At 69.1% G+C, this 53,535-nt stretch carries 57 protein-coding genes, 3 tRNA genes and 1 pseudogene (1 of these 61 only partly in view); 42 read left to right on the top strand and 19 right to left on the bottom strand.

The window, feature by feature from the left end; all coding sequences use genetic code 11:
• Positions 1–795: the 5' portion of a tyrosine recombinase gene (locus KF910_RS00305; protein ID WP_292257724.1), read on the bottom strand. The gene continues 102 nt to the left of window position 1, outside the view; 795 of the gene's 897 nt are visible here — the first part of the coding sequence; it begins with the start codon at positions 793–795; its stop codon lies beyond the left edge, outside the window.
• A gap of 92 nt (positions 796–887) precedes the next feature.
• On the opposite strand from KF910_RS00305, the gene KF910_RS00300 reads away from it, so the two are divergent.
• From KF910_RS00300 to KF910_RS00290, 3 genes are read left to right on the top strand one after another with little or no spacing between them, the layout of a single operon-like run.
• A complete protein-coding gene (locus KF910_RS00300; protein WP_292257722.1) occupies positions 888–1,454 on the top strand; it encodes a shikimate kinase in 567 nt (188 codons plus the stop codon).
• Positions 1,451–2,554: a 3-dehydroquinate synthase gene (gene aroB / locus KF910_RS00295; protein WP_292257720.1), complete on the top strand. Its 1,104-nt coding sequence runs from the start codon at positions 1,451–1,453 to the stop codon at positions 2,552–2,554. The genes KF910_RS00300 and aroB overlap by 4 nt, the downstream gene beginning before the upstream one ends.
• Complete coding sequence (locus KF910_RS00290; RefSeq protein WP_292257718.1) at positions 2,551–3,138, top strand: GNAT family N-acetyltransferase; 588 nt, start codon at positions 2,551–2,553, stop codon at positions 3,136–3,138. The genes aroB and KF910_RS00290 overlap by 4 nt, the downstream gene beginning before the upstream one ends.
• Positions 3,139–3,178: 40 nt before the next feature.
• Here KF910_RS00290 and KF910_RS00285 read toward each other — a convergent pair whose 3' ends face one another.
• The 3 genes from KF910_RS00285 to KF910_RS00275 all read right to left on the bottom strand — a co-directional run bounded on the left by KF910_RS00285 (position 3,179) and on the right by KF910_RS00275 (position 5,385).
• Positions 3,179–3,592 carry a hypothetical protein gene (locus KF910_RS00285; protein WP_292257717.1) on the bottom strand — a complete coding sequence of 138 codons (414 nt, stop codon included), beginning with the start codon at positions 3,590–3,592 and terminating at the stop codon, positions 3,179–3,181.
• Between the two features lie 52 nt (positions 3,593–3,644).
• Positions 3,645–4,379 carry an arginyltransferase gene (locus KF910_RS00280; RefSeq protein ID WP_292257715.1) on the bottom strand — a complete coding sequence of 245 codons (735 nt, stop codon included), beginning with the start codon at positions 4,377–4,379 and terminating at the stop codon, positions 3,645–3,647.
• Between the two features lie 103 nt (positions 4,380–4,482).
• The gene (locus KF910_RS00275) at positions 4,483–5,385 is read right to left on the bottom strand and encodes a flagellar motor protein MotB (protein ID WP_292257713.1); all 903 of its coding nucleotides are present in this window, start codon (positions 5,383–5,385) and stop codon (positions 4,483–4,485) included.
• Positions 5,386–5,528: 143 nt separating this feature from the next.
• On the opposite strand from KF910_RS00275, the gene KF910_RS00270 reads away from it, so the two are divergent.
• Positions 5,529–6,035, top strand: a complete 507-nt coding sequence (locus KF910_RS00270) for a flavin reductase family protein (RefSeq protein ID WP_292257711.1) — start codon at positions 5,529–5,531, stop codon at positions 6,033–6,035.
• Positions 6,032–6,931, top strand: coding sequence for an NAD(P)-dependent oxidoreductase (locus KF910_RS00265; RefSeq protein ID WP_292257709.1), 900 nt, complete (start codon positions 6,032–6,034; stop codon positions 6,929–6,931). Before KF910_RS00270 ends, KF910_RS00265 begins: the two co-directional genes overlap by 4 nt.
• Here the strand turns inward: KF910_RS00265 and KF910_RS00260 are convergent.
• Genes KF910_RS00260 through hemB form a run of 3 tightly spaced genes read right to left on the bottom strand, consistent with a single transcriptional unit; the run spans position 6,897 to position 8,549 of the window.
• Complete coding sequence (locus tag KF910_RS00260; RefSeq protein ID WP_292257708.1) at positions 6,897–7,289, bottom strand: PIN domain nuclease; 393 nt, start codon at positions 7,287–7,289, stop codon at positions 6,897–6,899. The two genes, KF910_RS00265 and KF910_RS00260, sit on opposite strands and share 35 nt — an antisense overlap.
• A complete protein-coding gene (locus KF910_RS00255) occupies positions 7,286–7,483 on the bottom strand; it encodes a type II toxin-antitoxin system VapB family antitoxin (RefSeq protein ID WP_292257706.1) in 198 nt (65 codons plus the stop codon). Before KF910_RS00255 ends, KF910_RS00260 begins: the two co-directional genes overlap by 4 nt.
• A 58-nt stretch (positions 7,484–7,541) precedes the next feature.
• Positions 7,542–8,549 carry a porphobilinogen synthase gene (gene hemB / locus KF910_RS00250; protein ID WP_292257704.1) on the bottom strand — a complete coding sequence of 336 codons (1,008 nt, stop codon included), beginning with the start codon at positions 8,547–8,549 and terminating at the stop codon, positions 7,542–7,544.
• A gap of 229 nt (positions 8,550–8,778) precedes the next feature.
• Here hemB and KF910_RS00245 point away from each other — a divergent pair, with 229 nt between their 5' ends.
• The 3 genes from KF910_RS00245 to KF910_RS00235 are packed head-to-tail and all read left to right on the top strand — an operon-like array spanning position 8,779 to position 11,850.
• Positions 8,779–9,918 carry an isobutyryl-CoA dehydrogenase gene (locus KF910_RS00245; protein ID WP_292257703.1) on the top strand — a complete coding sequence of 380 codons (1,140 nt, stop codon included), beginning with the start codon at positions 8,779–8,781 and terminating at the stop codon, positions 9,916–9,918.
• A 38-nt stretch (positions 9,919–9,956) separates the two neighbouring features.
• Positions 9,957–11,006, top strand: a complete 1,050-nt coding sequence (locus tag KF910_RS00240; protein WP_292257701.1) for an enoyl-CoA hydratase/isomerase family protein — start codon at positions 9,957–9,959, stop codon at positions 11,004–11,006.
• A gap of 58 nt (positions 11,007–11,064) precedes the next feature.
• On the top strand, positions 11,065–11,850 hold the full coding sequence (locus tag KF910_RS00235; protein ID WP_292257699.1) for a class I SAM-dependent methyltransferase: 786 nt from the start codon (positions 11,065–11,067) through the stop codon (positions 11,848–11,850).
• Between the two features lie 79 nt (positions 11,851–11,929).
• Here the strand turns inward: KF910_RS00235 and KF910_RS00230 are convergent, their stop codons facing one another.
• Positions 11,930–12,406: a hypothetical protein gene (locus tag KF910_RS00230; protein ID WP_292257697.1), complete on the bottom strand. Its 477-nt coding sequence runs from the start codon at positions 12,404–12,406 to the stop codon at positions 11,930–11,932.
• A 100-nt stretch (positions 12,407–12,506) separates the two neighbouring features.
• On the opposite strand from KF910_RS00230, the gene KF910_RS00225 reads away from it, so the two are divergent.
• The 3 genes from KF910_RS00225 to KF910_RS00215 are packed head-to-tail and all read left to right on the top strand — an operon-like array spanning position 12,507 to position 15,743.
• Positions 12,507–13,379: a 50S ribosomal protein L11 methyltransferase gene (locus KF910_RS00225; RefSeq protein WP_292257694.1), complete on the top strand. Its 873-nt coding sequence runs from the start codon at positions 12,507–12,509 to the stop codon at positions 13,377–13,379.
• A gap of 55 nt (positions 13,380–13,434) precedes the next feature.
• Positions 13,435–13,890: a hypothetical protein gene (locus KF910_RS00220; RefSeq protein WP_292257692.1), complete on the top strand. Its 456-nt coding sequence runs from the start codon at positions 13,435–13,437 to the stop codon at positions 13,888–13,890.
• A gap of 41 nt (positions 13,891–13,931) precedes the next feature.
• The gene (locus KF910_RS00215; RefSeq protein WP_292257691.1) at positions 13,932–15,743 is read left to right on the top strand and encodes an aminopeptidase P family protein; all 1,812 of its coding nucleotides are present in this window, start codon (positions 13,932–13,934) and stop codon (positions 15,741–15,743) included.
• A gap of 26 nt (positions 15,744–15,769) precedes the next feature.
• Here the strand turns inward: KF910_RS00215 and KF910_RS00210 are convergent, their stop codons facing one another.
• Positions 15,770–17,176, bottom strand: a complete 1,407-nt coding sequence (locus KF910_RS00210; RefSeq protein ID WP_292257689.1) for an FAD-binding oxidoreductase — start codon at positions 17,174–17,176, stop codon at positions 15,770–15,772.
• 44 nt (positions 17,177–17,220) lie between these two features.
• Between KF910_RS00210 and KF910_RS00205 the strand changes: the two genes are divergently transcribed.
• The 3 genes from KF910_RS00205 to KF910_RS00195 are packed head-to-tail and all read left to right on the top strand — an operon-like array spanning position 17,221 to position 19,221.
• Entirely contained in the window at positions 17,221–17,694 is a 474-nt protein-coding gene (locus tag KF910_RS00205) for an NUDIX hydrolase (RefSeq protein ID WP_292257687.1), read from the top strand.
• 27 nt (positions 17,695–17,721) lie between these two features.
• Positions 17,722–18,759 (top strand): SPFH domain-containing protein, encoded by a 1,038-nt coding sequence (locus tag KF910_RS00200; protein WP_292257685.1) that lies wholly within the window; start codon positions 17,722–17,724, stop codon positions 18,757–18,759.
• Positions 18,760–18,762: 3 nt separating this feature from the next.
• Positions 18,763–19,221, top strand: a complete 459-nt coding sequence (locus tag KF910_RS00195) for an NfeD family protein (RefSeq protein WP_292257683.1) — start codon at positions 18,763–18,765, stop codon at positions 19,219–19,221.
• On the opposite strand, the gene rnhA is transcribed toward KF910_RS00195, so the two are convergent.
• Positions 19,218–19,661, bottom strand: a complete 444-nt coding sequence (gene rnhA / locus KF910_RS00190; RefSeq protein WP_292257681.1) for a ribonuclease HI — start codon at positions 19,659–19,661, stop codon at positions 19,218–19,220. The two genes, KF910_RS00195 and rnhA, sit on opposite strands and share 4 nt — an antisense overlap.
• 59 nt (positions 19,662–19,720) lie before the next feature.
• Here rnhA and KF910_RS00185 point away from each other — a divergent pair, with 59 nt between their 5' ends.
• The 6 genes from KF910_RS00185 (at position 19,721) to KF910_RS00160 (ending at position 22,496) form a co-directional block, all read left to right on the top strand.
• Entirely contained in the window at positions 19,721–19,948 is a 228-nt protein-coding gene (locus KF910_RS00185) for an AbrB/MazE/SpoVT family DNA-binding domain-containing protein (RefSeq protein WP_292257679.1), read from the top strand.
• Entirely contained in the window at positions 19,945–20,337 is a 393-nt protein-coding gene (locus KF910_RS00180; protein ID WP_292257677.1) for a type II toxin-antitoxin system death-on-curing family toxin, read from the top strand. Before KF910_RS00185 ends, KF910_RS00180 begins: the two co-directional genes overlap by 4 nt.
• Positions 20,338–20,426: 89 nt before the next feature.
• Positions 20,427–20,645 carry a twin-arginine translocase TatA/TatE family subunit gene (locus KF910_RS00175; RefSeq protein WP_292257675.1) on the top strand — a complete coding sequence of 73 codons (219 nt, stop codon included), beginning with the start codon at positions 20,427–20,429 and terminating at the stop codon, positions 20,643–20,645.
• A gap of 28 nt (positions 20,646–20,673) precedes the next feature.
• Entirely contained in the window at positions 20,674–21,228 is a 555-nt protein-coding gene (gene tatB, locus KF910_RS00170) for a Sec-independent protein translocase protein TatB (protein ID WP_292257673.1), read from the top strand.
• Entirely contained in the window at positions 21,225–22,112 is an 888-nt protein-coding gene (tatC, locus tag KF910_RS00165) for a twin-arginine translocase subunit TatC (RefSeq protein ID WP_292257671.1), read from the top strand. The genes tatB and tatC overlap by 4 nt, the downstream gene beginning before the upstream one ends.
• Positions 22,113–22,199: 87 nt before the next feature.
• A complete protein-coding gene (locus KF910_RS00160; protein ID WP_292257669.1) occupies positions 22,200–22,496 on the top strand; it encodes a hypothetical protein in 297 nt (98 codons plus the stop codon).
• Positions 22,497–22,560: 64 nt separating this feature from the next.
• On the opposite strand, the gene glnA is transcribed toward KF910_RS00160, so the two are convergent.
• Positions 22,561–23,967 (bottom strand): type I glutamate--ammonia ligase, encoded by a 1,407-nt coding sequence (gene glnA, locus KF910_RS00155; protein ID WP_292257667.1) that lies wholly within the window; start codon positions 23,965–23,967, stop codon positions 22,561–22,563.
• A gap of 73 nt (positions 23,968–24,040) precedes the next feature.
• Positions 24,041–24,379: a P-II family nitrogen regulator gene (locus KF910_RS00150; protein ID WP_292257665.1), complete on the bottom strand. Its 339-nt coding sequence runs from the start codon at positions 24,377–24,379 to the stop codon at positions 24,041–24,043.
• Positions 24,380–24,497: 118 nt separating this feature from the next.
• Between KF910_RS00150 and KF910_RS00145 the strand changes: the two genes are divergently transcribed.
• Together KF910_RS00145 and KF910_RS00140 are read left to right on the top strand one after the other, a co-directional pair.
• Positions 24,498–25,319, top strand: a complete 822-nt coding sequence (locus tag KF910_RS00145) for an NAD(P)H-hydrate dehydratase (protein WP_292257663.1) — start codon at positions 24,498–24,500, stop codon at positions 25,317–25,319.
• Between the two features lie 50 nt (positions 25,320–25,369).
• A tRNA-Leu gene (locus KF910_RS00140) sits at positions 25,370–25,452 on the top strand.
• Positions 25,453–25,461: 9 nt separating this feature from the next.
• On the opposite strand, the gene KF910_RS00135 is transcribed toward KF910_RS00140, so the two are convergent.
• Entirely contained in the window at positions 25,462–26,160 is a 699-nt protein-coding gene (locus KF910_RS00135; protein WP_292257661.1) for an MBL fold metallo-hydrolase, read from the bottom strand.
• Positions 26,161–26,318: 158 nt separating this feature from the next.
• On the opposite strand from KF910_RS00135, the gene tig reads away from it, so the two are divergent.
• From tig to KF910_RS00110, 5 genes are all read left to right on the top strand, one after another.
• Positions 26,319–27,662, top strand: coding sequence for a trigger factor (tig, locus tag KF910_RS00130; protein WP_292257659.1), 1,344 nt, complete (start codon positions 26,319–26,321; stop codon positions 27,660–27,662).
• A gap of 87 nt (positions 27,663–27,749) precedes the next feature.
• Entirely contained in the window at positions 27,750–30,134 is a 2,385-nt protein-coding gene (locus KF910_RS00125) for a tetratricopeptide repeat protein (protein ID WP_292257657.1), read from the top strand.
• Positions 30,135–30,151: 17 nt separating this feature from the next.
• Positions 30,152–32,491, top strand: coding sequence for a tetratricopeptide repeat protein (locus KF910_RS00120; protein ID WP_292257655.1), 2,340 nt, complete (start codon positions 30,152–30,154; stop codon positions 32,489–32,491).
• An 84-nt stretch (positions 32,492–32,575) separates the two neighbouring features.
• Positions 32,576–33,217 (top strand): ATP-dependent Clp protease proteolytic subunit, encoded by a 642-nt coding sequence (locus tag KF910_RS00115; protein WP_292257653.1) that lies wholly within the window; start codon positions 32,576–32,578, stop codon positions 33,215–33,217.
• 7 nt (positions 33,218–33,224) lie between these two features.
• Positions 33,225–33,545, top strand: a complete 321-nt coding sequence (locus KF910_RS00110) for a hypothetical protein (protein WP_292257651.1) — start codon at positions 33,225–33,227, stop codon at positions 33,543–33,545.
• Between the two features lie 3 nt (positions 33,546–33,548).
• On the opposite strand, the gene KF910_RS00105 is transcribed toward KF910_RS00110, so the two are convergent.
• Entirely contained in the window at positions 33,549–34,196 is a 648-nt protein-coding gene (locus KF910_RS00105; RefSeq protein ID WP_292257649.1) for an HAD-IB family hydrolase, read from the bottom strand.
• 188 nt (positions 34,197–34,384) lie between these two features.
• Between KF910_RS00105 and clpX the strand changes: the two genes are divergently transcribed.
• Positions 34,385–35,659 carry an ATP-dependent Clp protease ATP-binding subunit ClpX gene (gene clpX / locus KF910_RS00100; RefSeq protein WP_292257647.1) on the top strand — a complete coding sequence of 425 codons (1,275 nt, stop codon included), beginning with the start codon at positions 34,385–34,387 and terminating at the stop codon, positions 35,657–35,659.
• A 110-nt stretch (positions 35,660–35,769) separates the two neighbouring features.
• Here the strand turns inward: clpX and KF910_RS00095 are convergent, their stop codons facing one another.
• Positions 35,770–36,093: a hypothetical protein gene (locus tag KF910_RS00095; RefSeq protein WP_292257645.1), complete on the bottom strand. Its 324-nt coding sequence runs from the start codon at positions 36,091–36,093 to the stop codon at positions 35,770–35,772.
• 357 nt (positions 36,094–36,450) lie between these two features.
• Between KF910_RS00095 and lon the strand changes: the two genes are divergently transcribed.
• The 3 genes from lon (at position 36,451) to KF910_RS00080 (ending at position 40,711) form a co-directional block, all read left to right on the top strand.
• A complete protein-coding gene (gene lon, locus KF910_RS00090; protein ID WP_292257643.1) occupies positions 36,451–38,862 on the top strand; it encodes an endopeptidase La in 2,412 nt (803 codons plus the stop codon).
• Positions 38,863–38,973: 111 nt separating this feature from the next.
• Positions 38,974–39,050 (top strand) — tRNA-Val (locus KF910_RS00085).
• Between the two features lie 56 nt (positions 39,051–39,106).
• Positions 39,107–40,711: a tetratricopeptide repeat protein gene (locus KF910_RS00080; protein WP_292257641.1), complete on the top strand. Its 1,605-nt coding sequence runs from the start codon at positions 39,107–39,109 to the stop codon at positions 40,709–40,711.
• A gap of 26 nt (positions 40,712–40,737) precedes the next feature.
• Here KF910_RS00080 and KF910_RS00075 read toward each other — a convergent pair whose 3' ends face one another.
• The gene (locus KF910_RS00075; protein ID WP_292257639.1) at positions 40,738–43,911 is read right to left on the bottom strand and encodes an autotransporter outer membrane beta-barrel domain-containing protein; all 3,174 of its coding nucleotides are present in this window, start codon (positions 43,909–43,911) and stop codon (positions 40,738–40,740) included.
• A gap of 294 nt (positions 43,912–44,205) precedes the next feature.
• Between KF910_RS00075 and KF910_RS00070 the strand changes: the two genes are divergently transcribed.
• Together KF910_RS00070 and KF910_RS00065 are read left to right on the top strand one after the other, a co-directional pair.
• The gene (locus KF910_RS00070; RefSeq protein WP_292257637.1) at positions 44,206–45,459 is read left to right on the top strand and encodes a glycosyltransferase; all 1,254 of its coding nucleotides are present in this window, start codon (positions 44,206–44,208) and stop codon (positions 45,457–45,459) included.
• 66 nt (positions 45,460–45,525) lie between these two features.
• A complete protein-coding gene (locus KF910_RS00065; protein ID WP_292257635.1) occupies positions 45,526–46,047 on the top strand; it encodes a histidine phosphatase family protein in 522 nt (173 codons plus the stop codon).
• A 6-nt stretch (positions 46,048–46,053) separates the two neighbouring features.
• Here the strand turns inward: KF910_RS00065 and KF910_RS00060 are convergent, their stop codons facing one another.
• From KF910_RS00060 to KF910_RS00050, 3 genes are all read right to left on the bottom strand, one after another.
• Positions 46,054–47,805, bottom strand: a complete 1,752-nt coding sequence (locus KF910_RS00060) for a M56 family metallopeptidase (RefSeq protein WP_292257633.1) — start codon at positions 47,803–47,805, stop codon at positions 46,054–46,056.
• On the bottom strand, positions 47,802–48,176 hold the full coding sequence (locus tag KF910_RS00055; RefSeq protein ID WP_292257631.1) for a BlaI/MecI/CopY family transcriptional regulator: 375 nt from the start codon (positions 48,174–48,176) through the stop codon (positions 47,802–47,804). Before KF910_RS00055 ends, KF910_RS00060 begins: the two co-directional genes overlap by 4 nt.
• A 174-nt stretch (positions 48,177–48,350) precedes the next feature.
• Positions 48,351–48,427 (bottom strand) — tRNA-Asp (locus tag KF910_RS00050).
• 272 nt (positions 48,428–48,699) lie between these two features.
• On the opposite strand from KF910_RS00050, the gene KF910_RS00045 reads away from it, so the two are divergent.
• The 9 genes and pseudogenes from KF910_RS00045 to KF910_RS00005 form a co-directional block, all read left to right on the top strand.
• Complete coding sequence (locus tag KF910_RS00045; protein WP_292257629.1) at positions 48,700–49,077, top strand: NADH-quinone oxidoreductase subunit A; 378 nt, start codon at positions 48,700–48,702, stop codon at positions 49,075–49,077.
• Positions 49,047–49,643 carry a NuoB/complex I 20 kDa subunit family protein gene (locus KF910_RS00040; RefSeq protein ID WP_292257627.1) on the top strand — a complete coding sequence of 199 codons (597 nt, stop codon included), beginning with the start codon at positions 49,047–49,049 and terminating at the stop codon, positions 49,641–49,643. The genes KF910_RS00045 and KF910_RS00040 overlap by 31 nt, the downstream gene beginning before the upstream one ends.
• An 11-nt stretch (positions 49,644–49,654) precedes the next feature.
• Positions 49,655–50,263 carry an NADH-quinone oxidoreductase subunit C gene (locus tag KF910_RS00035; protein ID WP_416354669.1) on the top strand — a complete coding sequence of 203 codons (609 nt, stop codon included), beginning with the start codon at positions 49,655–49,657 and terminating at the stop codon, positions 50,261–50,263.
• Between the two features lie 6 nt (positions 50,264–50,269).
• Positions 50,270–50,677, top strand: a complete 408-nt coding sequence (locus KF910_RS00030) for a hypothetical protein (RefSeq protein ID WP_292257625.1) — start codon at positions 50,270–50,272, stop codon at positions 50,675–50,677.
• A 76-nt stretch (positions 50,678–50,753) separates the two neighbouring features.
• Positions 50,754–51,932: an NADH-quinone oxidoreductase subunit D gene (locus KF910_RS00025; protein ID WP_292258508.1), complete on the top strand. Its 1,179-nt coding sequence runs from the start codon at positions 50,754–50,756 to the stop codon at positions 51,930–51,932.
• Positions 51,929–52,330 carry a hypothetical protein gene (locus tag KF910_RS00020; RefSeq protein WP_292257623.1) on the top strand — a complete coding sequence of 134 codons (402 nt, stop codon included), beginning with the start codon at positions 51,929–51,931 and terminating at the stop codon, positions 52,328–52,330. The genes KF910_RS00025 and KF910_RS00020 overlap by 4 nt, the downstream gene beginning before the upstream one ends.
• The gene (gene nuoE, locus KF910_RS00015; RefSeq protein WP_292257621.1) at positions 52,327–52,995 is read left to right on the top strand and encodes an NADH-quinone oxidoreductase subunit NuoE; all 669 of its coding nucleotides are present in this window, start codon (positions 52,327–52,329) and stop codon (positions 52,993–52,995) included. Before KF910_RS00020 ends, nuoE begins: the two co-directional genes overlap by 4 nt.
• Positions 52,992–53,261, top strand: a complete 270-nt coding sequence (locus tag KF910_RS00010) for a hypothetical protein (RefSeq protein WP_292257619.1) — start codon at positions 52,992–52,994, stop codon at positions 53,259–53,261. The genes nuoE and KF910_RS00010 overlap by 4 nt, the downstream gene beginning before the upstream one ends.
• A gap of 2 nt (positions 53,262–53,263) precedes the next feature.
• Positions 53,264–53,535: pseudogene (locus KF910_RS00005) on the top strand (NADH-quinone oxidoreductase subunit F); the annotation flags it as partial.

Below are 53,535 nucleotides of genomic sequence, written 5' to 3'. Positions count from 1 at the left end.
CAGAAGGGTCTGGACCACGCGCAGGTCGGCGCCGCCTTCCAGCAGATGGGTGGCGAAGGCGTGACGCAGGACGTGGGGGCTGACGCGGGAGGGATCGATTCCGGCCTGTATCGCCGCCTGATCCAGCAGCTGGGCGAAGCGGCGCGGCGTCAGATGGCCCGAGGCGCCGCTGGACGGGAACAGCCAGGGACTGTCCGGGGCCTTGGGCTTTCGCGCGACGTCGCGCACGGCCAGCCAGGCCTGGACGGCGGCGCGGGCGGCGGGGGCCAGGGGAGCCAGACGCTCCTTGCCGCCCTTGCCGCGCACGATCAGGAAGGCCGGGTCGCGGCGGACCGCCTCGACCTTCAGGGCCAGAAGCTCCGACACGCGCAGCCCCGAGGCGTAGGACAGTTCGACCAGGGCCAGCAGGCGCGGTCCCGCCGCCCCGTCGCGCGCCGCCGCGGCGGCCAGCAGCCCTTCGATCTCCTCGCGGGTCAGGACCTTGGGCAGGGGGCGGCCCTGTTTCGGCGCCTCCAGCCGGCGCGAGGGATCGTCGGCGCGCCAGCTTTCGGCCAGGGCGAACCGGTAGAATTGACGCACCGCCGAGCGCCGCCGCGCCGCCGTGGCCGCCGAAAGGCCGCGCCGCGACAGGTCCGCGAACCAGGCCTCCAGGCCCTCCGCATCGGCGCTCATCAGCCCGCCGACGGCGCCGTCGGCGTCGGCCAGGTCCCGGCCATAGGCGGCCAGGGTGTGGGGCGAGGCGTCGCGCTCGACCGCCATCATCTCCAGAAAGGCCTCGATCTGGGGCGTGGTCACCGCTGGCCTGCCGCCGGGCTTGGTGTAGAGGTTAGGGCGATCATGTCCGACCTGGCCGTCAATCCTGTCCGTCGAGCCGAGCGAGCGCGCCGATGAGCCGCGCCGGTCCGGACCCTGCGTCGCGCAGGACCATAGCCCTGGTCGGGCTGATGGGGGTGGGAAAATCGACGGTGGGGCGGCGGCTGGCCCAGAGGCTGGGCATGGCCTTCGTCGATGCCGACGCCGAGATCGAGGAGGCGGCGGGCATGACCGTGGCCGACATCTTCTCGGCCCTGGGCGAGGCGGAGTTCCGGGCTGGAGAAGCCCGCGTCATGCGCCGGCTGCTGGAAGGGCCGGCCATCGTCCTGGCCACCGGCGGCGGCGCCATGCTGAACCCCGAGACGCGGGCGGCCCTGAAGGCCCGCGCCGTCACCGTCTGGATGCGGGCCGATCTGGAGGTGGTGGCCGAGCGGGTGCAGAGGCGAGACACCCGGCCCCTGCTGCGTGGCCGCGATCCCCTGGCGACCCTGACGGCCCTGGCCGAGGCGCGCTATCCGATCTACGCCGAGGCCGATCTGGTGGTCGATGTCGGGACCGGCGCCCACGGCCAGGCGGTGGAGGCGATCCTGCGCAGTCTGCGCCGGCATTCGGCGGCCCCCGATTCGCGAGCCGCCTCATGACCCGCATTCCGGTCGGCGGGGCGGGGTTCCGTGCCTATGACGTTTTGGTCGGGCGCGGGCTGCTGGCCCGGGCGGGCGAACTGTGCGCCCCCTTCGCCCGAGGGCGGGTCGTGGTGGTGACGGACGAGACCGTGGCGGCCCTGCATGGTCCGGCCGTTCTGGGATCGCTGGAGGCTGCCGGATTGAAGGCGCGTCTGGTCGCCGTGCCGCCGGGCGAGGGCTCAAAATCCTTCGCCGAGCTGGAGCGGGTGCTGGACCGGATGCTGGCGGCCGGGCTCGACCGTTCGGACCTGGTGGTGGCCCTGGGCGGAGGGGTGGTCGGCGACCTGGCCGGCCTGGCGGCGGCCCTGTTCATGCGCGGGATCGACTTCGTGCAGGTCCCCACGACCCTGCTGGCCCAGGTCGACAGTTCGGTGGGCGGCAAGACGGCCATCGACACGCCGCGCGGCAAGAATCTGGTCGGCGCCTTCCATCAGCCGCGGTTGGTTATCGCCGACATCGACGCCCTGGCCACCCTGCCGCCGCGCCAGCTGCGCTCCGGCTGGGCCGAGGTGCTGAAGCACGGGCTGATCTGCGACGCCGATCTGTTCGACTGGCTGGGCGGCGAAGGCGCGGCGGGGGCGGCGGGCGATGCGGCCGCGCTGGAGCAGGCCGTGACCCGTTCGGTGCAGATCAAGGCCGAGGTAGTGGGCGACGACGAACGCGAATCCGGCCGCCGGGCCCTGCTGAACCTGGGCCACACCTTCGGCCATGCGCTGGAGGCGGAACTGGGCTTCGGCGAGGCCCTGACCCATGGCGAGGCGGTGGCCGTCGGCTGCGCCATGGCCTTCCGCTTCTCGGCGGCCCAGGGCCTGTGCGATCCAGCCGAGGCCGAGCGGGCCGAGCGGGGGATCGCGGCCGCCGGCCTGCCGACACGCCTTGCCCAGGCCGGAACCTTCGCGGCCGACGCCCTGATCCGGCGGATGGCGGGCGACAAGAAGGCCGAGGGCGGGCGTCTGACCCTGATCCTGGCCCACGGGATCGGCCGCGCCTTCGTGGCCAGGGCCGTCGATGCGGCGGCGGTGCGGGCCTTTCTGATCGCTGAAGGAGCGGCGGGATGAGGCTGGACATCCGCCCGCTTGAAAACCGCTGGGTCCGTCTGGAGCCCTTCGACGAGACGATCAGGGCCGAGACCCGCGCCGCCCTGGACTGCGATCCGGACGCCTGGGACATCATGGTCGGCGCCGCCTATGGCCCGCATTTCGATGGCTGGTGGGCGGCGGCCATGGCGGCGATGGCGGCCGGATCGCGCATTCCCTACGCGGTGCGACGGATGACGGACGGGGCCCTGGTCGGGACGAGCAGCCTTTATGAGATCAACCCGCCCTATCGGCGTTGCGAGATCGGCTCGACCTTCTATCGGCCAGAGGCGCGGGGCGGGGTGGTCAATCCGGCCTGCAAGCGCCTGCTGCTGGCCCATGCCTTCGACGCCGGGGCGGTGCGGGTCGAGATCATCACCGACGCCGTCAATCCGCGGAGCCAGGCGGCGATCCTGAAGCTGGGCGCGACGCCTGAAGGCGTGCTGCGCAAGCACAAGATCACCTGGACCGGCCGGGCACGCGACACGGCGATGTTCGCGATCATCGACGATGAATGGCCGCAGGTGCGCCACCGGCTGGACGAGCGATTGAGCCGCTTCGTCTAGGTTCAACCGACATCTGGGTTGGAAGCGGCTGTGCCCGAATCTAGCTGCAGCTGATCCGGATCGGCTGGATGGTGCGGCGATCTTCGGAAGAGGCCCGCTCGGCATTGCCGGCGATCCGGACATCCGGCGTAGGCGGGTAGGCGATCATTCGGCCGTCGTCGAACCACCGGAATTTCAGGGATTTCCCGATCAGATATTTCCAGGGCGCCGTATGCAGATCAGGCAGCGCATATTCGTGCCTGCAGGCCCGTGACGAAACATAGAGGCGGTTCCTGTCCGGCGGCAGATAGACGGCATGGAAGCTCATGCCCGGCGCCACGTCCTGTGCGGCAGCCTCGGATTCTACTCGGATTTCAGTCGAACCCGCATTCATGATGTCCAGGCCGAGTCTCGGCAGGCATCCCGTCAGGGCCGTGAGCAGGAGTGCGGCTATAAGGGCGTTCAGAGTCTTCATTGCGATGGGATCGAGCCCTGAACCTCGTCATTTCAACCGAACGGCCTACCCCCTAATCCATCCGTTCCCAGCCCAGGGGTTTCAGCATCTCCATCGGGCGGAAGCGGGCCTTGTAGTCCATCTTGGGCGAACCCTGGACCCAGTAGCCGAGATAGACATAGGGCAGATTGACCGCCGCCGCCTGGCGCAGGTGGTCCAGGATGGCGAAGGCGCCCAGGCTGCGCCTGTCCTGCGCCGGATCGAAGAAGCTGTAGACCATCGACAGGCCATCGTTCAGCAGGTCGGTCAGGGCGCAGCCCACCAGTTCGCCGGGGCCGCCGTCGTCGGACGGCAGGCGGTATTCGATCAGATGGGTGCGGACGGCCGTGTCCTCGACCATGGCGACATAGTCGAGCCAGCCCATCTCGCTCATCCCGCCGCCGGGATGGCGAGCGGCCAGATAGCGGCGCAAAAGGTCGAACTGCTCAACTGTGGCCTCGGCCTCGACCAGGGCCCGGGACAGGTCGGCGTTGCGGGCCAGGATCTTCCTCTGTCCGCGCGAAAAGGCGAAGTCGGCGACCGGCAGCCGCACCGAGACGCAGGCGTCGCAAGCCTCGCACGCCGGGCGATAGGCAATGTTCTGGCTGCGCCGGAAGCCGGACTGGGTCAGGCGGTCGTTGACGTCGGCCCCGTCGGAGAAGGGCAGGTTGGCGAAGACCTTTCGCTCGGTCTGGCCCGGCAGATAGGGGCAGGGGGCCGTGGCCGTCATGTAGAAGCGCAGCAGGTGCTGGGGGATATGCCGGGTCATGCCCTCATTCCCACCATCGCTGTGAAGCCGTGCGTTTCATGCCCTTGAATGTGGGGATGTTTCGGCCCCGTCCGCAAGGCCCGTCGCCTCGCAGGGGCGCCCGTCACAGGCTGGTGTCCGTCGGCAGGACCGGCGCCTCGCGCAACAGGACGATGGCGATGCGGCGGTTTCCGGCCAGGGCCGGGTCGTCCGGATAGAGGGGATCGGACCCCGCCTTGCCCGAGACCTGATACACCCGGTCCGCATCGACCCCCGCCCCCTGAAGCACCAGACGCGAGGCGTTGGCGCGGGCCGAGGACAGGGCCCAGTCGTTCGCCCCGCTGGCGCGGCCCGAGCCGGGGGCGGCGCTGGTGTGGCCGGTGATGGAGATGCGGTTGGGCAGCTGGTTGATGACGCGCGAGATGGCCCGCAGCAGCAGGGTGGCGCGCGGGTTGGGGCGGCTGGAGTTGGTGTCGAACATCGACCGGCCTTCCTGGTCGACCAGCTGGATGCGCAGGCCCTCGGGCGTCTGGTCGATGATCAGCTGTTTCGACAGCTCGGCCAGTTCCGGCATGGACTGCATCGCCTGACGCAGGGATTCGGCGGCCGAGGCGAATTCGGCGGCCTCGCGCCGGGCGATCTCGGCGCGCAGGGCCTCTTCGGAGGCGGCGGCGAGGTTGGAGCTCTGCCCCGCTTCCTGAGGGGCGTCTGGCGGCGCCTCGGGCGCCAGCTGGTTGATGACGGACATGGAGCCCGAACCCTTGGCCCCGTCGTCGCCCAGGGCGGTGCCGCCCAGAATGCCGCCCGAACCGCTGGTGGTCTGGCTGACGCTGGCGGGGGCGAAATATTCGGCGATGCCGCGCTTCTGTTCCGGGTCGGTGGTGTTGATCAGCCACATCAGCAGGAAGAAGGCCATCATGGCGGTCACGAAGTCCGCATAGGCCACCTTCCAGGCGCCGCCGTGGTGGCCGTGGCCGGCGACCTTCTTGATCTTCTTGATCAGGATCGGGCGATCACTGGAGGACATCAGGGGCACACGGGGCGGATCGAAAACAGGCTTAATGATCGGTCCCGGCCGTTAAGAAGCCGTTTGCGATGATCCTCGAGCGGCGGGGCGAGGCGGGGTGCGGCGCCCTTGCCGCGCGGCGGGGGCTGGCCTAGGTGACCCAGGTGTCCGACGCCCCTGTCCGTTCCGAATCCCGCCGCGCCTATCGCGACGCCCTGGGGGCCTTCTCCACCGGCGTCTGCGTGGTTACGGCCCATACGCCGGACGGAGCCTTCGGCATCACGGTCAACTCCTTCACCTCGGTCTCGTTGGACCCGCCGCTGGTGCTGTGGTGCCTGGACCAGGGGTCCGAGCGGCACGACCTGTTCGCGGCGGCGGACCGTTTCGCCATCCATGTCCTGCCGGTCGAGGATCGGGAGATGTCGGACCGTTTCGCCTGGGGCGTCTGCCGCCTGTCGCCGGACGAGTTCGATACCGAGGATCCCGCCCCGCCGCGCCTGAAGAACGCCCTGGCGCGGCTGGATTGCGCGGCCGAGCAGCGGCTGCCGATGGGGGACCACCTGACCGTCGTGGGCCGGGTGCTGGGTTTCGACAGCCGGGCGGGCGACGCCCTGACCTATTTCCGCGGCCGCTATGGCGTGGCCGCCGATACGCGACAGGAGCCGAAATGAAGATCGCCTTCGCCGGACTGGGCGTCATGGGCGCGCCGATGGCCCGGCATCTGGTCGCCGCAGGCCATCCGGTGGCGGGCTATAACCGCAGCCCGGACAAGGCCCGCACCTGGGCCCAGGCGACCGGCGGCCGTTTCGCCGCCACCGTGGCCGAGGCGGCCGATGGGGCGGAGGTCTTCATCCTGTGCGTCGGCAATGACGACGATGTGCGCCAGGTGGTCGGAGAGGCCCTGGCCCATCTGGCGCCCGGAGCGGTGATCGTTGACCACACCACTACCTCGGCCCGGGTGGCGCGGGAGATGGCCGATCTGGCCGCCGCGGCGGGGGCGGCCTTCATCGACGCCCCGGTGTCCGGCGGGCAGGCGGGGGCCCAGAACGGCCAGCTGTCGGTCATGGCGGGCGGGGACGCCGACGCCCTGGCGCGGGTCCGGCCGGTGCTGGGCGCCTATTCCAAGGCGATCCAGCACATGGGACCGGCCGGGGCGGGCCAGCTGACCAAGATGGTCAACCAGATCTGCATCGCCGGGGTGGTGCAGGGCCTGGCCGAGGCGGTGCATTTCGCGCAGAGCGCGGGGCTGGACGCCGACGCCGTCTATCAGGCCGTGTCCAAGGGGGCGGCGCAAAGCTGGCAGATGGACAACCGCTGGAAGACGATGGCCGAGGGCCGATTCGACTTCGGCTTCGCCGTCGACTGGATGCGCAAGGACCTGGGCCTGGTGCTGGACGAGGCGCGGGCCAACGGCTCGCACCTGGCCCTGACCGCCCTGGTCGATCAATTCTATTCCGAAGTGCAGTCCATGGGGGGATCGCGATGGGACACGTCCAGCCTGGCGGCGCGGCTGCAGGATCGAATGGCGGACCTCAAATCACGCTTCGAAGACCCAGATAGGCGGTGAAAGGCTCGAAATCCCGGTCGCTGTGAAGCAGCGCCATGTCGTCCATCATGCAGCGCGTGGCGATAAGGGTGTCGATGGTCTTTCGGACCGTGACGCCTCGGCGGCGCAACAGGCGAAAGTTGGAGGCGGCGCGGAGCGCCACGTCTTCGCCGCCGATCTGGACCAGGCTGAAGACCGAGAGATGGTTTCGCGCCTCCTCGAACTGACGGTCATCCTCGAACCCCTGCAGCACCTCGGCCAGGATCAGGTCGCCGATGGCCAGAGGCTGGCTGTCGAGAAGACTGTCCAGCTTTTCCGTCTGAGGTGTCGAAGCACCTCGGAAATAATCGATCCAGACGCTGGAATCGACCAGGATCACGGCCGGTCAAGGCGCATGGCGTCGAGATCGCCATGCCAATCGACCCTGCCGCGCAGGGCGCGGATACTCGCCTGCTGACGCAGACGAAGCAGGGTGCGAAGGCCCATTTCAACTACCTCACGCTTGGTCGCCGCGCCCGTCGCCGTCAATGCCTCTTGCATGAGCTGGTCGTCGATCACGATGTTTGTGCGCATAGGTGTGTATCCTTATTAGGCTGGATACACATATATCCGATCCGGCGGTCTGGAAAGGTCAGGCCCCCAGCAGACGCGCCGCCTGGGGCGCGAAATAGGTCAGGACGCCGGCGCAGCCCGCGCGCTTGAAGGCGGTCAGGGTTTCCAGGATGGCGCGGTCCTGGTCCAGCCAGCCGTTGGCGATGGAGGCCTGCATCATCGCGTATTCGCCGGACACCTGATAGGCGAAGGTCGGCACCTTGAAGGTCTCGGACACGCGCCGGACGATGTCGAGATAGGGCAGGCCCGGCTTGACCATCACGGCGTCGGCGCCCTCGGCGATATCCATGGCCACTTCGCGCAGGGCCTCGTCCGAATTGGCGAAATCCATCTGATAGGTCTTCTTGTCGCCGGTCAGCATGGCTGCCGAACCGACCGCATCGCGATAGGGGCCATAGAAGGCCGAGGCGTATTTGGCGGCGTAGGACAGGATCAGGGTGTCCTGAAGCCCATTGGCCTCCAGCGCCTCGCGGATCGCCTGGACGCGGCCGTCCATCATGTCGGACGGGGCCACGACGTCGGCCCCGGCGTGGGCCTGGATGAAGGCCTGTTCGGCCAGCCGCTCCAGCGAGGCGTCATTGGCGATGCGGCCGTTCTCGATGACCCCGTCGTGGCCGTGATCGGTGTAGCAGTCCAGGGCCACGTCGCAGATGACCCCGACCTCGGGCGCCGCGTCCTTGATGGCGCGGATGCAGTCGGGGATCAGGCCGTCCGGGTCGGTCGCGCCCGTGCCTATGGCGTCCTTGGTCGCCGGATCGACATTGGGGAACAGGGCGACGGCCGGAATGCCCAGGTCGCGCGCCTCCTTCGCCGCCTGCGCCGCCGCCCTGGGCGACAGACGGAAGACGCCCGGCATGGAGGCGACCGGCGCGCGGTCCTCGGCGCCGTCATGGACGATCAGCGGCCAGATCAGATCGGCCGGGGTCAGGGTCGTCTCTGCCACCAGCCGACGCACCCACGGACTGGCCCTGAGGCGGCGCGGACGGGCGAACGGAAAGGCTGCGGGGGCGAAGGGCGGCGTGGTCATGGGGGGCGTATAGCCTTCTCCCTCCCTGAAGGGGAGGGTGGTCGGCGCCGCCGACCGGGTGGGGAGGGCCGGGCGACAGAAACACCAACGCTGCTTTCGCCAAAGCGCCCCCACCCGGCGCTTCGCGCCACCCTCCCCGAACGGGGAGGGAGAGTCGGAGCGGCTGGCCCTCCCCTTGAGAGGAAGGAGTCGCTAGAACCCCGCCCAAAGACTCGAAGGAAACGCACCCATGGACTTCGCCCTGACCGACGACCAGCGCGCCATTCAGGACGCCGCCCGCGCCTTTGCGACGGCCGAACTGGCGCCGCATAGCGCCGAGTGGGACGAGACCAAGACCTTCCCGGTCGATGTCATGCGCGCCGCCGCCGAGATGGGCTTCTGCGGCATCTATGCGCAGGAAGAGCACGGCGGCATGGGCCTGGGCCGGGTCGAGGCGGCGGTGATCTTCGAGGAACTGGCGGCCGGTGACGTGTCGACGGCGGCCTTTATCTCGATCCACAACATGGCGACCTGGATGATCGACGGCTTCGGCTCGGACGAGCTGCGGGCGCGCTATGTGCCGTCGCTGGTCACCATGGAGAAGATCGCCAGCTATTGCCTGACCGAGCCCGGGTCGGGCTCCGACGCCGCGGCCATGCGGACGACGGCGGTGAAGGACGGCGACCATTATGTGCTGAACGGGTCCAAGGCCTTTATCTCGGGGGCCGGGACCAGCGACGTCTATGTGGTGATGGCGCGCACGGGCGAGGCGGGGCCCAAGGGGATTTCGGCTTTCGTCGTCGATCTGGGGACGCCCGGCCTGAGCTTCGGCGCGCAGGAGAAGAAGATGGGCTGGAACAGCCAGCCCACGGCCATTGTCAGCTTTGACGACTGCCGCATCCCGGCGGCCAATCTGCTGGGCCGGGAAGGCGACGGCTTCCGCTACGCCATGATGGGCCTGGACGGGGGGCGGCTGAACATCGCCGCCTGTTCCATCGGCGGGGCGCGGCTGGCGCTGGAGACGGCCCAGGCCTATGTCGCCACGCGAAAACAGTTCGGCAAGTCGCTGGATCAGTTCCAGAATACGCAGTTCAAACTGGCCGATATGGCGACCCAACTGGAGGCGGCGCGGCTGATGGTCCTGCGCGGCGCCTGGGCCATCGACACCGGCCATCCGGAAAAGACCAAATGGTGCGCCATGGCCAAGCGCCTGGCCACCGACGCCTGTTTCCAGATCGCCGACGAGGCCCTGCAACTGCACGGCGGCTATGGCTATCTGAAGGACTATCCGCTGGAGCGGATCGTGCGCGACCTGCGGGTGCACCGCATCCTGGAAGGCACCAACGAGATCATGCGTGTGATCACCGCGCGGGAGATGATGCGGCAATAGGCTGGACCCGAACGGCGACGCTTCGTAGACGCAGGCCCATGAGTGAATCGGAAGTCCTGACCCGCATCGACTCCGGCGTGGGGCGCATCACCCTGAACCGGCCCAAGGCGCTGCATGCGCTGAACCGGAGCATGTGCGAGATCATGACCGAGGCGCTGCTGGCGTGGCGGGCGGATCCGGCCGTGACCTCGGTGCTGATCGACCACGCGGGCGAGCGGGGGTTCTGCGCCGGCGGCGACATCCGGATGATCGCCGAGAGCGGGGCGGGCGACGCCTCGGAGGCCAAGCGGTTCTTCGGCGTCGAATATCGGCTGAACCACCTGCTGTTCACCTATCCCAAGCCCGTCACGGCGGTGGTGGACGGCATCGTCATGGGCGGCGGGGTCGGGATCAGCGAGCCGGCCGGCGTCCGCATCGCCACCGAGCGCACCACCTACGCCATGCCCGAGACGGGGATCGGCCTGTTCCCCGATGTGGGCGGGGGCTGGTTCCTGCCGCGACTGCCGGGCGAAGCGGGAACCTGGCTGGCCCTGACCGGGGCGCGGCTGAAGGCGGCTGATACGGTGGCCCTGGGCGTCCATACCCATTTCACACCGGCCGAGCGGATCGAGGACCTGAAGGCGGCCCTGCTGGCCGAACCGGCCGATCCGAAGGCGGTGGCCGACCGGTTCGCCGCCGATCCCGGCCCTGCGCCCAGCGCGGCGCATCGGGAGGCGATCGACCGCCTGTTCGCCCCCGACACGGTCGAGGCGATCTTCGCGACACTGGACGCCGAGGGGTCGGAATGGGCGCTGAAACAGCTGGAGACGCTGAAGACCAAATCGCCCCAGTCGCTGAAGGTCAGCCTGCGCCAGCTGCGGCTTGGGGCGAGGATGGCCAGCTTCGCCGACAATATGGCGATGGAATACGCCCTGGGCGGGCGGATCGTGCGGACCCACGACTTCCAGGAGGGGGTGCGGGCGGTGATCGTCGACAAGGACAACACGCCCCGCTGGTCGCCGGCGACCCTGGAGGGTGTGACGCAGGCGGACCTGGACGCCCTGTTCGCGCCCCTGCCGTCCGATGAGGCGTGGCGTCCGCTGGATTGAGCTTGCATCGCCGGCGGAACGGCGCTCCCTATCCCCGACCTGTTCTGGGAGGACCGTCATGACCAAGACCGCCTGCGCCGCCGCCGTCCTTGTCGCCGCCCTGTCGCTGGGCGGATGCGTGGCCAATGGGCCGGGATCGCACGACGTCATCGTCAACGCCCCCCCGGCCACGGACTTCAGCGCCCTGTACGCCCAGGCCGTGGCCGACGGCCGGCGCCCGGCCGAGGAGACGGCGCGCGACCCGCTGCGCCACCCGGCCCAGATGCTGGCCTTCATGGGGGTGAAGCCGGGCGACGCCATCGCCGACGTGCGGCCGGGCGCGGGCTATTTCACCCGCCTGTTCGCCTCGGTCGCGGGCCCGGCGGGCCGGGTCTACGCCTTCGTGCCCAACCAGACGGCGACACGGGACGAAGGCCCCGCCGACGCCCTGGCGGCCGTCTATCCGAACGTCAGCCGCGTCACAGGATCGCTGGAGGCGATGACGGTCGACCGTCCGCTGGACATCGTCTTCATGGGCCAGGAATACCATGACTTCGTCATCCCCCGGTTCGGGGTCGATGTGGCCAGGATGAACGCGGCGGTCTTCGCCGCCCTGAAGCCCGGCGGCCTGTATGTCATCCTGGATCATCAGGCGGCGGCCGGAGCGGGGACCGATGTCGTCGGAACCCTGCACCGGATCGAGGGCGCGGCCCTGAGGCGTCAGGTCGAGGCGGCGGGCTTCGTCTTCGACGGCGAGAGCGCGGTGGTGCGGAATCCGGAGGATGACCACAGCCTGAACGTCTTCGATCCGGCGATCCGGGGCCGGACCGACCAGTTCGTCTATCGGTTCCGCAAGCCGGGCTGAGGCGCGGTCGGTTCGACGGGCAAGAAAAAGGCGCCGGGCGGTTTCCCGTCCGGCGCCGATCTTTTCGGTCGATATGATCTCAGCGCTTGCCGAAGATGATGTCGCCCAGATTGGCCCAGAAGCCCTTCTTGGCCGCGGGCTTGGGCGCCGCGGCGGCGGGCGCCGGCGAGGCCGCCGGAGCCGGGGCGGGCCGGGGCGCGGCGCGGCGGTTATTGGGAGCCGCAGCCTTGCGCCCGGCTTGCGCGCCGGGGCGGCCTTCCTGCCTGGCGGCGGTCTTCGGAGCGGCGGCGCGGGCGGCGGGCTTGGCCGCAGCCTTGGGGGCGGCCGCCTTGGGCGCGGCCGGCTTGCGAGCCGGAGCGGCCTTCCTGGCGGCGGCCTTCGGAGCGGCGGCGCGGGCGGCGGGTTTGGCCGCAGCCTTGGGCGCGGCGGCCTTGGGCTTGGCCGCGGCCGGCTTGGCGGCGGCGGGTTTCTTTGCGGTCGCCGGCTTGGCGGCGCTCGACTTCGCCGCCGGTTTAGGCTTGGAAGCGGACTTGGACGCGGTTGGTGATTTAGCCATGGACTCCCCGACCCCTCGGTTTGGACAAAGGCGCGCTGGACCGCTTTGGACCGGGTCGCACCAGAGAACTGCGATTCGGCATGATAACGGGCTTTAGCAAATGTCACAGACCGCAGTTCAGATAATCGCACATGGCGCCCGAGAAGCCGCAGAGGCCGCCGCGGCGGCGCTGGACGCGGACCCCCTGCTGGAAGGCGCGACCTATTCCATCCTGGAGGAGGACGAGGACAGGGGCGTCTGGCGCATCGACGCCTTTCCGACCACGGACGAGGAGGCGGACGGGGTCGCCGCGGCCCTGCGCGCCCACGACGGGCTGACGGTGGTGGTCGAGAAGCTGGCCGACGCAGACTGGCTGGCCATGTCGCTGTCGGGCCTGCCGCCGGTCGAGGCGGGGCGGTTCTTCGTCTATGGCGCCCACGACCAGGGCAAGGTCCCGGCCGACCGGGTCAGCATCAAGATCGACGCCGGCGCCGCCTTCGGCACCGGCCACCATGGCACGACGGTGGGTTGCCTGGAGGCGCTGGAGACCGTGCTGACGACCTCAGGCGCGCCGCAGAAGGTGCTGGATGTCGGAACCGGCACCGGGGTCCTGGGCATCGCCGCCAATCTGACGGGCACGCCGGTGGTGGTGGGGACGGACATCGACACCCCTTCGGTCCGCATCGCGGGCGAGAACGCCGAGATCAACGGGGCCCAGGCGGTCTTCGTCGAGGACGGGGACCTGAGCCATCCGGCGGTGACCGGCCCGGCGCCCTATGATCTGGTGTTCGCCAACATCCTGGCGCGGCCTCTGATCGAGCTGGCGCCGGCGATCACGGCGCGGATGACGCCGGACGGGCGGGCCATACTGTCAGGCCTGTTGCGGACCCAGGAGGCCGAGGTTCTGGAAGCCTATCAGGCCCTGGGGTTCGCGGTCGAGCAGACCATTCATCACGACGCCTGGTCGGCCCTGCTGCTGCGCCGGGGCGGATAGGGAACCGGGGGCCAAGCGAGGCCGTTCTGCGGGGCGAACACCAGGAGGTCCGCCCGTGAGCCAGTATGATCCCGACCTGAATCCGCCGACCCCGCCGCCGGCCCAGCCGGTCTATACCGAGACGGTGGTGGTGCGGCCCGAGTCCAACACCGGCTGGTGGATCGCCGGCGGCCTGGCGGCCGCGGTGCTGCTGGTCGTCATCTGGCTGCTGGCGTCGAACAATCGCGCCTCCGACCAGACCGAGGCGGAGACCCGGCTGGCCGAGGCTCAGGCTGCTCAGTTGCAGGCCCAGGCCGACGCCGCCAACGCCTCGGCCCAGGTCCAGGGCCAGATCGCCGGCGCCCAGGCCGGGGTGGCCATCGCCCGCGCCGATGCGGCCCGCGCCCAGGCGGACGCCGCCCGCGCCGCCGCAGAGGCCCGCAACGCCGAGGCGCGCGCCGCCAGCCAGCCCGCGCTGGCGCCGGCCGCCTCCGGGCCGGCCGTCATCACACCGACCACGCCGCAGAACTGACCCCCTCCCCAGGGGCGGGGGGCGGTGCTAGACCCCCCGCCATGCGCCAGACTTTTGACGAAGCCACCGACCCGTCCTTCGGCCGGAAACACCTGCCCCTGCTGCGCGCCCGCATGGCCGAACAGGGGCTGGACGGCTTCCTGATCCCGCATGAGGACGAGCATCAGAACGAATATCTGCCCGAGGCCAACGAGCGGCTGGCCTGGATCAGCGGCTTCACCGGCTCGGCCGGGGCGGGGGCGGTGCTGACCGATCGAGCGGCCGTGTTCGCGGACGGCCGCTATACGGTGCAGGTGCGGGCCCAGGTCGATGCGGACCAGTTCGAGATCCTGGCGCTGGAGGACAACGGCCTGGCGCGCTGGCTGGAAGGCGCGCCCAGGGGGGCGGTGATCGGCTATGACCCGCGTCTGCACAGCCCGGACACCCTGGCGGGGCTGAAGGCGGCGGCGACCAGGGCGGGCGCCGAGCTGAAGCCGGTTCAGATCAATCCGCTGGACCTGGCCTGGGGTGATGATCGCCCGGACCAGCCGATGGCGCCGGTGGTCCCCCATGAGGATCGTTATGCAGGCGAGAGCGCGGCGTCCAAGCGGGCCCGGATCGGCAAGGCCATCGCCGACAAGGGCGCCGATGCGGCCGTCCTGACGGCCCCGTCCTCCATCGCCTGGCTGTTCAATGTGCGCGGCGGCGACGTGATCCGCTCGCCCCTGCCTCTGGCCCAGGCGGTGGTCCAGGCCGATGGTTCGGCCAGCCTGTTCGTCGATCCGAGGAAGGTGACCAATGAGCTGCCCGGCTGGCTGGGCGACGCCGTGTCGGTTCAGGCGCCCGAGGCCCTGGATGGGGCGTTGGAGGGGCTGAAGGGCCGCCGGGTGCTGATTGATCCGTCCCTGTCCTCGGCCTGGTGGTTCGACCGGCTGACGACGGCTGGCGCGACCGTGGTGCGCGGGGCCGATCCCTGCACCCTGCCGCGCGCCGTCAAGAATGCGGTCGAGGTCGAAGGCTCGCGCCAGGCGCATATCCGCGACGGCGCCGCCCTGACCCGCTTCCTGCACTGGGTCGATACGGTGGGGCAGGCGACCCTGCCGGACGAGCGCCAGGTGGCCGAGGCGCTGGAAGGCTTCCGCGAACAGACCGGCGCGCTGAAGGACCTGTCGTTCGACACCATCGCCGGGGCCGGGCCGAACGGCGCCCTGCCGCATTACAAGCCCGTGACCCGCACGATCCGGCGCATGGAGCGCGGCTCTCTGCTGCTGGTGGACGGCGGCGGACAATATCTGGACGGCACCACCGACGTGACCCGGACCATGGCCGTGGGCGACCCCAGCGCCGATCAGCGCCGCATGTTCACCCTGGTGCTGAAGGGCCATGTCGCCATGGCCGTGGTGCGGTTCCCCGTCGGGACCAACGGGGTGCAGCTGGACGCCCTGGCGCGCCTGCCGCTGTGGATGCAGGGGTTCGACTACGACCACGGCACCGGCCATGGCGTCGGCAGCTATCTGGGCGTGCACGAGGGGCCGCAGCGTATCGCCAAATGGGGGACCAGCCAACCCCTGCTGCCCGGCATGATCGTATCGAACGAGCCGGGCTATTACCGCGAAAACCACTGGGGCATTCGCATCGAGACCCTGCAGGTGGTGACGGAGGCGCAGCCCATCGCGGGCGGCGAGCGGCCGATGCTGGGGTTCGAACAACTGACCCTGGCGCCGCTGGACCGCAAGCTGATCGACGTGGACCTGCTGACGCCCGACGAGCGGGCCTATGTCGATGGCTATCACGCCCAGGTTCTGGCCAAGGTTGGGCCGCTGCTGGACGGCGAGGTTCGGGACTGGCTGACGGCCCAGAGCGCGCCGCTGTGAACCGCTAAACAGCGCCGGCGTGTGCCTTAAAACAGGACGCCCGGATTCATGATCCTCTGCGGGTCCAGGGCGGCGCGGACGGCGCGCATCATCTCGATCTCAACGTCCGACTTGTAACGGCGCGCCTCTTCGGTCTTGAGGCGGCCCAGGCCGTGTTCGGCGCTGATGGAGCCTTCGAAACGGGCGACGATGTCGTGGACGATGCGCGACCCCTGTTCCCAGCGGGCGATGAAGGCGGCCGGGTCCTCCCCCTCGGGCCGCAGAACGTCATAGTGCAGGTTGCCGTCCCCGACATGGCCGAAGGCGCTGATCCGCACGCCGAGATGGAACCGCTGCAGGGCCGTGTCGGCCTCATCCAGGAAGTCGGCGATGCGCGAGACAGGGACGGAGACGTCGTGCTTCCACCCGCCGCCTTCGGGCTTCAGGGCGGCCGACTGTTCCTCGCGCAGCCTCCACAGGGCCGCGCGCTGGGCGTCGCTCTGGGCCAGGGCGGCGTCGGTGATCAGGCCGTCGTCGAAGGCTGAGGCCAGAAGGCGCTCCATGGCGGCCCCGGCCCCGCCCGGTTCGGCCGAGGCGATCTCGATCAGCACATACCAGGGCGGGGTGGTGTCCAGGGGCTCGCGCGTGTCGGGAATGTGTTTCAGGGCCAGGGCCAGGCCTAGCCGCTTCATCAGTTCGAAGGCCTCGACGCCCCCGCCGCTGTGGGCCTTGGCGCGGGCCAGAAGTTCGATGGCGTCCCGCGCCGAGGCCAGGCCGACCATGGCCGTGGCGCGGTCGCGCTGGATCGGGAACAGCTTCAGCGTCGCGGCGGTGACGACCCCCAGGGTGCCCTCGGCCCCGATCAACAGTTGTTTGAGGTCATAGCCGGTGTTGTCCTTGCGCAGCCGCTTCAGCCCGTTGAAGACCCGGCCGTCCGCCATGACCGCCTCGATCCCCAGGACCAGGTCGCGCATCATGCCGTAGCGCAGCACGGCCACGCCGCCGGCATTGGTCGAAATGACCCCGCCGATGGTGGCGCTGCCTTCCGCGGCCAGGCTGAGGGGGAAGACTCGGCCCGCCGCCGTCGCCGCCTCTTGCGCTTCCAACAGGGTGACGCCCGCTTCGACCGTCAGGGCGTCGTCCAGGGGGGAGAGGTCGCGCACGGCGCGCATCTTCTTCAGCGACAGCAGGACCTCGCCCTGGGGGATCTGGCCGCCGACCAAGCCGGTGCCGCCGCCCTGGGGCGTGATCGCCACCCCGTGTTCGGCGCAGACCGCGACGGCGCGCGCGACTTCGTCCGTCGAGCGGGGGATCAGCATCAGGGGGGTGTGGCCGGTCCAGCGACCGCGCCATTCGGTCAGGGACGGCGCGATCAGGGCCGGATCGTCGGTCCAGCCGTCGGGGCCGAGCGCGGCCTTCAGCGCGTCCAGGGCGGCGGGAGAGGGCGGGGTCATGCGGTCTTGTCCCAGATGGCGCGGGGGAAGGCTATGCTGTCGCCATGGATTCGTCGCCCCAACCTGCGCCTCACCCCGTTCCCTGTGTCGGCGTGGTCTGCCTGCGCGGCGATCAGGTGCTGCTGATCCGGCGAGGCAAGCCGCCGCGCCAGGGGGAATGGAGCCTGCCGGGCGGGCGGATCGAGCCGGGCGAACGCGCCGTGGACGCGGCCCTGCGCGAGTTGCGCGAAGAGACCGGGGTGCGCGCCGATGTCGTGGGGCTGATCGATGTGATCGACGGCCTGTTTCCCGAACACGGGCGCCATTATGTGCTGATCGACTATGCGGCGCGCTGGATCGACGGCGAACCCGTGGCCGGAGACGACGCGGCCGAGGCCGCCTTCATGCCGGTCGAGACGGCCCTGGCCAAGGTCGACTGGGACGAGACGCGCCGGGTGATCCGGGCGGCTGTGCTTAGGGTTGCGGAAACGACGGCTGCGATGCCGGATTCGGTGGCGTCGGGTCCGGCGGAGCGGTAGGCTTGGCCAGAACCTGAGGAGGACCCCATGGGCATATTCGGCATAGCGATCCTGATCCTGGCGGTCGTGCTGTTGTTCAGCGTGGTCAAGATCGTGCCCCAGGGGCGGGAGTTCACCGTCGAACGGTTCGGCAAATACACCAAGACCCTGACCCCAGGCATCCACATCCTGACGCCCTTCGTCGAGAAAGTCGGCAGGCGAATGAACATGATGGAGCAGGTTCTTGAAGTTCCGACCCAGGATGTCATCACCCGCGACAACGCGGTGGTGAAGGTGGACGGCATCGTCTTCATCCAGGTCATGGACGCCGCGGCGGCCGCCTATCGGGTGGACGACCTGCAATACGCCATCTCCCAGCTGTGCATGACCAATCTGCGCACCGTGGTCGGTTCGATGGAGCTGGACGAGGTGCTGAGCCAGCGTGACGCCATCAACAGCCGCCTGCTTCAGGTCATCGACGCGGCGACCGAGCCGTGGGGGATCAAGGCCAACCGGATCGAGATCAAGGACCTGACCCCGCCGTCCGACATCACCAACGCCATGGCCCGCCAGATGAAGGCCGAACGCGAGCGCCGCGCCGTGGTCACCGAGGCGGACGGCGAAAAGCAGGCCGCCATCGCCCGCGCCGAGGGCGCCAAACAGGCCGCCATCCTGCAGGCCGAGGGCCGCAAGGAGGCCGCCTTCCGCGACGCCGAGGCCCGCGAACGCGAGGCCGAGGCCGAGGCCCGCGCCACCGCCATGGTGTCCGAGGCGATCGCGCGCGGCGACGTCAACGCCATCAACTATTTCGTGGCCCAGAAATACGTCGAGGCCTTCGCCGACCTGGCCAACAGCCCGCAGCAGAAGACGGTCATCGTGCCGGCCGAGATGGGCGCCCTGGTCGGCTCCATCGCCGGGATCGGCGAACTGGTCGGACTGGCCCGAAGCCAGCAGGAGGCGCGCCCGCCGCGTCAGGCCCCGGCTCAGCCTCAGGCCGCGCCGCGCGCATCGACGGCGGATGCGCCGCCCCCGGCCCAGCCGCGCCCGCCGCGTCGCCCGACCGGCGTGCCGCCGACGGAGCGGTGAGCCATGGAATTCGTCTCTGACCTGTACGCTGCCCAGCCGTTCTGGATCTGGCTGGCCGTCGGGGTGATCCTGCTGGCGGTCGAGGCGGCCTTCTCGACCGAATGGCTGCTGTGGCCCGCCGTTTCGGCCGGGGTGCTGGCGGTCCTGACCGCTCTGGGCCTGCGGATCGGCCTGCCGCTGGAGATCGTGATCTTCTCGCTGCTGACGGTGATCACCACCTTGACGTCGAGGCGGCTGGTCAAGCGGGTCAATCCCGGCGGCGCCCCCGACATCAACGCCCGCGACAGCCGCCTGATCGGCCAGCGCGCGCGGGTGGTGGAGGCCTTTGTCGACGGCCGCGGCCGGGTCTTCGTCTCGGGCGCCGAATGGCCGGCCGAGATCGAGGGCGCCGGCCCGCCGGTGGGCGAGAGCGTGATCGTGGACGGCCTGACCGGATCGGGCCTGAGGGTGCGCCCGGCCTAACGGTCGCGAAGCTCGTCCACGCCGCGGTTGGCCAGGGCGTCGGCGCGTTCGTTAAGTTCGTGGCCGGCGTGACCCTTGACCCAGCGCCAGGTCACCTCGTGACGGTCGCGGGCCGCGTCCAGCCGCATCCACAGGTCGGCGTTCTTGACCGGCTTCTTGTCCGCCGTTTTCCAGCCGCGCCGCTTCCAGCCGTGGATCCATTCGGTCACGCCCTGCATGACATATTTGCTGTCGGTGTGCAGATCGACGCGGCAGGGACGGGTGAGAGCCTCCAGCGCCATGATGGCCGCCATCAGCTCCATCCGGTTGTTGGTGGTGTTCGCCTCTCCGCCCCATAGCTGCTTCTCATGGCCGCCCCCGGCCTGAAGCACGGCGCCCCAGCCGCCGGGGCCCGGGTTGCCCTTGCAGGCGCCGTCGGTGTGGATGATGACGTGGGACAAGGGCGCTCGCGGTCTGTTATAACGTGTGTTATAAGCAGAGCTGGCGAAGGAGGCCAGTGATGATCGCTCTGAAAGTGACCCAGGTGGGCAATTCCCTGGGCGTGGTGCTGCCGAAGGATGCCCTGAACGACCTTCAGGTCGGCAAGGGCGACACCTTGTATCTGACGCGCGCGCCCGACGGGTCGATGCGGCTGTCGGCCTATAGCGAGGTGGTGGCCGAACAAATCGACGCCGCGAGGTCCGTCATGCGTCAGTATCGCGAGACACTGCGAGCCTTGTCGAAATGAGTGCGGCGGTCCAGTGGCTGGAAATCGAGACGGTCCTGGCCGCACATGATGAAGCCCTGGCCATTGACGGCGGCATGGCCGGCTTGCGGGACAGGGGCTTGCTCGAATCCGCGCTAGAGCGGCCCAAGAACCGATATCATTATGAGGGCGTCGAGGATGTCTGCGAATTGGCGGCGACCTATGCGGTCGGCATCGCCAAGAACCACCCATTCGCCGATGGCAACAAGCGCAGCGCCTTTATCGCCATGGCGACATTTCTGCTGATTAACGCCAGGCCCCTGGTCGCCGACCAGACCGACGCCACCACCACCATGCTGGCCGTGGCGGCGGGAGAGATGGAAGAGCCGGCGCTTGCGGCCTGGATAAGGGCGAACTCCGGCGCGGACTGACGCCGTATCGCTTGGCGCGCCGCCCTCACTGCGCCTATATGCGGGACGAAGTTTGATCCGGGCCTGGGCCCGAACGAGGAGAGTGCGTCGTGGGCAGCTTGAGCATCTGGCATTGGCTGATCGTGATCGTCCTGGCGATGCTGCTGTTCGGCGGCCGGGGCAAGCTGTCCAGCCTGATGGGCGACGCGGCCAAGGGCATCAAGGCCTTCCGCGAGGGGCTGAAGGGCGAGGACGAGGCCAAGGGGCCGTCGGACGGCGTGTCCAGCCTGCCGCGCACCGAGGCCGAGAAGGACGACCTGAAGCGCTGATCCGCGTCTGACGAAAGAGAGACGACGCATGGGCGGTCTCGGCCCCGGAGTCGGCGGCTTCGAAATCCTGGTGATCGGGCTCATCGCCCTGATCGTGGTCGGTCCCAAGGACCTGCCCGTGCTGATGAAGCGCGTCGGCCAGTTCATGGCCAAGATGCGGGCCATGGCCAATGAGTTCCGCGCCAGTTTCGACGAGATGGCCCGTCAGTCGGAACTGGACGAGCTGCGCAAGGAGGTGGCGGCGCTGAAGTCGGGGCAGGGGATGTACGCCCTGGGCGCCGAGGCCGAGGAGGCCTTCCGCGACATCAACAAGGACCTGAGCCAGCCCCTGGTCACCGGCCGGTCCGAATGGCCCGACGCCGAGCCTGTGATGCCGGCGCTTCCGACCCCGGCGGTGGACGCGCCCATCCCCCCGGTCGCCGTCCCGGCCAAGGCCAAGCGGGCGCGCAAGCCCGCCGCCAAGGCTGAAGCCAAGGCATCCGCACCGAAGGGCGCCAAGGCCAGGGCGACGGCGAAGGCGCCGGCCAAGGCGGGGTCCAAGGCCAAGACCGGCCCGCGTCGGACCAAGGCGGCCGACCAGTGACGCGCGACGACCGGGACGAAGCCGAGATCGAGGCGTCGCGCGCGCCTCTGATGGATCACCTGATCGAACTGCGCGGGCGACTGATCGTCTGCGTGGCGGCCTTCATCGTGGCCTTCATCGCCTGTTTCGCCTTCGCCGAGCCGATTTATGTCTTCCTGGTCAAGCCGTTCGCCGCGGCCGCGGCCTTCCACACCGCGGCGGGCGGGGCGCATCCGTCGGTATCTCCGGTCGATCTGATCCTGGGCACGGCCGGATTGAAGCCTCTGCCGCAGACGCCGGGCGAGACGGTCAATCTGATCTATACGGCGCCTCTGGAGTTCCTGTTCACCAAGATGAAGCTGGCCGGGCTGGGGGCGGTGATCCTGGCCTTCCCGGTCCTGGCTTTCCAGCTGTATCGCTTTGTCGCGCCGGGCCTGTATCGCAACGAGAAGGGGGCCTTCCTGCCCTTTCTGATCGCCGCGCCGATCCTGTTCGTGCTGGGGGCGGCGCTGGTCTACTACGTCATGCTGCCGTTCGTGATGTGGTTCTCGCTGAGCCAGGGGTTCAGCCAGGAAGGGGTCACGGCCGCCCTTCTGCCCAAGGTGTCGGACTATATGAACCTGGTCACGGCCCTGATCCTGGCCTTCGGATTCTGCTTCCAGTTGCCGGTGGTCATGACCCTGCTGGGCATGGCGGGGCTGATTTCTTCCAAGGCCCTGGCCCAGGGGCGCCGCTACGCCATCGTCGGGGTGGCGGTGGTCGCCGCCGTGGTCACGCCGCCTGACCCCATCAGCCAGATCATGCTGATCATCCCCCTGGTGATCCTGTACGAGGTGTCGATCTTGTGCGTGCGGGTGATCGAGATGCGGCGGCGCAAGGAAGAGGCCGTCGAGGCCGCGGCCTGAGCCGCTTTTCAGCGCCTGCTCATATTCTCCTCATGCCGCTCACGCCGCCCATCGGCAGGTTACGCCCCACGCCAAAGGGAGAGCGAGATGACGACCATTGAAACCGCACCGGGCCGACACTGGAGGGCCTTGCGCATTCTGGGCTGGGGCGCGGCGGGGACGATCCTGCTGGCGCCGCTGGTGGCCATGCAGGTCAGCGATGAGGTGGCCTGGACCGCGACGGACTTCGCCGTGATGGGGGCCATGCTGGTGGTCGCCGGTCTGGCGTGCGAGGCGGCGGTGCGGCTGTTGAAGACCGACGGCGCGCGGTTCGCGGCCTGTGGCGCGGTGGGCGTGGCCTTCCTGCTGATCTGGGTCGAGCTGGCGGTCGGGATCTTCCACTGACGCGCAAAGGAAAGGGCCGGGAGCGCGACGCCCCCGGCCCTGATCCGTTGCGATCCGGCAGGGATCAGCAGCTGTAATACATGTCGAACTCGACCGGGTGCGGGTGCAGTTGCAGGCGCATCACCTCTTCCATCTTGAGCTCGATGTAGCTGTCGATGAAGTCGTCATCCATGACGCCGCCCTTCTTGAGGAAGGCGCGGTCCTTGTCGAGGTTCTCCAGCGCCTCGCGCAGCGAACCGCAGACCTCGGGGATGGAGCCGCGCTCTTCTGGCGGCAGGTCGTACAGGTTCTTGTCGGCGGCGGCGCCCGGATCGATCCGGTTCTCGATGCCGTCCAGGCCCGCCATCAAGAGGGCGACGAAGGTCAGATAGGGGTTGCCCATCGGGTCGGGGAAGCGCGCCTCGATGCGCTTGGCCTTGGGCGAGCTGACCCACGGAATACGGATCGAGGCCGAGCGGTTGCGCGACGAATAGGCCAGCTTCACCGGCGCCTCATAGCCGGGCACCAGCCGCTTGTAGCTGTTGGTGGTCGAGTTGGCGAAGGCGTTGATCGCCTTGGCGTGCTTGATGATGCCGCCGATATACCACAGGCACATGTCCGACAGGCCGGCGTATTTGTCGCCCGCGAACAACGGCTTGCCATCCTTCCAGATCGACTGGTGGACGTGCATGCCCGAGCCGTTGTCGGCGAACATCGGCTTGGCCATGAAGGTGGCCGACTTGCCGTAGGCGGCGGCGACGTTGTGGATCACATACTTATAGAGCTGGGTCCGGTCGGCCATGGTCAGGAGGTCGCTGAACTTCAGACCCAGTTCGTGCTGGGCCGGCGCCACCTCGTGGTGATGCTTTTCCGGGTCCATGCCCAAGTCCTTCATCACCGCCAGCATCTCGCCGCGCAGGTCCTGGCCCGAATCGACCGGATTGACGGGGAAATAGCCGCCCTTGGGCCCCGGGCGGTGGCCCATGTTGCCTTCGGAATATTCGGCGCCGGTGTTGGCGGGCAGTTCGATGGAATCGAAGGCGTAGCCGGTCTCATGCGCGGCGGTGGACCAGCGCACGTCGTCGAAGACGAAGAACTCGGCCTCGGGGCCGAAGAAGACCTGGTCGCCCACGCCCGAGGCCTGGACATAGGTCAGGGCCTTCTTGGCCATGGAGCGGCTGTCGCGGTTGTAGGGCTCGCCCGTGTCGGGGTTCAGCACGTCGCAGAACAGGCACAGGGTCGTCTGCTGGTAGAAGGGATCGACATAGGCCGTGTTCAGGTCCGGCTTCAGCAGCATGTCGGACTCGTTGATAGCCTTCCAGCCGGCGATGGACGAGCCGTCGAACATGGTGCCGTCTTCCAGCAGCTCTTCGTCGACCATATCCACTTCGAAGGTGACGTGCTGCATCCGGCCGCGCGTGTCGGTGAAGCGTAGATCGACGTAGCGGACGTCCTTGTCCTTGATCTCTTTCAGGATCTTCGAGGCGCTCATTTGCGGTGGTCCTTTGGGGTTCGGGGAGGGGCCAAAAGAAAACGACGCCCTGGGGCGCCGCGGTGGAGAAGGGTCAGACCGCCTGGGGGCCGGTCTCGCCGGTGCGGATGCGGATGACGTCCAGGACGTCGGATACGAAGATCTTGCCGTCGCCGATCTTGCCGGTGCGGGCGGCGGCCTGGATGGCCTCGACCACCGAGGCGGCCATGTCGTCGGGGACCACCACCTCGATCTTGATCTTGGGCAGGAAGTCGATGACGTATTCGGCCCCGCGATAAAGCTCGGAATGGCCCTTCTGGCGGCCATAGCCCTTGGCTTCCAGCACGGTCATGCCCTGTACGCCGGCGTCCTGGAGGGCCTCTTTGACCTCGTCCAGCTTGAACGGCTTGATGACCGCTTCGATCTTCTTCATGGCGACCCCAAGGACGGCGCGACGCGGCCGTTCGCTCGGGCGCTAAAGGGACATTGCATCGCAACATAAGGCAAGAGGGGAATCGCCCCCCAGCGCCATCCGTGATCGGATAAGTCACATGACCGACATCAATCATCCCGACCTGTGGCGCGGCCGCATCCCCTGGCCGGGGCCGGACAGCCACAAACATGCGCGCGGGCGGCTGGGCGTGGTGTCGGGCGACGCCTGCCATACGGGCGCGGCGCGGCTGGCGGCGCGGGCGGGCCTCAGGGTAGGGGCCGGGCTGGTGAAGGTCTTCTGCCCGCCCGACGCGGCGCCTGTTCTGGCCCCGGCGCTGGAGGCGGTGATGCTGTCGCCGTTCGGTGATGCGGCCGAACTAGCGAGGTCGGCCGAGCCGATGGGGGCGGTGGTGATCGGCCCGGCGGCGGGCGTGACCCAGGCGACCCACGACAACGTGCGGGCGCTGGCGACGCTGGAGACCAGGCTGGTGCTGGACGCGGACGCCCTGACGGTGTTCGCGGATGAACCGCAGGCGCTGTTCGACCTGCTGGGACCGCAGGACGTGCTGACGCCGCACGAGGCCGAGTTCGGGCGTCTGTTTTCCGGCCTGCTGGCCATGGGCCGAGAGGCGGCGGCGGCCGAGGCCGCGCGGCGGGCGGGCTGCGTCCTCGTGCTGAAGGGCGCGCGGACCCTGATCGCCGCGCCGGACGGGCGGATGCGGACCAATCCGAACGGCAGCCCTTGGCTGGCCACCGCCGGGACGGGCGACGTCCTGGCCGGGATGATCGGCGGCCTGCTGGCCCAGGGCGTCGAGGCCTTCGAGGCGGCCTCCATGGCGGTGTGGATGCACGCCGATGCGGCGACCCGATTCGGGCCGGGGCTGATCGCCGAGGACCTGCCGGACGGGATTCCGGGCGTCCTGGCCGCCCTGCGTGACTGAGCGGCTCGCCTTGCTCCAGGCGGTGCGTCCGCTATAGACGGCGCGCGCCTGCGGCTATGGCGAAATTGGTAGACGCACCAGATTTAGGTTCTGGCGGGAGACCGTGGGGGTTCGAGTCCCTCTAGCCGCACCAACGTCCCTGTCAGGACGGCCCCGACGCCGGGCGCGGGATGGGCGCCGCCTGCAGGGCGCGATCCGACACGAAGGGATTGGTCCGTCGCTCGGCGCCGAAGGTCGAGGTGGGGCCGTGGCCGGGCACGAAGGTGATGTCGTCGCCATAGGGCCACAGCTTCTTCGTCACCGAATCCAGCAGGGCCTGATGGTCGCTGCGGGGGAAGTCGGTTCGACCGATCGAACCGTTGAACAGGACGTCGCCGACCTGGGCGAACCGCGCCGCGCGGTTGATGAAGACCACATGGCCAGGCGTATGGCCGGGGCAATGCACCACGTCCCATGTGGTTTCGCCCAGGCTTACGGTGTCGCCGTCGCCCAGCCAGCGCGTGGGGGTGAAGCTGCGCGCCTCGGGCAGGCCGTACATCTGGCCCTGCTGGGGGATGCCGTCGATCCAGAACTGGTCGTCGGGATGCGGCCCCCAGATGTCGACGCCCGACTTTTCCTGCATCTCGGCGGCGCCGCCCGCGTGGTCCAGGTGACCGTGGGTGATCCAGATACGGTCCAGCGTCAGGCCGCGCCGGGCGATCTCGGCCAGGATGGCGTCGACCGAGCCGCCGGGGTCGATCACCGCCGCCCGGTTGGTGGCAGCGCACCAGACGACGGTGCAGTTCTGCTGCAGCGGGGTGACGGGAACGACGAAGACGCCGATGGGCGAGGCGGTGGACATGACCGCCTAGATAGCGTCCGCGCGTTGACGTTTCAGCCCTCAATCGACATAAGGGCGGGCTTCGAGGCGCCGCCCCTGAAAAGGGCGGCCCTATTGCTTTATCCATCGCGCGCGCGTTCGCCCTGAAAACGCCGCCCCAGAGCGTCAGAATCCCGACCATGCAAGTCGTCGAAAAGTCTTCCGAAGGCCTGAGCCGCACCATCGCGGTCACCATTCCCGCCGCCGAGCTGAATGAGAAGCTGGACGCCCGGCTGAAGGAAGTCGCGCCGCAGATGAAGCTGAAGGGCTTCCGTCCCGGCAAGGTGCCCATGGCCCACGTCAAGAAGACCTTCGGCCGCGACTTCATGGGCGAGATCGTCAACGCCGCCCTGAACGAATCCAGCGCCAAGGCCCTGGACGAGATCAAGGTGCGCCCGGCCGCCCCGGCCGAGATGAAGCTGACCTCGGACATGGACAAGGTCATCAAGGGCGACGAGGACCTGGTCTATGAGATGGACCTGGAGGTCATGCCGGACTTCACCCCGGTGGACATCAAGACCCTGAAGCTGAAGCGCCCGGTCTATGAAGCCTCGGACGCCGATCTGGACGAGGCGCTGACGGAACTGGCCGGCCAGGCCAAGACCTATGAGGACAAGACCGGCAAGACGGTGAAGGCCGCCGAGGGCGACCAGCTGACCATCGACTTCGTCGGCAAGATCGACGGCGAGGCCTTCGACGGCGGTTCGGCGACGGACGCCGATCTGGTGATCGGCTCGGGCCGTTTCATCCCCGGCTTCGAGGAGCAGCTGAAGGGCGCCAAGGTCGGCGAGGAGAAGCAGGTCACGGTCACCTTCCCCGAGGACTATCAGGCCAAGCACCTGGCCGGTAAGGCCGCGACCTTCGACGTCACCGTCAAGGCCATCAAGGCCGAGGCCGAGACTAAGATGGACGACGATTTCGCCAAGCGGATCGGCATCGAAAGCCTGGACAAGCTGAAGGAGCTGCTGCGCTCGAACCTGAACCAGCAGTATTCCAACGCCGCCCGCTTCAAGCTGAAGCGCGCCCTGCTGGACGCCCTGGACGAGAAGCACAGCTTCGACCTGCCGCCGCGCATGGTCGAGGCCGAGTTCGAGGGTATCTGGCAGCAGGTCGAGGCCGACAAGAAGGCCGGCCGCCTGGCGCCGGAAGACGCCAAGAAGTCCGACAAGAAGCTGAAGGAAGAATACCAGAAGATCGCCGAGCGCCGCGTGCGCCTGGGCCTGGTGCTGGCCGAGATCGGCCGGGCCAACAACGTCCAGGTCACCGATCAGGAGCTGAACCAGGCGATCATGGCGGAGGCCCGCAACTATCCGGGCCAGGAGCGTCAGGTGCTGGACTTCTATCGCCAGAACCCGAACGCGGCGGCCCAGATGCGCGCCCCAATCTATGAGGACAAGGTCGTGGACCTGATCTTCGGCTCGGCCGAGGTCAAGGACTCCAAGATCACCAAGGAAGAGCTGCTGAAGGAAGACGACGAGGCCTGATCGCCTCCGTCAGCTTTCGTGGCTCGCGCATCGGCGTGATCCGAACCAGGATGGCCCCCGTCGGATTCTCCGGCGGGGGCTTTTCGCATGCGGCGACAGGCGGTGATCGTGGCGGCGGCCATCCTGGCGACGACTCCAGGCGTGGCCGCCTGGGCGCAGGACGCCGCGCCCCCGGTCCAGCCGGTCTATGAACTCGGCCAGGCGCCGCCCGACATGCCGCCCGAGGACGGGGCGCGGATGGCCGAGCTGGAACTGCAGGCGACGGCGGCCCTGGAGGCCGGGGACTGGCCCCTGGTCGAACGGCTGCTGCGCGAGGGACTGGTGCTGGAGCAGCGCCATTATCGGCCCGACGACGCCCGGATCGGCCACAGCTGGGGCTGGCTGGTGCGGGCCGCGCGCGAGCGGGGCCAGACGCCGGCGACGATCATTCCGATGGCCGAGACGCGCCTGCGGATCGCGGAGGCGCACCCCGAGGACGCCGTGACCCTGTCCGAGGCTCTGCAGATCCTGTCGGACCTCTATATGGCGGCGGATCGCGCCGCGGAGGCCCTGCCGCTTCTGGTCCGGGCCGAGGCCCTGCTGGAAGGGCGGGACCGGCAGGCCCTCTGGCCCGTGCGCACGCGGCGCGGCATGGCCCTGGCGGCCACGGGCGACAAGGCCGCTGCGGCGGACCTGCTGGGCGCGGTCCTGAGCCATCTTCAGGCGGACCCGGCCGCCGATCCCGGTGACCTGGCCTATGTCGCCTGGGAGGCCGCGGTGGCCCTGTTCGACACCGGCCGCTACGCCGAGGCCGCCCCGGCCTTCGAGGCGGTGATGCGCCACCGGGCGACCAACGGGATGTCGCGGGATGAGGCGGTGGCCGGATACTGGCTGGCCCAGACCCTGATCCGGATGGAGTGGACCGACGCGGCGGATGCGGTGCTGGAGCGGGTGGTGGCGCTGGACACGGCGGCGACGCCGGACCGGCGGGCCCTGACCCTGGAGCAGATGCGGGACGCCGTCATCCAGCACGGCGACCGGATGCGCGAGGCGGGCCGGCTGGATGCGGCCGAGGCGGCCTATCGGCTGGCGGTGCGGGTCAATCGGGAAGAGACGACGCCGGGCGTCTATCTGGCGTCACCCCTGTCGCGCCTGGGCCTGATTCTGCAGGCGAAGGAGCAGCATGATGAGGCCGTGGCCGTGCAGCGCGAGGCCCTGGCCCTGTGGCGCGAGGCGCGCGGAGACCGGCATGGCGATGTCGCCACCCAGTATGAGCAGCTGGGCCGCACCCTGCTGATGCAGCACAATCTGACGGAGTCCCTGCGCGCCTTCGGCGACGCCGCCGCGATCCGGGGCGCCCTGGGGCAGGAGATCAGCCTGGGCGTTCTTCAGGACCATGCCGATATCGCCGAGGAGTCCGGCCTGCTGCAGACCGCGCGTCAGCGGCGAGAGGAAATCGTCGCCCGTCTGCGCGCGGAAACGCCGGTTCGGCCAGACGTCCTGGCCGACAATCTGATGTCCCTGGGGCATGTCCTGTATCTGCTGGACGACCTGGCGGGGTCGGAGCGGCTGTATCGGGAGGCGCAGCCCCTGACCCAGAGGCCCGTGCTGCAGGACCGGATCCGCACCGGCCTGGCCATGACCCTGACGGGGCAGGGGCGTGGAGGGGAGGGCGAGCCGATCCAGCGCCAGGTGGTGGCCGATGTCGCCCAGCGCACCGGCCCGACCAGTCCGGAGACGGCGGTGGCCCTGATCGACTTGGGTCATATCCTGGCGCGCCGCGGCGACCGCCAGAGGGCAGAGGCGGTCTTGCTGGACGCCCAGGCGATCCTGGAGAGCCAGCCCGAGCCGGACCAGGCCCGCCTGGCCACTCTGAAGATGAACCTGGGCGTGACGGTCAGCGACATGGGCCGTCATGAGGAGGCGCTGCGCCTGCTGCTCGAGGCCTTCCGCATACGGTCGGACCTGTATGGCAAGGGTCATGCCCGGACCGTGGCCGTGATCGAACTAATCCTGTTCGAATATGTGGAGCTTGGGGCCTATGACCTGGCCGAGCCGATGGCGGCGCAGCTGGTTCGTATCCGCCAGGACCAGTTCGGCTCGGACCATCCGATCCTGGCCGAAGCCCTGCAGAGACACGCCTATCTGTTTCAGAACGCGGACCGGCCGCAGGAGGCGGAGCGGCTGATGCGGCGAGCGGCGGGGATCATCGACCGCCATTCCCAGGACCCGCGCAAACGCATCCGCTACAACGCCAACTGGGGGGTGACCTTGCTGACATCAGACCGGCCGATGGAGGCGCTGGAGGTGTTCCGGCGGGCCGAAGCCGGCCTGATCGAGCGCCGCAACGCCACGGTCGATCCGGCCTGGAGCCGCAATGAGGCGGCCAGCTTCCGCTTCCTGCATCGGTTCGCCGTCCAGGCGGCCTGGGCGGCGGCCAATCCTACGTCGGGCGAGGATCGTCAGTCTCCGACAGTCGCGCCCGCGCCCTGACGGAGCAGGATGAGACTATGGGAACGGGGCGGAAGATCGAGGCGGCCGTCTGGGCGGCGGCGCTGTTGCTGGCGGCGGGAAACGCCTGGGCGCAGGACGGGGCGCCGGCGGCCGAGGCCGTGGAGCCGGCGCCCGCCATCGACCCCGAGGTCGAACGCATCCTGGGCCTGGCCCAGCAGGGGATGGAGCTGGAGCGGGCCGGACGATACGCCGAGGCCCTGCCTCCGCTGGGCGAGGCCTACCAGGCGCTGGCGCGGCAGGCGCCGCCGCAGAACCGCTGGCGGCTGAACACGGCGCTGAGCCTGGCCAATTCGCTGGATCGGCTGCGTCGTCGGCGCGAGGCGGCCTCCATCCTGGCCCATGAGAACCAGGCCCTGATCGAGGCGGGCCAGGACGCGGCGACCGACGCCCCCTATGTGGCCTACGCCCTGGCGCGGGTGCTGAACAACGACAACCGGTTCGAGGAGGCGGGGGCGGCGGCCCAGCGCGCCTGCGACCTCTACGCCCGGCCCGAACACGGGGCGAACACCGAACGCTGCCGGCAACTGGACATGGTGCGGGCCGAGGCCGGGATGGCGGTCGATCTGACGCCGGAACAGGCGGCCGAGGTGCAGGCGCGCCGCGACCTGCGCGACCTGACCCGCGCCATGGACGGCCGTGACCCGGATGCGGCCGAGGCGGCCTTCGCGCGGCTGCTGGCCTGGTATGAGGCGACTGAGGGCGCCCAGGCGCCTCTGTCGCTGGAATTGCGCGGGCTGCGGGCGGAATGGCGTCAGGGACTGGGGCGGATCGACGAAGCCCTGGCCGAGGCCGCCGATATTCACGCCCTGTCGGCCCAGGCCCGGGGAGAGGCCGATCCGGGAACCCTGTCGCTGCTGCAAGCCTACACGCGGACCGCCCTGGCCGCCGGACAAACCGATGACGCCTTCGCGCGCCTGGAGGCGGCCCGGCCGGCGGTGGCCCAGGCCAAGGGTTCGGGCTCGGTCGAGGCCCTGCGCCTGGCCACATGGCGCGCCGACCTGTTGCAGGGGGTGGGGCGGTATGACGAGGCGGCGGGAGTGCTGGAGACCGCCCTGGCGGCCGCCTCGGACCTGTCCGTCGCCGATCCGGACCGGCTGGGCGCAAGGATCAGCCAGGCGGCCCTGCTGCCCCTGCGGGGGCGGCACAGGGAGGGCGTTGAGGCCCTGATCGCCCTGCTGGACGAACAGGGCGACACCGAGGGGGTGGATCAGACGCGGCTGAATCAGGCCCGGATCGCCCTGGCCGAAGGCCTTCTGATCGACGGCCGGGTGGACGAGGCCGACCAGATTCTGGACAGCGCCCTTCAGGCCTGGCCGGCCGACGCGCGCAAGACCATGCAGTCGCGCGCCGTGGCCCTGATGCTGATGTCGATGGTCCGGCGTCAGCAGTCGCGGATTCCGGCGGCCCTGGACCTGGCCCGCCAGGCGGACGCCATCCTGGCCACGCGGGCGCCGACCAGCCTGATGCGCATCCGCGCCATGCGGGTTCTGGGCTCCACCCTGGTCGCGGCTGAACGCTATGGCGAGGCGGGCGAGGTGCTGCGCGACACCGCCGCGCTGGAGGCGCGCATCCTGGGCGAGGATCATCCGGAGATCGCCACCACCCTTCTGGCCCTGGCGGAGGCCCAGTATGAGGCCGGGGCCGTCGAGGCGTCTTCCGCCACCCTGACGCGGGCCGTGCTGCAGGCGGAACGCCAGTTCGGACGCGGCCATATGTTCGTCGGCTCGGCCTACAACCAGGCGGCCCTGCTGGCCTGGCGCGCCGACCAGATGCAGGAGGCGGGGCGGCTGATCGACATAGCGGTCGACAGCTATGCGGCCTCCCTGGGCGCCGAAAATCCGCAGACCGTGCGGGCGCGGGTCAACCAGGCCGCGATCATGGCCGAGAGCGGCCGCCGGGCCGAGGCGGCGGCGGCTTATCAGACATTGCTGGACTCGCGGATAGAACGGCTGGGCCGCGACCATCCGCAGGTGGCGGGGCTGATGTACAATATCGCCGCCCAGATGCAGCCCGAACTGGCCGCCGGCGAGGCCGAGGACATGTTGCGTCACGCCGTCGCCGTGGGCCGGGCCCAGCTTCAGCCCGGCGATCCGGACCGGATGCTGTGGGAGAGCGGCCTGGCCCGGCAACTGCTGGCGACCGGCCGTCCCGCCGAGGCCCTACCCCTGTATCGCGCCCTGGGCCGGGAAGCCGTCGCGCGGCCCGGAAGGTTGAGCGTCGAAGCGGTCGGGGTGACCGAATCCCAGCGGCTGCGCGGGATGTTCCGGGCCCAGGTGATCGCCGCCTGGCGGGTGGCGCATCCCCCCGTCGCGGAGCCCGGCCGGCCCCTCGCTTGAAACCGGACCATCGGCGGGCAATATCCTAGACCTGCGGAGCGCGCGCCGATTCGGCCGCCCGCACCCCATCCGAGAAGGCCCCGAATGCGCGATCCGATCGAACTGATGAACATGAACCTGGTCCCCATGGTGGTGGAGCAGTCCAGCCGGGGCGAACGGGCCTTCGACATCTTCTCGCGCCTGCTGCGCGAGCGGATCATCTTCTTGACCGGGCCCTTCGAGGACGGCATGGCGTCGCTGATCTGCGCCCAGCTGCTGTTCCTGGAATCGGAGAACCCGAAGAAGGAAATCAGCATGTATATCAACAGTCCCGGCGGTCAGGTGACCTCGGCGCTCGCGATCTACGACACCATGCAATACATCAAGAGCCCGGTCTCGACCGTGGTCATGGGCATGGCCGCCTCGGCCGGGTCGCTGATCCTGACGGCCGGCGCCGCGGGTCAGCGCGTGGCCCTGCCCAACGCCCGGGTCATGGTGCACCAGCCCTCGGGCGGCTTCCGCGGCCAGGCTTCGGACATCGAGCGTCACGCCGAGGACATCCGCTACACCAAGCGCCGTCTGAACGAGATCTATGTCCACCACACCGGCCGGACCTATGAGGAGGTCGAAAAGACCCTGGACCGCGACCACTTCATGAGCGCCGAGGAAGCCAAGGCCTGGGGCATCGTCGACCATGTCTACGACCGCCGCGAACAGGCTGACGAGGCTGGGGTCAAGACGGTCTGATCGGCCGATGAACCTGACGCGCGACACCGAAGGCGTCATCGTGGTGGACGCAGAGACCTATTGCTGGTCCCTTCGTCGCCAGCCGCGCCCGACCGTCGGCAACCAGTGGGAGGGCCTGGCCGTCACCCTGCGGCATCAGGACTTCAAGCGCGAGGCCATCGTTCAGTTTCCGCCGCCGCTGCGCCCCAATGGACGGCCGGACGTGGAAAAACAGCGGGTCGATCTGGATGCGGTGCGAAACGCGATCACGGCCTCGATCGAGGCCGGATGGGACCCCGCCTCGCGCGGCCGGGCCATGGTCTTCGACGTGGACGCAGAGGGGCGCTGAGCCTCAGGGGCGCGCCGTGAAAACCCGGAACCCGGCCGCGTCGGCGATGGCCAGCATCTCCGTGTCGCCCGAGGTGTCGCCATAGGCGGCCTTCAGGCGGACGCCGTCGCCATAGGCGGCGCGCAGGCGACGGACCTTCTCCTCCCCGCGACAATTCTCTCCCGCGAAGGCGCCGGTGACGCGGTCCTGATCGTCGAAGATCAGGCGCGTGCCCAGCAGGGCCTCGGCCCCCAGGCGTCGGGCGAAGGGGGCGACCGTGGTCTCGGGGCTGGCGGTCACGATCACCCGGTGGGCGCCGCGCCCGCCCCATTCGGTCCAGGTCTTCAGGGCGTCGGGCCGCATGAACCGGTCGAACATCATATCGGCAAAGGTCTCGGCCTCGGCCTCCAGCATGGCGCGGGGGGCCCCGCCCAGGAATTCGCGCACCGCCGCGGCCTTGATGCGCCCCCGGTCGCGGTCGCGGACATAGGCGGCTAGGGCCGGGGCCAGCCGCGCCAGGCCCAGATACCAGCCCCCGGCGCCCGCCCGCCATTTCAGGAAGGCGTTGAAACTGTCTCGCACCGTCAGGGTGCCGTCGAAATCGAAGGCGACGATCAGCCTATCCGACGGAAGGGACTGGCGAATCGACGACGCGGCTCCCATGTCAGACATTCGCCGTGATCTCCATCCAGCTTGAGCCGTTATCCGTGCGTCGTTCGGCCTCTTTTGCGGGGTTGTGACGAACGGCTGGATGGTTGATTGTCAATTTTAAAGACCTTCGCGCCTAGAGTTCGGGAATCAACGCGGAGGAGGCGCGTTCGCACCCATATCGGGGACGGACGCGGGAGTGAGAAGGGTCGATGACCAAAGCCGCCGGAACGGACGCCAAGAGCACCCTCTACTGCAGCTTCTGCGGCAAGAGCCAGCATGAGGTCCGCAAACTGATCGCCGGGCCGACCGTGTTCATCTGTGATGAATGCGTCGAACTGTGCATGGACATCATCCGCGAAGAGCACAAGATCGGCTTCGTCAAGGCCAAGGACGGGGTGCCGACGCCCAAGGAGATCCGCGAGGTCCTGGACGACTATGTCATCGGCCAGGCGCACGCCAAGAAGGTGCTGAGCGTCGCCGTTCACAACCACTACAAGCGGCTGAACCACGCGACCAAGTCGAACGACGTGGAGCTGGCCAAGTCGAACATCATGCTGATCGGGCCGACCGGCTCGGGCAAGACGCTGCTGGCCCAGACGCTGGCGCGGATCATCGACGTGCCCTTCACCATGGCCGACGCCACCACCCTGACCGAAGCCGGCTATGTGGGCGAGGACGTCGAGAACATCATCCTGAAGCTGCTTCAGGCCAGCGACTACAACGTCGACAGGGCCCAGCGCGGCATCGTCTACATCGACGAAATCGACAAGATTTCGCGCAAGTCCGACAACCCCTCCATCACCCGCGACGTGTCGGGCGAGGGCGTTCAGCAGGCCCTGCTGAAGATCATGGAAGGCACGGTCGCCAGTGTGCCGCCCCAGGGCGGCCGCAAGCATCCGCAGCAGGAGTTCCTGCAGGTGGACACGGCCAACATCCTGTTCATCGTCGGCGGCGCCTTCGCGGGGCTGGAAAAGGTGATCTCGGCGCGCGGTGACGCGGCCTCGATCGGCTTCGGCGCCCGGGTCAAGGACATCGACGAGCGGCGGACCGGCGACATCCTGCGCGGGGTCGAGCCGGACGACCTGATGCGGTTCGGCCTGATCCCGGAATTCATCGGCCGCCTGCCCGTGCTGGCGACCCTGGAAGACCTGGACGAGGCGGCGCTGATCACCATCCTGACCGAGCCCAAGAACGCCTTGGTCAAACAGTACAAGCGCCTGTTCGAGATGGAGAACGTCGAACTGACCTTCACCGACGACGCCCTGTCGGCGGTGGCGGCCAAGGCCATCAAGCGCAAGACGGGCGCGCGTGGCCTGCGTTCGATCCTCGAAGGCGTCCTGCTGGAGACCATGTTCGAACTCCCGACCTTCGAAGGCGTCGAAGAGGTGGTGGTCAACGCCGAGGTGATCGACGGCAAGGCCCAGCCGCTGCTGATCTATTCCGAGACCAAGGGCAAGAAGGCCGCCCCGGACAGCGCGGCCTGATCCCGCGCCGGGCGCTGAAGACGAACAAGGGCGGGCCCGGCGACGGACCCGCCCATTTTCATGCCATAAGTCCACCTTCCCTCTCCCATCGGGCGAGGGATGAATGTGGTTCAGGGCGTGCGCGGGTGCAGGTTGGTGCTCTCGGCCTTTTCCTTGGCGCCGGCGCGGGTGGCGTCCGAGACCGGGCTGTCGCCGGCAGGGGCGTCCATGGCCGGCGGCATGGGGTCATTGGTCGGATAGGGGGTGGCCATATCGGTCGACGCAGCGGCCCCGGTCCGGGCGCCAGAAGCCGGGGGGGGCGTGGACGCGGCGTCGGCCGTCGCCGCATCGGCCGCGGCGGCGGCTTCGCTTTCCGTCGGCGTTTCGTCGGGCTGGTTGCAGGCCGCGACGGTCAGCAGGGACGCCACGGCGCCCAGGGCGATCAGTGAACGCATCGAATCCTCCATCTGTGGAGCTTGGCTAACGGTCGCGGCCGCCTCAGGTTGCCCGATGCGGCCCGATGCGTCCGCAGGGGCACACCTTGCAAAGGCGCCGATCACCGCCCGGCAGGCGCCTGCCGGCGGCTTTGCGTCGCCCCCGGCGAAGGCGGCGCATCGATCATCCAGCTTGGCCGCCTATCCACGGCCGCATCGTCCCCAGCGCCGGTGACGCTTGAACCCCGGGTTCGCGGGGCCACATACTGTTGCGAACGCCGTCGGAATCGACGGGCCGTCCACAGGGGTCGGGCATCGCGCCCGGCATCGGTGGAACGGCGGGCCGGAGATCAACGAAGGCCCTGGAAAGTATGCATCATGTCCGAGACCCAAGCGTCTGAAAACAAGATCCTTCCCGTCCTGCCGCTGCGGGACATCGTCGTCTTTCCGCACATGGTCGTGCCCCTGTTCGTGGGGCGCGAGAAGTCGGTGCGCGCCCTGGACGAGATCATGAAGGGCGAGAAGCAGATCCTGCTGGCGACCCAGAAGAACAGCGTCGACGACGATCCGGCGCCCGAGGCCATCTATCCGATCGGGGTGGTGGCCACGGTGCTGCAACTGCTGAAACTGCCCGACGGCACGGTCAAGGTGCTGGTCGAGGGCCGTCGCCGCGCGCGCCTGACCCGCTTTACCGACCGCGAGGACTATTTCGAGGCCGAGGCGGTCGAGATCGAGGACGAGGCCGGCGATCCGTCCCAGGCCGAGGCCCTGATGCGCGCCGTGGTCGAGCAGTTCGAAAACTATGTGAAGCTGAACAAGAAGGTTCCGCCCGAGGCCCTCAGCGCCATCCCCCAGATCACCGACGCGGCCAAGCTGGCCGACAGCGTCGCCGCGCACCTGTCGGTCAAGATCGCCGACAAGCAGGCCCTGCTGGAAACCGTCGACACGCCGAAGCGCCTGGAAAAGGTCTATGGCCTGATGGAGGGCGAGATTTCCGTCCTGCAGGTCGAGAAGAAGATCCGCAGCCGCGTGAAGCGGCAGATGGAGAAGACCCAGCGCGAATACTATCTGAACGAGCAGATGAAGGCGATCCAGCGCGAGCTGGGCGAGACCGACGATCAGCGCGACGAGATCATGGAGCTGGAGCGGCGCATCCGTAAGACGCGCCTCTCCAAGGAGGCGCGGACCAAGGCCGAGGCCGAGGTCAAGAAGCTGCGCAACATGTCGCCGATGTCGGCGGAATCGACGGTGGTGCGGAACTACCTCGACTGGCTGCTGTCGATCCCCTGGGGCAAGGCCAAGCAGAAGCCCATCGACCTGAACAAGGCCGAGGCCATTCTGGAAGAGGATCACTTCGGCCTGGAGAAGGTGAAGGAGCGCATCCTGGAGTATCTGGCGGTCCAGGCGCGCACCGGCACGCTGAAGGGTCCGATCCTGTGTCTGGTCGGCCCTCCGGGCGTCGGCAAGACCTCGCTGGCCAAGTCGATCGCCAAGGCGACGGGGCGCGAATACGTCCGCATGTCTCTGGGCGGCGTGCGCGACGAGGCCGAGATTCGCGGCCACCGCCGCACCTACATCGGCTCCATGCCCGGCAAGATCATCCAGTCGATGAAAAAGGCCAAGACCACCAACGCCTTCATCCTGCTGGACGAGATCGACAAACTGGGCGCCGACTGGCGCGGCGACCCGTCGTCGGCCCTGCTGGAAGTGCTGGACCCGGCCCAGAACTCGACGTTCGGCGACCACTATCTGGAGGTGGACTACGACCTGTCGAACATCATGTTCGTGACCACGGCCAACAGCTTGAACATGCCCCAGCCGCTGATGGACCGGATGGAGATCATCCGGGTCAGCGGTTACACCGAGGACGAAAAGGTCGAGATCGCCAAACGCCACGTCCTGCCCAAACTGTTGCAGGACCACGGGCTGAAGGACGGCGAGCTGGTCGTGCCGGACGCGGCCATCCGCGACCTGATCCGCTACTATACGCGAGAGGCGGGTGTGCGGTCGCTGGAGCGCGCCCTGGGCGGCCTGGCCCGCAAGGCGGTGCGCGAGATGGCGACGTCGAAACTGGTGTCCATCACCGTCGATGACGCCAAGCTGGCCGAATACGCCGGGGTGCGGAAATACCGCTATGGCGAGACGGATGCCGAGGATCAGGTCGGCATCGTCACCGGCCTGGCCTGGACCGAGTTCGGCGGCGACATCCTGACCATCGAGGCGATCAGGATGCCTGGCCGCGGTCGCATGACCGTGACCGGCAACCTCAAGGAGGTCATGAAGGAGTCCATCTCGGCCGCCGCCAGCTATGTGCGCGCCCGCGCCCTGTCGTTCGGGGTCAAGCCGCCGGTGTTCGAGAAGACCGACATCCACGTGCACGTGCCCGACGGCGCGACGCCCAAGGACGGCCCCTCGGCCGGGGTGGCCATGACCGTGGCCATGGTGTCGGTCCTGACCGGCATCCCGATCCGCAAGGACATCGCCATGACCGGCGAGATCACCCTGCGCGGCCGGGTCACGGCCATCGGCGGGCTGAAGGAGAAGCTGCTGGCGGCCCTGCGCTCGGGCGTGAAGACGGTGCTGATCCCGCAGGAGAACGAGAAGGACCTGGCCGACGTGCCCGACAATGTGAAGTCGGCGCTGGAGATCGTGCCCGTCTCGACCGCCGACGAGGCGCTGAAATGGGCGCTGACCGGAACCCTGACCCCGGTGGAATGGGACGAGGCGGCCGAGCCGTTGCCGGCCGCGCCGCCGCCGGCGACGGACGGCGGGGCGGTGGTCAGCCACTGATCCAGCTTCGGGTCCGAAGACAGAAACGCGGTCCGTTCCGAGGGGCCGCGTTTCGCTTTTCGGGGGCCTGGCTTGAACCTCGCCGCCGGGCCGGGCATGAGCGGCGGGGAAGGGCGGCTAGCTCAGCTGGTCAGAGCACCTCGTTTACACCGAGGGGGTCGGGGGTTCGAACCCCTCGCCGCCCACCACCTTCGTCTTGCGCCGATCCGCACCGCCGCCGATAGTCGGGGCGAGGGGAGGGGCCATGATCGTTGGTCTGGGCATGGCGGCCGCACTGGCCTTGTCGGGGCAGGACCCGAAGGCGACGCCGGTCCAGCCGGCCGCGGCCGAACAGGCGCAGGCCGCCTATATCGACATCAACGACGTTCCCCCCGAGATTCGCGAACCGACCGAGGCCGAATACGCCGAGATCGAACGCCTGGTCGTCCGGGCCGAGGGCGCGCGCGACGCCGAGCGGTTCGACGAGGCTATCGAGGCGGCGACGGCCCTGGCGGAACTGAGCGCCGCCACCTTCGGCCCGGGCCATCCGATCACCGCCTCCTGCCTGAACATCATCGGTCAGGTGAAATACGACCGCGGCGACCTGGACGGGGCCGAGGCCATCTTCCGCGAGGGTCTGGCCCTGCGCCGCGCGGCCCTGGGCGAAACCCACCCCGATGTGGCCGAAAGCCTGAACAATGTCGCGGGCGTCCTGTCCCGGCGCGCCGACTACGCCGAGGCCCTGGTCTTCCTGGAGCAGGCGGTCGAGATCTGGGAGCGGGTCGGAACCTTCGACCGCAACCTGGCCGACGGCCTGGCCAATCTGGCCAACCAATACGCCTATCTGGGCCGGTATGCGGAAGCCGAAGGCCCGGCTCGCCGCGCCGTGGCGGTGACGGAAAAGGTCTATGACCCCAACCATAGGGAAACGGCGGGCAACCTGGGAGTGCTGGGCGAGATCCTGCTGGCCCTGGGCCAGTATGACGAAGCGGAGCAGACACTGACCGAGGCGGATCGGGTGTTCACCGCCTCGGGCGCCGACCACACCCTGAAGGCGGGTCTGACGCTGTTCCGGCTGGGGACCCTGCGCAAATACCAGGGGCGGCATGGCGAGGCGGCCGACCTGTTCCGGCGATCCACCGAGGTCTTCGCCGCTGCCGTGGGGCCGGACCATCCGCACACCGGCGCCGCCCTGGTCGAGACGGGGCAGGCGCTGCATCTGGAAGGGCTGGATGGCCGGGCTGAACCCCTGCTGCGTCGGGGTCTGGCGGTTCAGGAACGGGCACAGGGCGCGGACCATCCGGATACGGCGACCACGCGGATGATCCTGGCCCAGGTCCTGCTGTCGCTGGGCCAGGTTCAGCAGGCGGACGTCCTGGCGCGTCGTGGGGTGGCCGACCTGCAGGCCCGACTGGGCCCTGACGCACAGGCCACGGCCAGCGCCCGCGTCATCCACGCCTCCATCCTGCTCGCGGCCGCCCTGCCTGAACAGGCGGAGGCCGAGAGCCGCCGGGCCCTGACGGCGCTGGAATCCATTCTGAGCCTGGACCACCCGGCGGTCGGCGACGCCCGCTCCAGCCTGGCCGAGGCCCTGATCCGGCAGGCGCGCTGGTCAGAGGCGGATCCCGTGGTCCTGGACGGCGTCGCCCGGGCGGAGGCCGCCTTCGGCCCGGCCCAGGACAATGTCGTGCGGATGCGGGGCCAGATGATGCGAATCCGCCTGGGGCAGGACAAGGCGGACGCCGCCCTGATCCTGGGCCGGTCGGCGACCGCCCAGCTGGCTTCCGCCGCCCCAAGGCGCGCACGCGAACTGCAACGGCTGCGGGTCCGGGCGGCCTGGGTCGAGGCGGCCGAACTGGCGCGGGACTGAGCGGCTCAGTCCCGTCCGGCCCTGCCTCAGAAGCGGAAGCTGGCCCGCAGCAGCAGGGTGTAGCGGATATAGTCTTCCAGCTTCTCGGCGTCGGCCGAGATCGTCAGCATCCCCAGTTCGTTGCCGACGCTGAGCCGGAAGCCGGCGATGGGGCCGCCACCCTTGATGTCCATCGGCGACAGCATGAAGTCCGGACCGCCGGCGGCGAAGCGGGCGATGGTCTCGCCCGGATCGACCGAGATGTTCTGGCGCCAGCCCAGCCGCAGTTCCGGACGCAGCCAGCCGTTCTGGCCGAAGCCATAGCCGACGTTGATCGCGGCCACTGCCGAGAAGATGTGGCCGTCCCGCTCGTCGATATCCAGGTCGAAGCCGTCGCCGCCGCCCTTCTCGATCCGGGCGTCTTCGGACAGGGAGAAATACTCGGCGTAGATTTCCGGGCGGATGTTCCACTTGCCGTGATGGCGCTCATACGAAGCGCCGGCCGCGGCGGCCAGGGTGAAACCGTTCCAGCTGGATTCGTTGCGCAGGTTCAGGCCTTCGCCGACCAATTGCCGGGTCGCGTCGAAGGTCGCATAGCCGGCGGCGGCGCGGGCCCAGGTGGTCCAGTACTGACCTTGGGCGCGCCAGTAGAGGCCCAGTTCGATCAGGCTGGCCGACAGGACTTCCTCGGCCTCGGCCTCCGGATCCTCCAGGTCGGACGAGGTGAAGGCGACCGATAGGCCGAAGGCGCCGGCCGAGGTGCCGCGCTCGATCCCGCCGGCGACTCCGAACCCTTCCGAGCGGAAGCCGTAGGTGTCGGTCCGGTCCTTGTCGGCGTAGAAATTGATCTCCTGCACCCAGGCGCTGGTCTCGCCCGGGGCGGCCGAGGCGTTGCGGCCGGTCAGGGCGCGGGTCACCGCATCGACGCCGGACGCCAGGGACAGAAGCGGCCCGCCGGAATGGTCAGGCAGCATCTGCTCATACAGGTTGATGAAGCCGTCGCGGCCGGTCTGGGCCAGATAGGCGTCGCGCAGGGCCGTACTGGACCCCAGGGCCTCATAGACGGCGTCAAAGGCCGAGGTCTCGACGCCCGTCAAACCGGCCTCGGAGGCGGTGCGCCGCCGGGCGTCGACATAGAGCCGGCCCGCCGCCGGGTCGGCGCCGGCGCTGACCACGAACAGATAGGGGGAGTTGGCCTGGACCAGGGACTGATCGATCGTCCCGACCGTCAGGCTGTTGGCCGTGATGATGTCGAACTGTTCGGGTCCGGTCAGCAGGGAGGCGAAGCGCACCCCCAGGGTCGTGCCGGACGCGACATTGGCGGCGCCGCTGACGTTGAAGCCCGAGTTGGAATTGTTTTCCGGGTCGATGGTGACCAGTAGGGTGCTGTCGGCGCCGATGTTCAGGCTGCTGACATCGACCTGACCCGCCTGGCGGGTCTCGAGCAGCCCGTGGCTCAGGTTCACCGCCAGCTGGCCGTCGCTGCTGGACAGGGCGGCGCGCACCTCGCTGCCGCCGGAGATGTCCAGACGGTCGGCGCCGGACCCGAAATCGATCGCTCCGGTCACGCGCCCGTTGCGGATGTCCAGATGATCGGCTCCGGAGCCCAGCAGGACATCCCCGACGATCCTGGGTTCGCGGCTGTCGGGCACCCCGTCGCCGTCGGTGTCCGGATCGTCGGTCGTGGGCGTTCCGCCGCCGCCGCTCTGGATCAGGGTCAGACCGGTGGTGTTGGCCGAGGCGTCGATGGCGATGGCGGTTCCGGTGATGGTCTCGGTGGTCGTCAGGACCGTTTGCCCCGCCGAGATCGTGCCGCTGTTCTCGATCAGGCCCAGGGAGCCGCTGAGATCGCGGATGGCGACGGCGTCGATCTTGGGACCCAGGCCGCCGGCGATGATCTGGCTGGAGTTGGCGATCCGCCCCAGGTTCGCGCCCGCGTCGATCTGGATGGCCGTCGAGGTCTGTTGTTCGGCGCTGATGGCGGTCGAGGAAATCGAGGCTTCGTTGACCAGGGCCGGCGTGGACGCGCCATCGCCGATCTGCAGCGCCACGCCGTTGGCCGCGGTGGCCAGGCTCTGGATCGAGCCCTGGTTCAGGATGCCGCCGTCGATGGTGACCGCATGACCCGTGCCCCCCACCCGCATGGCGTGGGTGTCGACGGCGTCATAGACGCCCTCGGCGCTGATCGCCCCGCGATTGATGAAGCCGTAGGCGTCGGCGCCCGTTCCGGCGACTCCGAGCGTGATGTCGCGGCTGTCCGATCCGATCAGCACCGCCGGCGCCGAACCATAGGCGATCACATTGGCCAGGGTTTCGGTCGCGTCGGGAATCCCGTCGTTGTCCTCGTCGGCGTTGTTGGGGTCTGTGTCATCGGGCGGACCGTCCAGAACCACGCCCCCGGCCACATTGCCCGCGACGACCAGGGCCGAGCCGCCCTGCAGCAGGTCGTCCGGGTCCAGCTTGGCGACCGCGGCGTCGGCCCCGCGCGTGACATAGCGGTAGCCGGTGACCGCCACGCTGCTCTGCACCGTCAGCCGGCCGCTGATGTCGCCGCCGATGTCGATGGCTTCGGCGCCTTCGCCGCTGGCGTTGATGCTGCCGGCCAGGGTGACGTCGCCCGTCACGTCGCCGGTGGTCCGGAAGGCGATGGAGTCCGTGCCGATGGCCCGGACCTGGCCGAGAATCTGCACGTCGCCGACCAGGTCGGACTCAATCGAGACGCCATAGGACTGGTTGCCGTCCACGGCGATGGCGCCGGACAGTTCCTGGGTCAGGTTGCCGGTGACCGTCGCCGGGCCCGCGACGCGGACGCCGTACCGGTCGGTTCCGTTGGCCCAGGGGCCGTCCAGGTCGCCGTCGCTGTCGGTGTCGGGATAGGTGTCGATGTCGTCGGTGACGTTGATCGCGCCGCCGATGATGATCGGCCCGACCGTGGCGTTGTTGATCAGCACGGCCGTCGCCCCGCTGGCGGCGTTGGTCATGGTGATGGCGCCGCCGGAATCGATGTCCAGACCGTGGTTGGAATTGACCGTCACGGCCACGCCGGAGGTCACGTTGATCGCGCCCTTGTCGCCGATGCGGATATTGTCCGGCCCCGTGCCCGTGGCGTTCGCCGTGGTGATGGGCGTGGTGCGCGCGCTGGTGATGACGATCTCGGCCTGGGCCCCGGACGCGGCCATCAGGGGGGCGATCGCCACGGCTGCTGCGAGCAGATTACGCATACGTCAAGGAACCCCTGGTGGATGGGCGGAGGCGAACGTCGAGCACCCTCTAACAGGGTCCGCGCCACGATGCCCCAAGTTTCTCGAATTTGAGGCGAATGCAAGGCCGCAAGCCATATGCGAGCGCCGGGGCCCCTGCGAATCATGGCGATGGTCTGTTCGCGACGACGGCCTCTTGAGCTTGGCCTTGCGCGGCGCTACGCCGCCGATATGGTGAAATCCGTCCGCCCAAGACGCATCTTGAAACGCCATCCAGGCGTTGCAGTGGCGGATTCACCCCATGAAAGCCTTGGCATGACCCTGACCGACCTGGATGTGCAGGAAAGCGAACTGCGCCTGATCCCCGGACTGGACGAGGAGGTGGCCAACACCCTGCGCGCCCTGAAGGCGGCGTCGCGGCGCGATCCGCGGCCCCGGCTGGTGGACACCACCATGCTGTATGCGCCCCGGTCGGGGGGGGTGAAACGCTATCTGCTGTCCAAGAAGGCCTGGCTGGAGGCCAATCGCCCCGGCCTGGCGCACAGTCTGGTGGTGCCCGGCGCGCGGCATCAGGCGGGGCGTGACGGGATCGTCAAGCTGCACGCGACCAAGCTGCCGTTCGGCGACGGCTATCGCTGGCCTTCGTCGGTGCGGCGCTGGGGCGCGTGGGTGGCCTCGCTGAAACCCAGCGTGATCGAGGCGGGGGACCCCTATACGCCCGGTCAGGGCGCCCTGGAGGCGGGTCAGAGGGCCGGTTGCCCGGTGATCGGCTTCTGTCATTCGGACCCGGCCGGCCTGGCCGCCCTGCATTTCGGCGAATGGGCCAAGAAGCCGGTCGAGAAACGCTGGGCCCGGCTGTTCAGCCAGTTCGACCGCGTGGTCTCGCCCAGCCGCTATATCGCCCGACGCCTGGAAGAGGCCGGCGTGCGCGACATCGTCATCCGCCCGCTGGGGGTCGAGATCGACACCTTCCGGCCCGACCGGCGCGACCGCGACTGGCTGCTGAAGAAGCTGGGCCTGGGGCCGGACGCCCGCCTGCTGTGCTTCGCCGGCCGGCCGGCGCGCGAGAAGAACATCGATGTCCTGATCGACGCGGTCCAGAAGCTGGGCGCTCCCTATCACCTGGTGCTGGTCGGGGCCGGGGCGGGCCTGCCGGCGGAAGACCGGGTCATCGCCCTGCCGTATGAGAGGGACCCGGCCAAGGTGGCGCGCATCATCGCCAGCTGCGACGCCTTCGTGCACGCCAACGACCGCGAGCCCTTCGGCCTGATCGTGCTGGAAGCCATGGCCTGCGGCCGGCCGGTTGTCGGGGTCAACGCCGGCGGGGTGGCCGAGACGGTCGATCCGTCGGTAGGTCAGCTGGCCGCCAGCGCCGACCCCGACGATTACGCCCAGGCGATCGAGGCTCTGTTCACCCGCGACATAGAGGCCCTGGGCGCCGCCGCCCGGGTCAAGGCTGTGGAGCAGTTCGCCTGGAACCGCGTGTTCGAGGACCTGTGCATGGTCTATGGCGAGGTCTCGGGCCAGCGCGCCTTCATCGAGCCGGCGGAGCCCCTGGCCTTCCACTGAGCGGCGGGCGCTGGACAGGCGCCGTTCCAGACGCCAGCCTCGCGGTTCACCTTCAGGAGACCGCCCATGACCCGCTGGACATCCTTCGCCCTCGCCGCCGCGATGGCGCTGGCCGCATCGGCCGCGGCCGCCCAGACCGTGATCCTGGTGCGGCATGGCGAAAAGGTCGACGACAGCGCCGACGCGGCCCTGTCCGAGGCCGGCCTGGCGCGGGCCCAGGCCCTGGCCCAGGTGGTTCGCCAGGCGGGGATCACCCAGGTCTTCTCGACCCCGCTTCAGCGCACCCGGGCCACGGTGGCGCCGGCCGCCCAGGCGGCGGGCCTGCCGCTGCGTGATCTGGACCTGGAAGGCGGGGTGGCGGTCCATGCGGCGCGCACCGCCGCGACCCTGCGCGCCCTGGCGGCCGACGACATCGCCCTGGTCGCGGGGCACAGCAACACCATCCCCGACATTGTCCGCGCCCTGGGGGTGACCGACGCGGCCGACATCGCCGACTGCGAATTCGACCGGCTGACCCTCATCGAACTGGACGAGGGGGCGCCGCGCGTGATCATCGCCCGCTACGGCGCTCCGTCCGGAACCTGCTGAGCGGCGTCAGCTGCTGCGGTTGGCCCGGTCGCGCAGACGTGCGGCCTGGGCTTCCATGCGATCAGCGCTGTTCCTCAGCTTGGGAATGGCGTCCAGCAGCTGTTGTTCTGTGACCGTGTGGCCGCGCGCGCGGTCGCGCTCGATCTGTTCGGCGCGATAGGCGGGGTCGCTCAAACGGTCGGCCTCTTGGCGCATGGTGGCGGCGGCCTCGATCATCTGTTCCGACCCGAAGGCCATGTCGATCCGGGCCGCCGCGACCGCGCGGGCCGCCTCCTGCGCCGCCTCACGCCGGATGCGCGCCGCGTCGATCCCGGCCCGCGCCGCTTCGATATGGGCCTCGCGCGCCGCCCGCATTCCTTCGGCCTGCGCCTCGCGCGCCGCCGCCATGGCCTCCTGAATGGCGCGGCGGGTCTCCACTCGCGCGGCGCTGCGGTCCAGGCGCGCGGCCTCGACATGGCGCATGGCGTCATTGCGAGCCTGTTCCGCGAGGCCGCGGGCCGCCTCGGCGGTGGCGCGCGCCTGTTCGGCGGCGTGCCGGGCCTGTTCGACGTCCTGGATCTCCTGATCGGACAGGGCGCGGCTTTCGCCCGTGTCCAGGTTGTAGGCGCGGCGTTGCCGGATGTCCCAGCGTTCGCCGTTCGACGGGTTGGACAGGATCATCACCGAGCCGCGCGCGGACTCGACATCCTGCGACGCCTCATCGGCGGCGGCCTGGGCGACCACGACGGCGGAGGGGGTAGCGGGGATGTCCTGGCTGGCGCGATGCAGTTCCAGCGCGGCGATGGGGGTGGCCACCGCGGCCAGGGCGGCGACGGCGCCGCCGGCGATCCACAGACGGGCGGGACGAGGGGGTTTCGCGGACATGACGATGTCGATCCTTTCAGAAAGGGTGCGGGCCGGGCCGGTCATCCGGGCGGCGGCCCAGGCGGGCGTGAGGGGGTGGCGGGACGAGGCGGCCTGGGCCGCCAGGCCGACCAGGACGCGGGCGTAGGATTCGCGGTCGATGCGGCGAACCACCGCCTCGTCCACCGCCTGTTCCGACAACCGCTCCAGTTCGCGCCCCATCAGCCAGGCCAGGGGGTTGATCCAGCACAGGGCCGCGACCAGCCGGGCCAGCATCAGAAAGGCCCAGTCGGCGCGGCGGATATGCTCCAGCTCATGCGCCAGGACGGCCTCGGCCTGGGCCGGCGCCGCCAGCTGGGCCGGTCCGATCAGGATTTCGCCGGGCGGCAGGCCCCAGCTGAGCGGAGACTGGACGGCGCGCGACAGGCGCAGGCGCGGCGCCCGGCGCGGGGCCAGGCGGCCCAGCGTCTCGATCCAGGCCGCGTGTCCCACCGGGGTCCCGCGCCGGCTCCAGGCCGCCAGCAGGCCCAGGCCGAGGACCAGCCGCGCCACGATCAGGGCCGCGCCCAGAATCCAGGCCGCCAGCACTAGGCTGTCGGGTCCGGGCAGGACGATGTCGGCTCTCAGGGTCGCCGAAGGCAGGGGCAGGACGGCGTGGGCCACCGCCGGTGTCGCAACCGCCGGCGCGGCCGATGCGGACGGGGCCAGCAGGGCCGGCGTCGAGGCCGGCAGACGCGCCGCGATGTCGGGCCCGAACAGGGCCACCAGGGGCAGGGCCAGCAGCACCAACAGGCCGGCGCGCAACACGATCACCCGCTCGGCCGCCGGCCGGCCGCGCATCAGGGCGACCAGGGCCAGGGTCAGGCCGGCCACGACGATCGACTTGCACAGAAGTCCGGTCAGAAGAGCGATCACCGGTCCCGCTCCCGCGCAGCGTCGATGGCGCGTTCCAGCGCCGCCGCCTCTTCGGGTTTCAGCGAACGGGTCATGCCCAGCAGGGCGGTGGCGGCGCTGGCGGCCGAGCCGTTAAAGAAGGTGTCGATCAGCCGGCTGAGCGCCCCGGCGGCCACCACCTCGGTCGGCGGGGCGGGGCGATACAGGTTGTGCGCGCCCGACGACGCCCGCGCCACCAGCCCCTTGGCCTCCAGCCGCGCCAGCAGGGTGCGGACGGCGGAATCGCTGAGCGGATCGGACAGGCCCTGTCGCACCTGGGCGGCGGACGCCTCTTCCAGCCGACAGAGGGATTCGAAGACCTCTCGCTCGCGCCGGGGCAGGGATTCGATCATGGCCGATCTCGCTACATATGTAGCGCTACGTTTGTAGCGGATCATGGCCGGATTGAGGCGGAAAAATGAAAACGCCGTAGGGTGCGCAAAGGCGCGACGCCAGGACGTCTGGGACGGCTTGTATGGAGAGGAAGGGAAGGGCGGTGCGCCACCCCTCCGCTCTATCGGAGAAGGTGGCGCGAGTGACGGGGCTCGAACCCGCGACCTCCGGCGTGACAGGCCGGCACTCTAACCAACTGAGCTACACCCGCGTTTCCCGGACCGAAGCGCTGGCGCGCCGCGGCGAGGGGCGTCGTTTAGGCGGGGCGGCCTTCCCGTGTCAAGCGCGTCTGACGGGCTTGGCGTCGATTATTTTCGGCCGTCGGGGGGCCGGCGCGCGGGGCTGTGAGGGCCCGCCCGCGCGGGAATATGGATTGCGAACCGTTCGCAATAAAAGGCTTGCGCCACATGGGTTTGAACCCCGCGCGGCTTGAGTCTAGAAGACGCCGAATCCGCCTCTCCCCGGCGGCCGAGGTGCAGTGGAATGAACGCCTTCCTTCTGGAATATCTGCCGGTGGTGATCTTCGCCGGCATCGCCGCCGTCCTGGGCCTGGGGTTCATGCTGGCGGCGGCCGTCCTGGCGCCCAAGAATCCCGACACCGAGAAGCTGTCGGCCTATGAGTGCGGCTTCAACGCCTTCGACGACGCGCGGATGAAGTTCGACGTGCGTTTCTACCTGGTGTCGATCCTGTTCATCATCTTCGACCTGGAGATCGCCTTCCTCTTCCCCTGGGCCGTGTCGATGTTCGACCTGTCCAAGGCGGGGATGGTGTTCGCCTTCTGGTCGATGATGGCCTTCCTGGGCGTCCTGACCGTCGGCTTCATCTACGAATGGAAGAAAGGCGCCCTGGAATGGGAGTGATCGCCCCTTCGACCCCGCTGGCCTACGGCCGGGGCGCGCGCGCCACCGTCGAGGGCTATGACCCGCAGGTCCACGACAAATTCTTCGAGGCGGTGAACAGCGAGCTGGGCGAGCGCGGCTTCCTGGTCGCGGCGGCCGACGACGTCATCAACTGGGCCCGCACCGGCTCTCTGATGTGGATGACCTTCGGCCTGGCCTGTTGCGCCGTGGAGATGATCCAGGCGTCCATGCCGCGCTATGACCTGGAGCGGTTCGGCGCCGCGCCGCGCGCCAGTCCGCGTCAGTCGGACCTGATGATCGTGGCCGGCACCCTGACCAACAAGATGGCGCCGGCTCTTCGCAAGGTCTACGACCAGATGCCGGACCCTCGCTATGTGATCTCGATGGGCAGCTGCGCCAACGGCGGCGGCTATTATCACTATAGCTACAGTGTTGTGCGCGGTTGTGACCGCGTTGTGCCTGTCGATATCTATGTTCCGGGTTGTCCGCCGACCGCCGAGGCTCTGGTTTACGGTATTCTTCAGCTGCAGAAGAAAATTCGTCGCACGGGGACTATCGAGCGATGAGCAATGTGGCGATGGTCGAGCATCTGGAGGCGCAGCTGACGCCCCTGGGCGCCGAGATGGTGGGGGCGCTGGGTGTCGAGGCCCAGGTGGCCTATGGCGAACTGACCCTGGTCGCGCCGCGCGAGCGGATCGTCGAGGTCATGACCGTCCTGCGCGACCGGTTCGGGTTCCAGCAGCTGATCGACCTGTGCGGCGCCGACTATCCGGATCGGGAACAGCGGTTCGAGGTCGTCTATCATCTGCTGTCGCTGACGCGGAACGCGCGCCTGCGGGTCAAGGTGGCGGCGGACGAGGTTCAGCCGGTCCCCAGCCTGGTCGAGGTCTATCCGGCCGCCGGCTGGTTCGAGCGCGAGGCGTTCGACATGTACGGCATGCTGTTCAGCGGCCATCCGGACATGCGCCGCCTCCTGACCGACTACGGCTTCGAGGGGCATCCGCTGCGCAAGGATTTCCCGATGACGGGCTATGTCGAGGTCCGCTACGACGAAGAGCAGAAGCGCGTGGTGTACGAGCCGGTCAAGCTGGCTCAGGAGTTTCGTAATTTCGATTTCCTGTCGCCCTGGGAAGGGGCGGAGTATCCGGCGCCGGTCCTGCCCGGCGACGAGAAGGCGCAGGGATGACGGGCCATGAACCGCACGGCGATACGATCGGCGTCTTCCTTCTTCCTGGTGACCTTCTCGACCGCCTTCCTGTTCACCCTGGGGGCGCGGCTGACGGGCTGGTTCACACGCGCGCCGGAGGTGTCTCCGTCGCAGATGCAGACCCTGGGCGTGGCCATCATGATCGCCGTGGTCTGCCTGGCCGTGGGGGCCGGCATCCGGCGGCTGTCGGCGGGCGAACTTCAGAGCGCGCTTCTGGGCGCCTCGGCCGTTCTGCTGTCGACGCCGCTGGCGATCGCGGTCCTGACCGGCAACTGGGAGATTTCGACCGCCGCCGTGTCCGGCATGGGGGTGCTGACGCTGGCGCTGGGCTGGCTGGTGGCGCTGACGCGCAGGCGGGCCGGGTCGCACGACGAGGATCATGCTGATGGCTGACGGCCACAACGCCCCCGCGCCCCTGGGCGCCTCGGACATCTTCGAGGACGACGCCCGCACCGCCCATGCGCGCGAGATGGACGATCGCAAATTCACGATCAATTTCGGGCCCCAGCACCCGGCGGCCCACGGCGTGCTGCGCCTGGTGCTGGAGCTGGACGGCGAACTGGTGACCCGCGTCGATCCGCACATCGGCCTGCTGCATCGCGGCACCGAAAAGCTGATGGAGGCCCGCACCTATCTGCAGAACGTGCCCTATCTTGATCGGCTGGATTACGTCTCGCCGATGAACCAGGAGCACGCCTTCTGCCTGGCCATCGAGCGGCTGTTGGGCGTCGAGGTTCCCTATCGGGCCCAGCTGATCCGGGTGCTGTATTCCGAGATCGGCCGCATCCTGTCGCACATGCTGAACGTGACGACCCAGGCCATGGACGTCGGCGCCCTGACGCCGCCTCTGTGGGGGTTCGAGCAGCGCGAACAGCTGATGGTCTTCTACGAGCGGGCCTGCGGCGCACGCCTGCACGCCAACTATTTCCGGCCCGGCGGCGTGCATCAGGACCTGCCGATGGACCTGATCGACGACATCGGCCGCTGGTGCCAGCAGTTCCCGGCGGCGCTGAAGGACATCGAGAGCCTGGTCACCGAAAACCGCATCTTCAAGCAGCGCAACGTCGACATCGGCGTGGTGTCCAAGGAACAGGCCCTGGCCTGGGGCTTCACCGGCGTCATGCTGCGCGGCTCCGACATCGCCTGGGATCTTCGCAAGGCCCAGCCGTATGAGTGCTATGCCGAGCTGGAGTTCGACATCGCCGTGGGCAAGAACGGCGACTGCTGGGACCGCTACCTGGTCCGCATCGAGGAGATGAAGCAGTCGGTCCGCATCATGGAGCAGTGCATCCACCGGCTGCGGAACTGCCCCGGCGAGCCGGTGATGGTCGAGGACAACAAGATCGTCCCCCCGCGCCGCGGCGAGATGAAGCGGTCGATGGAAGCCCTGATCCATCACTTCAAGCTCTACACCGAAGGCTTCAGGACGCCCGAGGGCGAGGTCTACGCCGCCGTCGAGGCGCCCAAGGGCGAGTTCGGCGTCTATGTCGTGTCCGATGGCACGAACAAGCCCTATCGCGTCAAGATTTCGGCCCCCGGCTTCCGCCACCTGCAGGCCATGGACTGGATGAACCGCGGCCACATGCTGGCGGATGTCTCGGCCATTCTGGGTTCGCTGGACATCGTCTTCGGCGAGGTGGACCGGTGACAGATTTCGCCACCACGCCGATCTTCACCCAGGCGCAGGGTCTGTGGTTCGCGGCTCTGCTGGCGCTGGGCGTCGTGATGCAGTTCGCCTTTTCGCCGCGTCGTCGCGCGGTTCTGGGCGGGCTCAGGTTCGCGGCCGCCAGCGCCCTGGTCGCCGCCCCCGCCGTGGCGGGCGTGACCCTGGTGCGCGGCGCTTGGCGGCTGGGTTATCTGAACGAGGGCAGGGGCTTCATAGAGGCCAATCTGCGCTCCCTGGTCGTGATGTCGGGCGCGGTGCTGGCGGGCCAGCTGGCCGTGCGCTATCTGCCGCCGCTTTCGTGGCTGTCGGGCGATCTGCGCCGGGCGGGCCGCGACGTCTGGAATGCGCGGCTGAACCGCTGGATGGGTAGGCAACAATGAGCGTGCGTCGTCTCGCCAAGGATCAGCCGGCCTCGTTCGCCTTCTCGAAGGCGACGCGGGAAAAGGCCGACTGGTGGATCAGCAAATACCCGCAAGGCCGCCAGCAGTCGGCGGTGATCCCGATCCTGTGGCTGGTCCAGAAGCAGGAAGGCTGGGTGTCGGAGCCCGCCATCCGCGCCATCGCCGACCTATTGGGCATGGCCTACATCCGCGTGCTGGAGGTGGCGACCTTCTACACCATGTTCATGCTGGAGCCGGTCGGAAAGGTCGCCCTGGTCCAGGTCTGCGGCACCACGCCGTGCATGATCCGCGGCGCCGGCGAGCTGATGCAGGTCTGCAAGTCCAAGATCGGGCCGAAACAGACCCTGTCCGCCGACGGCCGCTTCTACTGGGAAGAGGTCGAGTGCCTGGGCGCCTGCGTCAACGCGCCGATGGCCATGATCAACGACGACTATTTCGAGGACCTGACGCCCGACAGCCTGAAGGCGATCCTGGACGACCTGGCCGCCGGCAAGTCGCCGCAGCGCGGGCCCCAGATCGACCGCATAAACTCGGCGCCCGAGGGCGGTCCCCAGACCCTGACCGATCCCAAACTGTATGACGGTTCGGCCGCCAAGCCGATCAAGACCCTGCCCAACAGCAAGCCCGCGAAGGCGCCGGCATGACCGCCCCCCTGCCTGACCTGAACACCGAGGAAGGCCGCGCCGAATACCGGCGCGAGCTGCGCCGCGTCGCCCTGCCGGTGCGGCTGGGTGGGATCGGCATGATCCTGGTCGCCGCCCTGGTCGTGGTCGCCGCCTCGCGCGGGTTTCTGCCGCAGCAGGCGACCCTGGTCGGCTACGCCATGCTGGCGATCGGCTGGGCCCTGGTCATCGCGGCCGTGCACCTGCGCACCCGTCATCACAAGCGCCGTCTGGCGGAAGGACTCTGAGCGTGGTCGGCATCCTGGAAGACAAGGACCGGATCTTCACCAACCTATACGGCCTGCACGACTGGGGGCTGGACGGGGCGAAGACGCGCGGCTGCTGGAACGCCACCCGTGACATGCTGGACATGGGCCGCGACTGGCTCATCGACAACGTCAAGAACTCGGGCCTGCGCGGCCGGGGCGGGGCCGGCTTCTCGACCGGGCTGAAGTGGTCCTTCATGCCGAAAGAGGTGAAGGACGGCCGTCCGCACTATCTGGTCGTCAACGCCGACGAATC

The organism is Brevundimonas sp. (assembly GCF_019636155.1).
GTDB lineage: Bacteria > Pseudomonadota > Alphaproteobacteria > Caulobacterales > Caulobacteraceae > Brevundimonas.
This window is presented reverse-complemented; position numbering and strand designations above follow the sequence as displayed.

What these genes read in the sequence shown, in the direction of transcription:
- KF910_RS00275 (WP_292257713.1), bottom strand. Translation starts at nt 5,385, where the DNA reads ATGTCCTCCAGTGATCGCCCGATCCTGATCAAGAAGATCAAGAAGGTC.
- KF910_RS00045 (WP_292257629.1), top strand. Translation starts at nt 48,700, where the DNA reads ATGAACGCCTTCCTTCTGGAATATCTGCCGGTGGTGATCTTCGCCGGC.
- tig (WP_292257659.1), top strand. Translation starts at nt 26,319, where the DNA reads ATGCAAGTCGTCGAAAAGTCTTCCGAAGGCCTGAGCCGCACCATCGCG.
- KF910_RS00215 (WP_292257691.1), top strand. Translation starts at nt 13,932, where the DNA reads ATGCGCCAGACTTTTGACGAAGCCACCGACCCGTCCTTCGGCCGGAAA.
- KF910_RS00075 (WP_292257639.1), bottom strand. Translation starts at nt 43,911, where the DNA reads ATGCGTAATCTGCTCGCAGCAGCCGTGGCGATCGCCCCCCTGATGGCC.
- KF910_RS00105 (WP_292257649.1), bottom strand. Translation starts at nt 34,196, where the DNA reads ATGTCTGACATGGGAGCCGCGTCGTCGATTCGCCAGTCCCTTCCGTCG.
- KF910_RS00210 (WP_292257689.1), bottom strand. Translation starts at nt 17,176, where the DNA reads ATGACCCCGCCCTCTCCCGCCGCCCTGGACGCGCTGAAGGCCGCGCTC.
- KF910_RS00185 (WP_292257679.1), top strand. Translation starts at nt 19,721, where the DNA reads ATGATCGCTCTGAAAGTGACCCAGGTGGGCAATTCCCTGGGCGTGGTG.
- KF910_RS00200 (WP_292257685.1), top strand. Translation starts at nt 17,722, where the DNA reads ATGGGCATATTCGGCATAGCGATCCTGATCCTGGCGGTCGTGCTGTTG.
- KF910_RS00230 (WP_292257697.1), bottom strand. Translation starts at nt 12,406, where the DNA reads ATGGCTAAATCACCAACCGCGTCCAAGTCCGCTTCCAAGCCTAAACCG.
- KF910_RS00065 (WP_292257635.1), top strand. Translation starts at nt 45,526, where the DNA reads ATGACCCGCTGGACATCCTTCGCCCTCGCCGCCGCGATGGCGCTGGCC.
- KF910_RS00120 (WP_292257655.1), top strand. Translation starts at nt 30,152, where the DNA reads ATGGGAACGGGGCGGAAGATCGAGGCGGCCGTCTGGGCGGCGGCGCTG.
- nuoE (WP_292257621.1), top strand. Translation starts at nt 52,327, where the DNA reads ATGAGCGTGCGTCGTCTCGCCAAGGATCAGCCGGCCTCGTTCGCCTTC.
- KF910_RS00265 (WP_292257709.1), top strand. Translation starts at nt 6,032, where the DNA reads ATGAAGATCGCCTTCGCCGGACTGGGCGTCATGGGCGCGCCGATGGCC.
- KF910_RS00290 (WP_292257718.1), top strand. Translation starts at nt 2,551, where the DNA reads ATGAGGCTGGACATCCGCCCGCTTGAAAACCGCTGGGTCCGTCTGGAG.
- tatB (WP_292257673.1), top strand. Translation starts at nt 20,674, where the DNA reads ATGGGCGGTCTCGGCCCCGGAGTCGGCGGCTTCGAAATCCTGGTGATC.
- KF910_RS00135 (WP_292257661.1), bottom strand. Translation starts at nt 26,160, where the DNA reads ATGTCCACCGCCTCGCCCATCGGCGTCTTCGTCGTTCCCGTCACCCCG.
- hemB (WP_292257704.1), bottom strand. Translation starts at nt 8,549, where the DNA reads ATGACCACGCCGCCCTTCGCCCCCGCAGCCTTTCCGTTCGCCCGTCCG.
- lon (WP_292257643.1), top strand. Translation starts at nt 36,451, where the DNA reads ATGTCCGAGACCCAAGCGTCTGAAAACAAGATCCTTCCCGTCCTGCCG.
- KF910_RS00115 (WP_292257653.1), top strand. Translation starts at nt 32,576, where the DNA reads ATGCGCGATCCGATCGAACTGATGAACATGAACCTGGTCCCCATGGTG.
- KF910_RS00030 (WP_292257625.1), top strand. Translation starts at nt 50,270, where the DNA reads ATGAACCGCACGGCGATACGATCGGCGTCTTCCTTCTTCCTGGTGACC.
- KF910_RS00280 (WP_292257715.1), bottom strand. Translation starts at nt 4,379, where the DNA reads ATGACCCGGCATATCCCCCAGCACCTGCTGCGCTTCTACATGACGGCC.
- KF910_RS00245 (WP_292257703.1), top strand. Translation starts at nt 8,779, where the DNA reads ATGGACTTCGCCCTGACCGACGACCAGCGCGCCATTCAGGACGCCGCC.
- KF910_RS00180 (WP_292257677.1), top strand. Translation starts at nt 19,945, where the DNA reads ATGAGTGCGGCGGTCCAGTGGCTGGAAATCGAGACGGTCCTGGCCGCA.
- KF910_RS00255 (WP_292257706.1), bottom strand. Translation starts at nt 7,483, where the DNA reads ATGCGCACAAACATCGTGATCGACGACCAGCTCATGCAAGAGGCATTG.
- KF910_RS00110 (WP_292257651.1), top strand. Translation starts at nt 33,225, where the DNA reads ATGAACCTGACGCGCGACACCGAAGGCGTCATCGTGGTGGACGCAGAG.
- KF910_RS00080 (WP_292257641.1), top strand. Translation starts at nt 39,107, where the DNA reads ATGATCGTTGGTCTGGGCATGGCGGCCGCACTGGCCTTGTCGGGGCAG.
- KF910_RS00125 (WP_292257657.1), top strand. Translation starts at nt 27,750, where the DNA reads ATGCGGCGACAGGCGGTGATCGTGGCGGCGGCCATCCTGGCGACGACT.
- glnA (WP_292257667.1), bottom strand. Translation starts at nt 23,967, where the DNA reads ATGAGCGCCTCGAAGATCCTGAAAGAGATCAAGGACAAGGACGTCCGC.
- clpX (WP_292257647.1), top strand. Translation starts at nt 34,385, where the DNA reads ATGACCAAAGCCGCCGGAACGGACGCCAAGAGCACCCTCTACTGCAGC.
- KF910_RS00225 (WP_292257694.1), top strand. Translation starts at nt 12,507, where the DNA reads ATGTCACAGACCGCAGTTCAGATAATCGCACATGGCGCCCGAGAAGCC.
- KF910_RS00205 (WP_292257687.1), top strand. Translation starts at nt 17,221, where the DNA reads ATGGATTCGTCGCCCCAACCTGCGCCTCACCCCGTTCCCTGTGTCGGC.
- KF910_RS00040 (WP_292257627.1), top strand. Translation starts at nt 49,047, where the DNA reads ATGGAAGAAAGGCGCCCTGGAATGGGAGTGATCGCCCCTTCGACCCCG.
- KF910_RS00035 (WP_416354669.1), top strand. Translation starts at nt 49,655, where the DNA reads ATGGTCGAGCATCTGGAGGCGCAGCTGACGCCCCTGGGCGCCGAGATG.
- KF910_RS00195 (WP_292257683.1), top strand. Translation starts at nt 18,763, where the DNA reads ATGGAATTCGTCTCTGACCTGTACGCTGCCCAGCCGTTCTGGATCTGG.
- KF910_RS00010 (WP_292257619.1), top strand. Translation starts at nt 52,992, where the DNA reads ATGACCGCCCCCCTGCCTGACCTGAACACCGAGGAAGGCCGCGCCGAA.
- KF910_RS00300 (WP_292257722.1), top strand. Translation starts at nt 888, where the DNA reads ATGAGCCGCGCCGGTCCGGACCCTGCGTCGCGCAGGACCATAGCCCTG.
- KF910_RS00160 (WP_292257669.1), top strand. Translation starts at nt 22,200, where the DNA reads ATGACGACCATTGAAACCGCACCGGGCCGACACTGGAGGGCCTTGCGC.
- KF910_RS00095 (WP_292257645.1), bottom strand. Translation starts at nt 36,093, where the DNA reads ATGCGTTCACTGATCGCCCTGGGCGCCGTGGCGTCCCTGCTGACCGTC.
- KF910_RS00235 (WP_292257699.1), top strand. Translation starts at nt 11,065, where the DNA reads ATGACCAAGACCGCCTGCGCCGCCGCCGTCCTTGTCGCCGCCCTGTCG.
- KF910_RS00055 (WP_292257631.1), bottom strand. Translation starts at nt 48,176, where the DNA reads ATGATCGAATCCCTGCCCCGGCGCGAGCGAGAGGTCTTCGAATCCCTC.
- KF910_RS00285 (WP_292257717.1), bottom strand. Translation starts at nt 3,592, where the DNA reads ATGAAGACTCTGAACGCCCTTATAGCCGCACTCCTGCTCACGGCCCTG.
- KF910_RS00070 (WP_292257637.1), top strand. Translation starts at nt 44,206, where the DNA reads ATGACCCTGACCGACCTGGATGTGCAGGAAAGCGAACTGCGCCTGATC.
- aroB (WP_292257720.1), top strand. Translation starts at nt 1,451, where the DNA reads ATGACCCGCATTCCGGTCGGCGGGGCGGGGTTCCGTGCCTATGACGTT.
- KF910_RS00025 (WP_292258508.1), top strand. Translation starts at nt 50,754, where the DNA reads ATGGACGATCGCAAATTCACGATCAATTTCGGGCCCCAGCACCCGGCG.
- KF910_RS00150 (WP_292257665.1), bottom strand. Translation starts at nt 24,379, where the DNA reads ATGAAGAAGATCGAAGCGGTCATCAAGCCGTTCAAGCTGGACGAGGTC.
- KF910_RS00145 (WP_292257663.1), top strand. Translation starts at nt 24,498, where the DNA reads ATGACCGACATCAATCATCCCGACCTGTGGCGCGGCCGCATCCCCTGG.
- KF910_RS00240 (WP_292257701.1), top strand. Translation starts at nt 9,957, where the DNA reads ATGAGTGAATCGGAAGTCCTGACCCGCATCGACTCCGGCGTGGGGCGC.